Origin of the sequence: Ureibacillus suwonensis (assembly GCF_042655065.1) — a bacterium.
Classification (GTDB): Bacteria; Bacillota; Bacilli; order Bacillales_A; family Planococcaceae; genus Ureibacillus; species Ureibacillus suwonensis.
In genome coordinates, this window is the sequence record NZ_JBHSNQ010000040.1 from 1 (window position 1) to 50,936 (window position 50,936).

The window sequence follows — 50,936 nt, forward strand, 5'->3', positions numbered from 1 at the left end:
TTGCCTCCAGCTTCCTTCAGATTCCGCGTCACCACGGACACCCTTGCTCTTGGCTAACCTCTACTTCTGTCTTCGGGGTTCGGGACTTACACCCTATAGTTCATGTACATGCCGGGCGCACAAAAAACACCAGCCCATCTGTTGGAGCTGGTGTTTGGGTATTAAGATTTACATTTTTTCCGGTGCTGACACGCCGATTAATCTTAGAGCGTTGGCAAGGGTAACCCGAACGGCTTGAATTAATGCAAGGCGCGCTTCTGTCAATTCTTTGTTGTCCGGGTTGATGACTTTTTCCGCATTGTAGAAGCTGTGGAAGGATGCCGCCAGTTCTTGAATGTAGTTCGCGATCCGGTGAGGTGTGCGGTGTTTTGCCGCTTCCGCCACTACTTGCGGGAAAGTGCCCACGATTTTTAGCACTTCTTCTGATTTTGCATCCGTCAATAAATCGAGGTTTTCCAATGATGGTTGGAAGCCTTGTTCCTCTGCGGCACGCAAAATCGAACAAATGCGTGCATGGGCATATTGGGCATAATACACCGGATTTTCGTTGGACTCGGCAACGGCCAAATCCAAGTCAAAGTCCATATGGGAATCGCAGGCCGTTTTGACGAAGTAGTAGCGGACCGCATCCAAACCGACTTCTTCCACAAGTTCACGCATGGTTACGGCATTTCCTGTCCGTTTGCTCATTTTATATTTTTCGCCGTTTTTATAAAGCTGCACCATTTGGATAATTTCCACTTCCAACTTATCCCGGTCATAACCGAGGGCTTCGATGGCCGCTTTCATGCGCGGAATGTAACCATGGTGGTCTGCTCCCCAAATATTGATGAGTTTATCGAAGCCGCGCTGAATTTTATCTTCATGGTAAGCGATATCCGGTGTCAAGTAAGTGTAGGAACCGTCTGATTTAATCAACACGCGGTCTTTGTCATCGCCGAATGTTGTGGAACGGAACCAAGTTGCCCCATCCTTCTCATAGATGTGGCCGTTTGCTCTTAATTTATCCAATGCTTTGTCGATTTTTCCGCTTTTATATAATGAAGTTTCGGAATACCATACGTCAAAGCGCACGCGGAAGTTTTCCAAGTCTTTTTTCAATTTTTCCAGTTCAAGGGCGAGACCATTTTCACGGAAGAAGTTGAAGCGTTCTTCATCGGATTTTTCCAGGATGGAATCCCCATATTGTTCAGCGAGTTTTTTCGCAATTTCGATGATGTCCTGGCCGTAGTAGCCATCTTCAGGCATTTCCGCCTCAAGTCCAAGCGCTTGTTTGTAGCGGGCTTCCAAGGAATAAGCCAAGTTGTTGATCTGATTTCCGGCATCGTTGATGTAATATTCGCGAGTGACATCGTATCCTGCGAAATCCAGCACATTGCATAGGGAGTCGCCGAATGCAGCACCGCGGGCATGTCCTAAGTGAAGGTCGCCTGTAGGGTTCGCGGATACAAACTCCACTTGGATTTTTTCGCCGCCTCCAGCATTTGACCGGCCATAATTTTCACCTTGATCGAACACCGCTTTCACAATATCGGCAAGGAAATCTTTGCGTACAAAAATGTTGATGAAACCAGGTCCGGCAATTTCCACTTTTTCGATTTCTGTGCCTTCTGTTTCAAGATTGCCAACGATCGCTTCCGCAATTTGGCGGGGAGGTTTTTTCGCAAGTTTCGTCAGTTGCATGGCCAAGTTTGTGGCGAAGTCGCCTTTTGTTTGATCTTTTGGCACTTCGATCTGAACTTGAAAATCCGTCCCCTCTTCCAAAAGTTGCGCTTTTTCTACAGCCGCCTTTAACAAGTTTTTCAGTTTTTCCTGCAATTGTTCTACCGCATTCATGCTTGTCCCTCCGTATATTGAATTTCCAATGTATAATGACCGACTGATTGTCCACTAATTATTAAATCATACTGCACATTGAATCTGCCACTGATATTATTTTCTTCCGTATGTTCAAACCCCAGACGATGCGTTTTCGTTTGCAGCGGCAACGTTCCGAAGGCTGTGTCGTAATGACCGTTTTGTCTGCTTTCCAGGCTGAATGGCAGCCGCATATTGACAGCTCCACTGCGCAAAATGAGTGCATGGTCGTTGTTCATTTTCACCGTTGTGCGGATTGTTTGGTCTTCCATTATTTCTTCATATCGCAAATACATTTTATCGTTCTTTTTCAACCAAACTCCCTGAATCCACAGTTCGTAGGTTTCCTCGTCCCCTTCGATTGGGCGGATCGTTGAAATGACTTTGATTTTTACGTTTTTTTCAACACTCATTTCCTGTGGGCACTCCTTATGTAATACTATAACCTATTTATTATAGGATGATTTTCCATTCCTTATCAAGATGGAAGTGGAGTTTGTTCTATTCTATTTAACCGCCTTAAGGCACCCGTTTTCTTTGCAGATTTTAAGCCTATTTTGTCCATACCGCCTGATTTGTGAACAGTTTCCCCTCTCCCGCTCCAAAAAAAGAGGATTAAAGTTCATGAAAAACTTTAATCCCCTTTCTATCAATATCTTACTTGATCCATCCCAAAATCATTTCTCTTAATAATTTGGAAGCCGTATTCACGGTCATCTCGGAGTGGTCGTAAACAGGCGCAACCTCCACCAAGTCAAATCCAACGACATTCACTTCGCTTCTTGCAATTTCATGGATGGCCGCAAGCAGTTCTTTGGACGTAATGCCGCCGCAATCCACTGTCCCTGTGCCAGGAGCAAAGGCCGGATCCAGCACGTCAATATCCGTTGTGATATAAACATTGCGGCCTTTCAATGTTGGAAGCACTTCTTTCAACGGTTCGAGCACTTCAAACTTTGCGATATACATGCCGTTTTCTTTCGCCCATTCAAATTCTTCTTTCAGTCCTGAACGGATGCCGAAAGAATATACATTGCTTGGACCAATCATTTCCGCAATTTTCCGGATCGGCGTTGCGTGGCTCAATGGTTCCCCTTCATAATCCGTGCGCAAATCGGTATGGGCATCAAAATGAAGAATGGCTATATCCGGATATTTTTCATAAACGGCTTGCACCACACCCCATGTCACCAAATGCTCTCCACCCATTCCAACCGGGATTTTTCCATCTGCCAAAACTTTCTTTACAAACTTCTCAATTTCATCCAATGATTTTTGGGCATTTCCGAATGGAAGCGGAATGTCGCCCGCATCGAAAAATTTCACTTCATCCAATTCACGGTCAAGATATGGACTGTACTCTTCCAGGCCGACAGAAACTTCGCGGATTCTTGCCGGGCCGAACCGGGAGCCTGGTCGGAAGCTGACCGTCCAGTCCATCGGCATTCCATATAACACCGCTTTGGACTCTTCATAATTTGGATGGCTTTTTATAAACACATTTCCGGAATATGTTTCATCAAAACGCATATGAATCACCTACTCTATTGATCTTTTTCGGAAAAGCTGAAAATTTCGAATTCAAAGGAATTCGGAACTTTTTTCGACATTTTTCGTATTCACTTATAGATTCGGGAAATCAAAATGCATCCCAAGAAAATTGCCCTTTTCAAAAATTGCATTTCATACAGAAAAAGTATAGACGTTTTTAGACAAAAGGCAACAGTTTTTTTAAGCGCATTCTCGATTAAACTGCCATTTTCAAGTCCATACTATGGGTAATTGGAAGAAATGAGGTGAAATGGATGGATCGAAGACGGAGTTATCAGCGGAAAATGAGACGGCAAAAACGGAAAAAACGGATGGCTTTCTACACGATCGCTTTTGTATGCGCAATGGTTGTGGCCCTGGGCGGTTTGAGATTGTATGCGCAAATTGCCGGAGCTCCTCCACTCACGATACCGAAAGCATCCGTTTTCTTGGACCGGAATGGCCATCAAATCGGGGATCATTTCACGGATCAACGCCGCTATTGGAAAGAGCTTGATGAAATTTCACCTTATTTAATAGAAGCAACCATCGCTGTGGAAGACAAAGATTTTTATCAACATCACGGGTTTGACATTCCAAGAATCGCCAGCGCCATTTTGACGGATTTGAAAACCCGCAGCAAAGCGCAAGGGGCGAGCACAATCACCCAGCAATTGGCTAGAAATCTTTATTTGACATTGGATAAAACTTGGACAAGGAAGATAATGGAAGCCGTTTATGCTTACCGTCTGGAAATCTTTTATTCTAAAGATGAAATACTAGAAGCCTATTTGAATACGGTCAACTACGGCCACGGCATGTATGGGGTCGAAGCGGCGAGCAAATACTATTTCGGCAAATCCGCCAGCGACCTGACGTTGGCGGAATCCGCCATGCTCGCCGGCATTCCGAAAGGGCCAAGTATTTATTCCCCTCTCAATAATTATGACAAAGCCGTCCAACGGCAGCATTTAATACTCGCTTTGATGGAAGATCAAAATAAAATCTCGGCGGAAGAAAAGGAACGGGCATTGTCGGAAAAAATCGTGCTGAAAAACGATCAATGGACCGCTTCCAAAACAGTCGCGCCTTATTTCTTGGACGTCGCTTGGCAAGAAGCGGCGGACATTTTGGAAAAGAAAAACTTGAATATCCGTTCCGGCGGCTGGGTCATTAAAACGACGTTGAACCAGGCCCATCAAAAAGCGGCGGAAGAAGCCATCGAGAAAAACATGCCGGACAACGACCTGCAAGTGGGGCTTGTCAGCATGGATGTCAAAACCGGCCAAGTAACGGCCCTTGTCGGTGGACGCAACTATCAAGAAAGTTCCTATAACCGTGTAACACAGGCCCTTCGCCAACCGGGTTCCGCCATCAAGCCGTTCTTATATGCGGCGGCATTGGAAAACGGTTTTACACCGCTCACTTTCTTGGACGTGGGTGAAACGATCTTTACGTACGACAATGGACGGGCCACTTATAAACCCCAAAACGTCAACGGGAAATTCGCGGATGGCGACATGTCCATGGCTCAGGCAATTGCCATCTCAGACAACATTTATGCGGTAAAAACGCTGGAACAAATCGGGTATGATAAATTCCGTGAAATGTCGAAGAGGTTCAATTTGCGGTATTCCAACAAAGATAATCCATCCATGGCACTGGGCACGATTGAAAATTCGCTGTATGATTTGACGAACGCCTTCAACATCATTGCAGCCAAAGGGGAATACCGGAAACCGACGACGATTTTATCCATTCAGAACGAAGAAGGCGAAATTGTTTACGAGTATGAAGAGCCGCCGAAAGAACAAATCATTTCCGAACAGGATGCGTTCATCCTAACGCAAATGATGACAGGCATTTTCGATCCGGTGTTCAGCGATTACTCACCGGCAACAGGCGTTTCCCTCCGCTCCAGAATGACCCATACGTATGCGGCGAAATCGGGGACAACCGTTTCGGATCAATGGCTCATCGGCTACAGTCCAAGTTTGACAGCCGGCGTTTGGAACGGTTATGACCAAGGGAAAACGTTGTCGACCTCTTCGGAAATGTCGGCCCATAAGCAAGTGTGGATCGATTTCATGGAGGCCGTTCACCGGGAAAAACCGGATGAATCTTTCGAAGTGCCGGATGGCGTAAAAGGGGTCGTCATCGATATTGAAACGGGCAAACTGGCGACTGATGCATGTCCGAAACAACGGCTCATGTATTTAAAAGAAGAGGATGTTCCAACGAAAAAATGTACGGATCTTGATTTCTTTAATGAAGATACATGGAAAGGTTTGTTTGAACTGTTCCCGTTTGATTCCATCAAAGGGCTGTTTCATTGATCGGGTGCTGGTTTTAAACCAGCATCTTTTTTATTCAAAAGGTCAATAAAAAATAAAAAGCTTCCCCTATGAAAGAGAAAGCCTTTTGTAAATAGAGTTATTATGTGGCATTTGGCTTGGGATTTTCAAATACCGCATAGCACCTAACCCTATCTACTGAGTGTCCTAGTTATACTATTTATCATTATAACTTCAGTGTACTTATTTTTTAGAATGGTTTCAACAAAGGAACGAATATTACAACTTTTCGTCACATTTCCGCCATAAACTATTATTTTTTTTATCATAATTATTGACAACGCAAAAAATTTATTCCTGCACCGTCAAATCATCTTTCAATTGCTGGCTGCTGCGTTCCCACATGCCCTGATCATGATTTTGAAGAAATTCCGCCAGCACTTTCTTTGATTCATCATCCATATGATCTACGATAATTTTGCGCTTCAAGGATTTGTCCATTTTGTTCACATGGTCGGCCAAAATTTTAAACCCTCTCCGTTTTTCCCGGTTGACCACCATTTCGCAAGCGGCAACCCCTGCGTAATACGGTCCGTCTTCTTTCACGTCCACCGTCACCCATACAAGCCAGTAAGGTTTTCCGCCGGCGGAATCTTCCCGGTTTGTCGTGAATTTGATGCCCTTTTCCACCGCGCTTTTGGCGTGCATGGCTCCCATATCAATAAATGCCTGTTTTTCTTCTATATCAATGAATACCGGAGTGACATTTTCCAGCGAGATTGTGCCGATTCCAAACCCTTTGTGGCCATCCGTCGGGTCGTTTTTAATGATGGTGAAAGAAATCTTTTGTTTCGGTTTTTCTTGATTTGTCATATTGTCATCCCCTCCGTTTAAACCTATTATAATAACTATACTTACAATTTATCCACTAGGAGGTTGCGTCATGCCGGTAGTAACAATCAAAATGTTGGAAGGTCGCACAGATGAACAGAAAAAAGCGATGGTTGAAAAAGTGACGGAAGCGCTTGTTGAAACGATTCAAGCAAAACCTGAAGCCGTAACAATCATCATTGAAGAAATGCCCAAAAATCATTATGCAACAGGCGGCGTACGGGCTTCCGACAAGTAAATGGCAAAGCGGGCCACCCGATGTGAAATTGCGGGATGTTCCGTTTCAAATTATCAGATATTCACAAAAGCAAAGGGTGACCCTTTCGTCACCCTCTACTTGTAATTGCCTGCTTTTTTTGCAAATTCATCCATCGAAAGCCCCGGTTCGATGCCCAATCGTTCCAAAGTATATAAATCTTCTCCCAAATTCACTTTACCCTTTCTTGTCGTAACAGCCATCCGGTAACCCGCTTTTTTCACCGCATTCAAATAGTTTTGATTATATTGGCCAAATGGATAAGCAAAATAATAAGTGCCTAAAATATTTCTGCTCTTGGCCAAATCATTATATAAGTCCTTATATGAAATCGTGATTCCCTTTGCTTTATTCCCTACCAGACTATGTAAATCATGAGTGTGGCTTCCGTAGCGGAAGACATCGCTCAACTCATCCATATCCTGTTTGCTGAAGAATCGCAGGGTATCCCATTGGAAAGGCTGCTTTTCAGAAGGAATTCTGCTTGTTATGATAAATTGTTCTGCGGTAAAGCCGTATTCCTTCAAAATCGGGTAAGCATACTCCCTTGTGCTTGTTATGCCGTCGTCAAAAGTAAGAACCACCGCTTTTGCCGGAAGATTCACTTGCCGTCTCAAATATCTTTCCAAATCATAGAGTGAGATGGTTTGATAACCATTGTTTTTCAGCCATTGCATTTGGTTGTTGAATTCGATGGTGGTCACGGTTGTATTGGCATTGGCGAATTGGGAATTCGCTTTTTCTTCCGGAGTTAAAATGTGGTGATACATTAAAATCGGCACACCATAGTCCACGCTTGTCCGATATTTCGGCATATAACCGATTCTGCCACCTACATCCACTTTCCAATAATTCTTGCTGTAATCACTGATGATCGGATAACGGATACCAGCATGAATCGTGATCATCGGTTCCAATTTTCCCGAGGTGTTGTCAAACACTTCCACATCACTGTTGATCAACACCGTCGTATTCGAATTTTTGGCCTTCGTATTGACGTTGTTTGTTGTCCAAGTGACCGAACGATACACATCCCTTTTGGCGATGAAGCCGTAGCCATTTCCGAATTTGACTTGCCACCAGTTTTGGCCATAATCTTTGTCAATGACCAGCGGCTGATTTTTCTTCATCGTTGCGATCGGTACCAGTGCGCCGGTGCGGTTATCGTAAACCTTGACATTGTCATACAAAGGAACGGCATAACTCACCTTGCTTGCTGCTTCCCCCAAATTTGGGGCAATCCATAACAGGGGAAACATCAATAAAAAAATTCTAAGATATTTTTTCATGCTACATTCCTTTCTCTAAGGTAGTCAAACTCTATTATAATATAATTTCTTCTTTCTTCCAGAATATTTTAAGAATTTTTAATACGGAATGTTTCCCCATTATTATGGTTTTTTAACAAAAATCAATGCGAGCCACATCAATCATCCAATTATTTTGCATTATTCAATAGCTTTTCCATTTCGATTTTTAAACTTTGATCTAAGGTTGGATCCATCAGCGCTTCTTTCGGATAGTAAACTTTATGGTCCTTTTTCATGCGGCCGGCAATGGCATCCACAATGAAAGACTCCTGGGACAATTCCCTGATTTCGCCATTCGGCATTTCCAAAAAAATTGGGAATCGGTTCGTTTCTTTATCCGGCTCATAGTAATCGTAAGGCAAGTCCGATGTGCAGTCGTGATAAATATAGTAATCCGTATCCACACCCGCTTGACGGAAAAGCTCTTTTAATCGTTCGAAACGCTCCGGCTCTTCTTCCGGGTTGAGATTGATGTATTTGAACAATTTGCGGTTCACAAATCTCGTACTCAAATCTCTTAATATCGGATCCTTTTCCTTCATCCACATTTTGAAATATGTCACTAATAAATACTCATCCAGTTCAAGGTAATCTTCCACCGTAATCTTATTTTCAAAGAAAGATTGAAAATGAACCGGTTTAAAGGTGAATTGATATCCTTGTTCATACAAATGTTTTGTTCTTTTGAGGATGTTGTGCAACAACACTTCCGCACTGCGTGAAACGGGGTGGAAATACACTTGCAGGTACATTTGATAGCGGGACATGATATAATCTTCCACCGCATGCATGCCGCTGGATTTAATGACGACTTTCCCCTTTCTCGGACGCATGACGCGGAGAATTCGTTCCATATCGAAATGGCCGTAACTTACCCCGGTATAGTAAGCATCCCTTTGCAAATAATCCATCCGGTCGGCATCGATTTGACTCGATATGAGGCTGACCACAAGCTGGTTTTCATAAGTTTTTTCAATCACTTGGGCCACTTTTTCAGGAAAATCGTCCGATACCCGCTTCAAAACCGCATTTACTTCTGTTTCTCCCAGCAATATTTTTCTTGTGAAATATTCATGGTCCGTTTTAAACACATTTTCGAACGCATGGGAAAATGGACCGTGGCCCAAATCGTGGAGCAGCGCCGCGCATAGCACCAGAAGGCGTTCATCCTCATTCCAATCGGGTCTTCCGTGAAATACATCATCCACAATGCGGCGGACGACTTCATAAACCCCCAGCGAATGATTGAATCGGCTATGTTCCGCACCATGAAACACGAGATATGTCGTGCCCAGCTGGCGGATCCGGCGCAAACGCTGAAATTCTTTTGTTCCAATCAAATCCCAAATCACTTGGTCTCGAACATGAACATATCGGTGCACGGGATCTTTGAACACTTTTTCTTCCGGAAGTTTTTGTTTTGCATATTCCACCAAAATTACCGCACCTCGTTCCTTCCAATTCTTACTATCTATTATAAGAAATTTTCTAATTTTTTACACGCCATTGTTGTTGTGGAAGCCGGGAGAATTTCGGGTGCGGCTTTTGGCGGAGGCATGCATTTTCCCAAAACCGCAAGGAAATCCCGGAAAGCCGCAAAAATTTCCATGTATCCCCATCCACCACAGGTTTTATTGGATAAAAACGATTATATTTGAAACTCCGATGATTAAAACAACCTCTTATGGCCAAAGCTGATAAAAAATAAAACAAGCTACCTTCTACCACGATAGAAAGTAGCTTTTGTTTAATCCATCTTCAATTTGGCTTTCACTTTTTCCATTAATTCCTCTTCCGTTAATGCGTTTACCGGTCTGCCGTTGACGAAAGTGAAAGTTTTTTTGCGGCCGGGTCCGCAATAGGATTGGCAACCGATGACGATCGTTGCATCGGGATCCAACTTTTTCAATTTCGGAATGAGCGTTTTTAAATTGACGGCTTGACATTCATCGCAAACTCTAAATTCGTTTGCCGCCATATGATCAACAATCCTTTCTATCAATCAAATTCATTTTTTAGCCTAAAAGATATTTTAGACTATAGCCACACTTCCATTCAAGTAAAAAGGACAAATATCCAACAAAGGACTGAATTCCGCCTTTTTTTGCTAAATTCATATAAAAAATTCATCAGAAAAATGAATAAAATTGGAACTTGTTGGACACGATATGTTTTGACAATAAGAAACTACTACATTAACAGGAGGGTTAAACAATGGCAAAAGTCAGACAGGATGCATGGTTAAAAGAAAACGACGAACTGCTCGCCGAAGCGGTATTAAGACATGTAAAAGAAGGAAGTACGCAATTGAACGCTTTTGAAGAAGCCGGAGATAAATTGAATCGGACTCCTGCTGCATGCGGTTTCCGATGGAATGCCGTTGTTCGCAAACGTTATGAAAAAGAACTGGAAGAAGCAAAAAGAATCCGGAAAGAGCGGATGAAATTGTTGGGTGTGAACGGCAGAAGACGTTCGCCGGGTGTGTATTTGCTTCCGGGATCAAACGGGGAATCCAAGCCTATTTCCTTATCTGATATGAATTTAGATATTGTCATTGCATACTTGTTGCGCCTGCAATCCCAGGGAGGCAACGACAATGAAGCGACAAAATGGCGTCAAATTGCAAACTCCGCTACTGAAAAAATAAAAGAATTGGAAAAAGAAGTGGAAAAACTGCGCAAGGAAAACAAACAAATCCGCGAAGATTACGAGCAATTTGTTCAAATCATGAACCGCGCCCGCAGACTCGTTACATTGGAAGATGAAGAACCGCGCATTGCACCGGTATTTAAAATGGAGAAAAACGGGAATTTAGTTGCCGATTATTCCCATATGCAACAACAATCTAGCAAAGAAAACGTAGATGTGCCGAATTGATTCGCCATCTACGTATTTCCAAGCATTTTTGCATTCCGCTCCAAAACTCTCTTTAAATAAAAAGAATATAATTGCAATTCATCGCCTTCCAGAGGCTGGAACAATACATCCCCAGAAAGTGAAGCGAGCAGCTGTTGAACTTGGATGACGGTTTCCTGAACGGTGATGGGACGGTCCAACAATTCGCTTAAACTGGCCATCACATCAGGCTGTATTTTCGGATATTGAAATTTTGTCTCTGCATCTTTCAAACTGGTTTCATAAAAATGTTTAATCAGTTCCGCACGCTCGCTTCCACTGCCTTCAATACATAAATAAATCTGGACGGCCACCCCATTGCGCAAACGGCGTTGGGATATCCCCGCAAATTTCTTTCCCCCGATGCTCAAATCATAGGAGCCGGGACAATAAGAACCCACAATTTCATAGGCCTGAATTTTTTCTGCGGCTTCGGAAAACAACAGCTTTATAAATTGCAGCATGACTTCATAACCCGTGTTAATGCTGATGGAACCCGGGGCTTCCGAAAGGACGATGGAAATATTTAAAATCCCTTTATCCAGCACGACCGCAAGCCCGCCGGAATTTCGGACAATCGCTTCATAATGGGCTTTTTTCAACATCTCGATTCCCTCTTGGATATAAGGCATGCGGTGATCTTGAATGCCCAACACGACATATGGGTGGTGCACCCATGTGCGGACAACCGGAACCGACAACCCTTGTCCCACCAATTGGCAGAGCGTGTCATCCATCGCAAACGATTCAAGGGGGGTACGGTCCGTGGAAAGGGATTGATCGATAAAACGCCACGTTTTTTGCTGTAATAATGAATGCATTTTGTTTGCTCCTCACAATAGGTTCAGCACAATTTGCTTTCGGTTGCGCCTTCTACAGTTCAAGCATACACAAAAACAATTGTGAATAAAAGTGGGCGATTTCATGAAAGGTTCATTAAATTTAAAGCTTAATCGGGAGGAAAATTTCTTGATTTATGCTAAGATTATTTTGAACGATTATCAATCGAAGGAGTGTTAATGTAATGAGCGAAGCAGCATTTACTTTAGACGGCTGGTACTGCCTGCATGATTATCGTGCAATGGACTGGACTTCCTGGAAACTGCTTTCTGAAGAAGAAAGACAAGCCGCATTGGAAGAATTTTATCAATATCTTGATAAATTGGAACAAGTACACGAAGCAAAAACCGGTTCCCACGCCTTCTATTCCACAATTGGCCAAAAAGCGGATTTCATGTTCATGATTCTCCGCGAAACGCCAGATGAAATTCACGAATTGGAAACGGAATTCAACAAATTAAAAATTGCCGATTATACAATTCCGACATATACTTATTTCTCGGTTGTGGAACTTTCCAACTATTTAGGCGGTTCTGACGAAGATCCATATCAAAACCCATATGTTCGCTCCCGTTTATATCCAGAACTTCCGCGAACAAAATATATCTGCTTCTATCCAATGGACAAACGCCGCCTATTGGATGACAACTGGTATATGTTGCCGATGAGTCAGCGCCGCGAGTTGATGCGCTCCCATGGCGAAATCGGCCGCAAATATGCAGGTAAAGTAAAACAAATAATCACAGGCTCTACCGGTTTGGACGACCATGAATGGGGCGTAACACTCTTCTCTGACGATATGCTACAATTTAAGAAAATTGTGTATGAAATGCGCTTTGATGAAGCGTCCGCCCGCTACGGGGAATTTGGTGAATTCCTTGTAGGTACTTTATTGGATAAAGAAAAATTCGCTAAACTTGTGAAAGTTCAATAATAAAATTTAAGCGAGACGCTTTTGTGCGTCTCGCTTACTCATGTTCATCAGGCGTTTGCAAAATCAAAATCACCGTTTGCGTGAAGAAACCGATGAAAAGTATCAAAATGAAGAGATACCAATGGAGTGGTTGATTGAATAATCCCGCAATCACAAATGACAAAATCGCACTGACGACTATCCCAACCCAAATTCCAAGTTGCAATGTAACCAACCTCCAGATTAATCGTTTTGGCTCCCTTCTCCCCTTTTTTAATTAACTATTCCCTAAATTGTCACCAACTAACACCGTTACTCATATTCTATTCAATAGTGTTGCATGTCGAAACATGTCAATCGTTTCTATTCTATTTTATTGCGTTGGAGCGTACTTTATACAGGCTTCACCCCGTTTCATCTACTTTATTCAATCAATTTAAACATTTTTTTCAATTTTTATTCTGATTCTTGATTGAATGCATACATTATGTTGAGGAGGTATGAAAAATCGCTGTTATTGCCGCTAACGAAGCACATGTTGCCTTACTTGCCCGATTGATGCGGGCAGAAGCGGAAGGCGATGGAGACCTTGGCATGCTGTTGGTCGGAAATGTCGGCGTCAATCGCGTAAGAGCAGACTGTCTGGATTTCAAACAGATACGCAGCATCGAAGATATGGTGTATCAAAGTCCTGGTGGCTTTGAAGCCGTACAAAAAAGCTACTTTTATCAGCGGGCGCGTCCACAAGATATTGCGTTGGCGCGCAGAGTCATCAACGGTGAACGCTTTGTTCCTGCCGACAGAGCCCTTTGGTTTTTCAAGCCTGAAGGAAGCTGCCCTGCCCAGTGGTATGGACAATGGAATTCCGGCCGATTCAAATCCCATTGTTTCTTTGCACCTGCTGAAGGTGCTTGTCCAGGCATCTAAAAATTGATAAGAAAGGATGTTATGCTTGACTTATTATTATTGGGGTCCCGGTGCGTCGGGAAATCAATATTATCAACAACCGTTTTTCGGTCAAGGGCAAGTGCAACAAACGCCGCTTTCTGCCCAAAGCGGAAACGTCATGACACCTTCCGGAACTGTAGTACCTTCCACTGGACGACAAACGGAAGAATCGTATATCGAGAACATTTTACGCGAAAATATCGGCGTGCCCGGCACATTCTATTTCACATTTCCATCTTCGGAAACGTTACCGGGAGAAACCCGCGGAAATGTACTCCGGGTTCGCGGTACCGTATTGCAAGCGGGCCGAGATCATGCGGTAATTCGTGAAGAAAGTACAAATCACGTTTATTTATTACCGATGATTTATTTCGATTATGCCCGATTCGATGAAGGGTTCAGATATATTAATTCGGCCCGGCCAAGATCCCAGCGATAATGGAAAAAAACAATTGAAAAAGAGCGAATAGAAAAGTTTTTTCTAATTCGCTCTTTTTTTATTAACCTTGTATATATCTTTGCACATCCATCAATGAAGGTACAGGCCCATCGAGGCATTGTTCCTAATTTGCCATTTTGTTATGAACTTTATTTGAACAAGCCTTCCCCACCTGATTATAAGCGGAATTTCCGGATTTCCATCTGCAGATTTTGGGCATTTTCGCTCAATTCCGCAGCCACTTTATTCACTTGTTCGATTGTAGTCGTTTGTTCTTCAATATTGGCGGCAACCATTTGAATTTCGCTTGCGGATTCTGTAGAAGCGTTCGAAATTTCATTGACCGCCGCTGATACTTCCTCTGCACTTGCAGAAATTTGTTCACTTGTAGCAGAGATTTCTTCAATTTGCATTTTCATTTTTTCAATGGCCTTCACAATATCAGCAAAAGATTGTCCTGCTTCTGTAATGACTTTTACACCGTCTTCCACCGAATGCAAGGAATCGGATACCGCTTTTTCCACATTTTCTGTATCCCGCTTGATTTCTACCGTCAAATCGGTAATTTGGCTTGCAGATTCTTTTGATTCCTCCGCCAGTTTGCGGACTTCTTCAGCCACAACGGCAAATCCTTTCCCATGTTCACCGGCACGGGCCGCTTCAATGGCCGCATTCAATGCCAGCAAGTTCGTTTGATCGGTGATTTCTGCAATCACTCTTGAAATATTTTCGATTTCTTCCGTTTGTTTGCTCAATTTTTGAACCAATTCATTCACAAGATTTGTAGACTGGTTAATGGTGTCCATTTGTTTTTCCGCATGACGGATAATCTCTCCACCATGGGAAGCCATATCGCTTGTTTCCAATGAAGTGGAATGCAGCACTTGAGTGGATTCCGCGATTTTTTGCACGCCGATCGCCGTTTCATCCATCGCACGGGCCGAATCATTGGCCGCTTGGGAATTCGTTTGGGCCACTTCCGCTGTGGAATTTACCCGGCGAGTCATTTCTTCGGCAGAAGCGGAAATTTCCTCCGTGCTTGCGGAAAGCTGTTGAGCGGCTGAACTTAATTGTTCCGCATTTTGCTGCACATTCCGAATAAGCGATTTCAAGTTATTTTTCATTGCATTGAAAGCTTCCGAAAGCTGGCCGATTTCATCTTTGGAGATCACTTTCAAATTCTCTTCCGTCAAATCGCCGGAAGAAACCACCTTTACCGCATCCACCACTTTTCTCAAAGGCAATGTAATCGTTTTCCTAACGAAATAAACTAAAACAAAGCTGACCATTAAGCTGGCTATTAACACGATTACCGCCGTAATGTTGGATGAGGAAATCGCCCTATTTGCCCCTTTTTTGATATCTTCCAATTGGCCTGTTTGATATTCGATCATTTTGTCTGTTGTATCAATCAGATTTTGGCTGATGATTTGAATATTTTCATGTTCCGATAATGTTTCCCCATTTTTCACTCTTTCAGCCACTTTGGAGAATTCTTGTTCAAAATTGTTCTTGGATTGTTTCAATTCATTGATATAGCCCTTCATTGTATCGGTTACCGCCAATTTTTCAAGCGACTCGATTTGCTTATCGATCAGCTGCATATATGTATTGACCATTTCATAATCATCATTATCTTCTATTAGCATGTATTTTGTTACGGATTTATCCAGCTGGGCCACTTGGTAGCGCACGGATGATATTTCCTGGATTGCCGTCACCCGCTCATTCAGCGCCACATCCACTTGGCGATCGATTCTTTGAAAATTGATAAAACTGACAATCATCGATATACATAAAAGTCCCATCAATGAATAAAAAGCAACATTCATTTTTCCCCCGATGCTCATCCCGGTCACCTCTTCAAAAAAATCTATTTTAAGCCTATTATACTACTTCATTTCCCTTTTTTAACTAGAAATTGCACTAAATTTCGCATTTATTACAAAAAGTTTCTAAATATTTCAAAGTTGCCAGTCCCATCGTCTTTGCAGCAATCAACATCGCTCTTTCATCAAAATTAAACTTTGGATGGTGATGCGGATAGGCCGTTTCCCAATCCGGATGTTTGGCCCCGGTGATGAAGAAAGTGCCCGGCACCTTTTGCAGATAATAGGCAAAATCCTCTCCTACCATGAGCGGAACGCATTCTTTCACTTCTTTCACTTCAGGCACATCCATTGCAACATCCGCAAGCAATGCCGTTTCTTCCGGATGGTTGACCACCGGTGGATATCCTCTCGTATATGTAAATTCATAAGTCGCATTGGCGCCGTCACAAATGGACTTTACCAGGGATTCAAGTTCCTTTTCGATTTGGCTTCTTACATCTTCATCGAATGTCCGGACAGTTCCCTTCATTGTCGCTTTTTCCGCGATGATGTTGTAGGCTTTTCCCGCTTCAAATTGTCCCACAGTGACCACCGCATGTTTCAAAGGGCTGATTCTTCGCGAAACAATGGTTTGAACTTGGCTGACGTACTGCGCACCGAGGACAATCGCGTCAACGGCATTGTGGGGCTCTGCGCCATGCCCGCCTTTTCCTTGAATCGTCACTTCAAACATGTCAGGAGCCGCCATGATCGCACCATTCTTTACATGAATTTCCCCTAATGGCGTTGGAGCCCAAAGATGGGTTCCAAAAATCACATCCACCCCATCCAAACAGCCGTCTTCGATCATCGGTTTGGCACCGCCCGGCAACACTTCTTCCGCAAACTGGTGGATAAACACCACATTCCCGCAGATGGATTCCCTCATTTCATAAAGGGCTTTCGCCAAAATCAGTAAAGTGGCTGTATGTCCGTCATGGCCGCATGCATGCATAACGCCGTCCACTTTGGATTTATAAGGGATGTCGTTTTCCTCTTGGATCGGCAATGCGTCAAAGTCCGCACGCAACGCCACCGTTTTTCCCGGCTTTCCTCCGCGCAAAACGGCCACCACGCCTCTTCCGCCTACTCCTTCACGAACCTCAAGACCCAGTTCTCTATGAAAGTTCGCAATATATTTTGGCGTATTCACTTCTTCAAAAGATAGCTCCGGATTTGCATGCAAATATCTCCGAATGGAAACCATTTCCTCATAATACTTGTCCAATGCCAACAATAGACTGTCCAATGTATGTACCCCTTTCCGAGTTGCCAAAAATACTCCTTCCATGTTCTATGGTAACATGAAACATTTATTAAATGTGTCGAAATCTTATGAATTTATTCACCAAATTTCGTTACTTTTCTCATGGCCGCACCGGGTCGAACCGCCCCCTGGAACACAAAATAAAATGGCGGCTTAAAGTCATGTATGCGACTTTAAGCTGCCCTTCACAGATTAATAGATTCGGCTTTTTGCAACGCCGACGATCACCAATGTCCATCCGATCAAAAACAGCACTCCACCGATTGGCGTGATTGCGCCCAATACACTGATGCCGCTCACAGCCAAAACGTATAAGCTGCCTGAGAAGAATAGAATCCCAAAAGTCATTGCGAGAAATGACCATTTTAACGGAGATGTATCACCGATTAATCTTGGATGCATTAAAATGCCGACCAGAATGATTCCTGCCGCGTGAAACATTTGATATTGGACTGCCGTATCCCAAATTGACTCCCCATATGCATCCAAAACACCTTTTAATGCGTGGGCGCCAAATGCCCCCAATGCGACAGCCAGAAAACCGAAAACCGCACCTGTAATGATGGAACCTTTCATCTACATAACCTCTTTTTCTGAATTTTAAAAATCAAAAATCGAATCCCCATTCGCATCCTCGTCCTCTATTTTCCTTGAAGGGAGAAGACGATTTCCGCCTGTTGCATACAGTTGGGGTTGGCCCTGTTCTGTCACCGCCGGATGTTTCGGTTCATTCAACGCCACATCACATAATGCGCGAACGGCAATCAACAATTCCCGAAGTTCCTGTTCATTTTCCGTTTCTCTCGCTTTTAAAGCATACCGTTCAATTTCCCCGAACAATCTTTTATAGGAAATCATTTTCTCCCCCCTTTGAATTCTTTCGGTTCAAATTTTAAACAATCCGTTCCGGAAGATTGTTTAACGACAACGGATGGAAGCTGCCTCGTCTTAAATTGATACGCTGCGCAGCCACGGGGATGATTAGGATCCCACGTTACTTTGAAAAATTTGCATTTAAAACAGTCAACTTTCATGGGAATCCCACCTTTATTCCAATGTACCAAATTTCATAGACAGTGAAAAGTTGAATGAATTTTGTTCAAAAACTCGTTATAAACGAAGACATTACTCCAAACACCAGTCAATCGGTTCCTTGCCCCAGGCGATGAGTTGGGCATTGATTTTCGAGAAAGGTCTGCTCCCGAAAAACCCGCGATGGGCGCTTAACGGACTTGGATGGGGCGCTTGCAAAATGGTGTGGTGGGAACCGTTCTTTTCGATAATGGCCCTTTTCATTTGCGCAGGTCTTCCCCATAAAACAAAGACAATCGGATCTTCCCTTTGTGCCAATTTTTCAATGACCGCATCGGTGAATTGCTCCCAACCCATCCCTTGATGGGAATTGGCCTGCCCTTGTCTTACGGTAAGAACCGTGTTTAACAGGAACACCCCTTGCTTCGCCCATTTCATCAAATACCCATCTTTTGGAATGGGACATCCCAAATCATGTTGCAATTCGATGAAAATATTTCGAAGGCTCGGCGGATGCGGCACCCCCGGCTTTACGGAAAAGCACATGCCGTGCGCTTGTCCGGGGCCGTGGTAAGGATCCTGACCCAGAATCACCACTTTCACCTCTTTGTATGGAACGGTGTAAAAGGCGCTCATCACTTCATCAATGGGCGGGTACACGATGTTTGTACTGTATTCTTTGGCAATGAATTTCCGCAAATTTTGATAGTAGGGCTTTTCAAATTCCTCCTGCAATATCTCCTGCCAATCATTGTCGAAAACTTTCTTCATGTCGAAACACCTCATTTTCAACCTACTCTAATACGCGGAGAGAATCAATAGTTGATTTTTAAAAGAACCCGATACTTCACGCCGAGCCTCCTTTTCATCCCCCACATTCTGACATCATCATTTTTCTGTATTCTGACCATTTTTATAAAGTCAGGAGATGGATATAATAAAAATTGCAGAGAATGAAGCAGGAGATGAGGAAATTGTCATTGAAAAAAACGTTAACGATCGCCGGGTCTGACGCATCAGGCGGTGCAGGAACCCACGCCGATTTAAAAACTTTCCAGGAATACGGCACTTACGGTATGCAGGCTTTAACATGCATCGCCACAATGGATCCGGACCAAGGCTGGAAACATAGCGTTTATACCATACCGATAGACGTGTTAAAAGACCAATTAAAAACTGCGATTTCCACGGGCATTGATGCCTTGAAAACCGGAATGCTTCCAAATGAGGAAGTGATCCAGGTTGCCGCAGAAGGGATTCAGGCATCCGGAACAAACAATGTAGTCATCGATCCGGTCATGGTCTGCAAAGGCGAAGATGAAGTTTTGAATCCGGGCAATGTGGACGCAATGATTCGGTATCTTCTCCCCCTCGCTTTGGTAACCACGCCAAATCTTTTTGAGGCGGGACAATTGGCCGGTATGAAAACGCCAAAAACCATTGATGAAATGAAAACGGCCGCGGAAAAAATCCATGCATTGGGCGCAAAAAATGTGGTAATCAAAGGCGGCCGCTCCCTCGGTACAGAAAAAGCGCTCGATTTATTCTTTGATGGAAACAAGTTTTATGCATTGGAAACAGATCCGATAGCCACAAGTTATAATCATGGCGCAGGCTGCACCTTTGCGGCAAGCATTACTGCCAATTTGGCAAACGGTTTATCTGTAAAAGATGCGGTTGTCGCTTCCAAAGCGTTCGTTTCTGCAGCCATCCAACACGGCTGGAAATTGAATCAATACGTTGGACCGGTCATGCACGGGGCAAAAAACGTATACGGCGCTCCAACGGTGACCATCCAGGAAATCTGACCGCTCATATTGCTAAGCTCATCGCTCTCTTTCACTAGAGAATTTTCATGAAAAATAGCATGAGATGCAGGAATCACCCGTACAATGAAACTGTATGGGTGTTTCTTTTTATTCGCCCGATTCTAATTCATGTTGCTTTTTCTTTTCATAATGTGGAATTTTTTACTATACTATTGACATAGTCTTTCGGGAAAGGGGAATGTGAAGTGAAAGAAGTAGATGTGCAAGAGCTTCAAAAGATCATTGATTCTTTTGCAAACAAAGACGTCTATATACACCTGGAAACAACCAACGGCTCATATGCCACCCATTACAATGAACAATTTTTCAACGCGAGCGCATTCATCCGCAATGCGAAAATCCGATATGAGCATGGTAAAGTCATCGATGACAATCCCCACCGAATTGGATTGAAATTGGAAAATGGATGGGTTTATGCGCAAGGGATCACCCATTATGAATTAGATGAACAAGGACGGTTATTAATGGCCGGTTTAAATCAGGAAGGAAAATTGGCCATCGCACTGGAAATCAGTGAAACGCCATTTGCTTAAAGGAGGGATCAAACATGACTTTAAAACCTCAACGCCATATTTTAATGGTCTTTCCGCACCCGGATGATGAATCTTTCTCATCGGCCGGTCTTATCCGACTACACCGAAATATGGGAGTTCCGGTTACATATGCCTGCTTAACGTTGGGAGAAATGGGACGCAATCTGGGGAATCCTCCCTTCGCCACCCGTGAATCGTTGCCGGAAATTCGCCGCAAAGAGCTGAAAAAAGCCTGTGAAGCAATGGGCATTGAAGATTTACGGATGATGGGTTTCCGCGATAAAACTGTGGAATTTGAAGACGATGAAAAAATGGTGAAGCTCGTTCAAGAATTAATTGAGGAACTGAATCCTTCTCTCATCATCACATTCTTGCCGAATTACAGCGTTCATCCGGATCATGAAGCGACTGGCCGGGCCGTTGTCGAAGCGGTGCGCCGCATGCCGAAGAGTGAGCGTCCGGTTGTTTACGGCGTGGCCTTTGCAAACAACACCGTTGCCGAAATTGGAGAACCCGATGTCGTCATTGATGTTTCAAGCGTCAAAGAGGATAAATTGAAAGCGTTGCAAGCCCATGCTTCTCAAACGGCATGGATGATCGAAGAGAACCAAAAACGAGTGGATGAAGGCCAGCCGTTAAGTGATAGCTGGTTCCATTACGAAAAGTTTTATACGGTTACATTTGACGAAGAGTAAACGGAACTGTTTGGTAGTACAAACCGCTGACAAGGTTTGTGCTACTTTTTTTGTACAAAAATAATAAAAATCTCACTGTAAATTTCATTTTTTTCAGACACTTGATAGCTCGCAACAGTTAATAATTTCCTACAAAATCGAGGTTAAATTCTCTGTCAAGAGAAATTTTTTTAATTTTTCGAGTTATCAAATTTTTATCATACCGAAATTGTTGTATAACAGAAATTTGAATTATGTTATATTTTTCACAAATTATTATACCAACCTGCCCAAAATGTACATTTCTGCATATTGTTTATTTTTCTCTTTTTTATACAAATAAATCGTCGAATATTCTTTGAGTAAAACTTTCCCTCCCCCTCCTTGCCGAAAAATTTAAAGAAAAATTATTGATAACTCAAAGATAGTTAATTGATATGGAATATTTTGAGAGTTGAATGTCACAAAATTTTAATATTGAATTATAAGATTCTGTCTCCTAGAATAGTATCATGCGAAAGGGATGGAGCAGAAATATATCGTTTTAAACAGAATAATTTTTCGTAAGGGGGAATTTGTTATGGCAAATGTATCAACAGTAAAAAATACAAATTTATCAAAAGAAAAAAAGGAAGTATCCATAAAAAAAGAGAAAAGCGTTTCCATAAATTACGACAAAATCAATCATATGGATTCTTTCAACAAGTTTGTAAGAAAGAAAAAAGCCTTTTTATTCGGTACAACTGGGATATTTTTGTTCCTCTACATCTTATTGCCAATTTTAGCGTTCACACCTGTATTACAACAGAAGTGGATTGGCAACATTACTGGTGTTTGGGTTTATTCTGCCGGCCTTTTCGTCATGACAGTGGTGCTTTGCGCTTTATATACAAAAATGGCACCAAAATTCGATCAAATCGCTGCTGATGTTTTACGCGAATATGAACAAGGTGGTGCAGAGTAATGAATTTAGTGACAGTAATATTCTTCTTGGGAATTGTAGGTTTGACATTGGTCGTAACGTATGTTGCCGCCAAACGCACATCTTCGGCCAGTGATTTCTATACAGCCGGCGGCGGATTAAAAGGTTGGCAAAACGGGCTAGCCATTGCCGGTGACTATTTATCGGCAGCTGCGTTTTTAGGGGTATCCGGTGCGATTGCGCTAACCGGATTCGATGGATTCTTCTTCTCTGTCGGGTATGTTGTAGCAAACTTGGTGCTTCTTTACATTATTGCTGAACCAATGCGCAATCTGGGACGTTACACATTGGCGGACATGTTGACTGCCCGTTTCACGGAAAAGCGCATCCGCGGCATCGCAGCGACTTCCACGATTACAATCGTTATCCTTTATATGATTGCCCAACTTGTTGGTGCAGGGGCTCTCATTAAATTATTGTTCGGCATTGATTATTGGTTGGCCGTGATTATCGTCGGCGTCATGATGACAACATACGTATTGTTTGGCGGAATGACTGCCACTTCCTGGGTGCAAATTATCAAAGCCTGCCTGTTATTGTTCGGTACAACAATATTGGCATTCTTAGTATTCTGGAAATTTGATTTTAGTTTAATGAAAATGTTTGACACCATCTCCACTCAACACGGGGATCAATTCTTAGTTCCGGGAATCAAATATACTTCCATGATCGATTCTGTATCGATGATGATGGCGTTGGTATTGGGAACATCCGGCCTGCCGCATATTTTAATGAGATTCTTTACGGTAAAAGATGCGAAAACGGCCCGCACGTCCATTTCTTGGACAACTTGGATTACGGCCATTTTCTTCTCATTGACAATTTTCTTGGGATTCGGTGCAATGCACTTTGTCGGTATTGACGTGATCAAGGCGGAAAACGCCGCCGGAAATACGGCAGCTCCACTATTGGCGGAATATTTGGGCGGCAACATTCTATTATCATTCGTTGCAGCCGTTGCATTCGCCACAATTTTGGCGGTAGTGTCCGGGTTGGTATTGACTGGCGCTTCTGCAATTTCCCATGATATTTATGGAGAAATTATCAAAGACGGAAAATTGACTGAGAAACAACAAGTATTGGCAGCCCGTATCGGTTCCATTTCAATTGCCGTGATTTCAATCATTTTGGCGCTGTTTGCCCAAAGCTTAAACGTTTCATTCCTTGTGTCATTTGCTTTCTGCATTGGCGCATCAGCCAACTTGCCGGTGATTTTATATACAATCTACTGGAAAAGATTCAATTCAAACGGGGTTATTGCTGCAATGGCAACAGGTTTGATTTCCTGCTTGGTATTGGGGGCATTGGGACCAAACGTATGGAGCCCAGTGGAAGGCGCGGCAATTTTTGTCGGCGATCCATTAGTTCCTCTTTCAGTTCCAGCCATCATTACTATTCCTTTAGGCTTTATCGCTGGATATTTGGGTACTGTACTCACTTCAAATAAAGCGGAAGACGCCGAAAAAATCTACAATGAAATCCGCGTTAAAGCGAATACCGGCGTTGCAGTATCCGAAGTATCACATCATTAATATTAAATAGTAGATTTTCATACCAAACACACCATTTTTTCACAAGAAATGGTGTGTTTTTTTGCATTGATTCACATTTTTCAATCGTGTTGCAGAAAAACTGTGCAAAAAGTATAAAATTTCGGAATATAATTTCTTTTTCTCAATATATAGACAATCGTATAAATAGCATTTATAGTGTATAAATATGCAATCCAAATTAAATGAGGGGTACTTATGACAAAAAAATTCAATCCATATATATGGTTTCTTTTTATATGTCTTTCAATATTGGGAATCTGTTTATTTATTATTCCGGTGGGCACGCCGGATGGACTTAAAGTTCCTGTTGCAATTTTTGCCAATGGACTTTCGGCTAAAGTCGTTTCTTTTATCCACTGGTTTGCGTATGTAGTGTTTATTATTGCAGCCGTTGGATCGATTGTGATGCACTTTGTACCGCAATCAGGGAAAGTGACGATTTTTGATGCGTTATTCCGCACCCGTTTGTTTTGGACGATCATGCGGGTTTTGGCGGTGATTTTTGCGACATTGTATTTGTTCCAAACCGGGCCGGAAGCGTTCACAAGCGAAAATACAGCCGGTTTGTTATTGAATCCGGATGGCGGCTTGGTGACGATGATGTTTTCGTTATTCCTGTTTGCCGGGTTGTTGCTGCCCCTTTTAACGGATTTCGGATTATTGGAATTTTTCGGCTCCATGATGGTGAAAATCATGCGTCCGATTTTCAAAATACCTGGACGGGCAGCCATCGACTGTTTGGCATCATGGGTTGGCGACGGTACCATCGGGGTCCTTCTAACTAACAGACAATATGAGGAAGGAAACTATACAGCACGGGAAGCGGCGGCCATTGCGACAACGTTCTCGGTCGTTTCCATCACCTTCTGCTTTGTGATTGTCGAGACGGCTGGGCTCAGCCAATATTTCTTGCAGTTTTACGGGACAGTCATTTTGGTTGGGCTGATTTTGGCGGTGATTATGCCGAGAATTTATCCTTTGAGAAATAAACCGGATACGTATTTCGACGGTTCTTCCCCCGAAGCTCACCGTGAAGATATTCCAAAAGGCTTTAATGTGTTTTCTTTCGGTCTGCAAAATGCGTTGGAAAAAGCCGAAAGCAATAAAAATTTATTGAAGGTCATTGGCTCCGGCTTTAAAAATGTGCTGGAAATGTGGTTTGCGATTACGCCCGTCATCATGTCATTCGGTACGATCGCCTTGATTCTTGCGGAATATACAAGCTTCTTTAAAGTGTTGGGAATGCCGTTTGAACCGATTTTACAGTTGTTCCAAATTCCTTTTGCAGATGATGCGGCCCAAACGATGATCATCGGCTTTGCGGACATGCTGCTTCCATCAATCCTCGGAGCAGGAATCGAGTCGGAATTGACGCGCTTCTTCATTGCAACGGTCTCCGTCACTCAATTGATTTACATGTCTGAAGTCGGCGGTTTGATTTTAGGTACAAAACTTCCATTAAAATTATGGGATTTGTTCGTCATCTTTTTAATCCGCACAATCATTTCGATTCCGATTGTCGCCCTTATTGCCCACCTCATTTTTTGACACGGTTAACACCATTTTCCTTTGTGAAAATGGTGTTTTTTTATTGTTTATACCATGAAAACGCTTTAACGATTTAAACAAATAAATTTTTTTCTTTTTTTATTGAGATTTCCTTGATTTTTTTGAAAGCTGTCTTTAGACTATTCTGTATATTATTTATATCCAAAAAGTTTTTTCTGAAAATTCGCATACATAATCGGTAGTATTTTGTGACAGTGTTAATAAATTTCATAAAATATCGAATCTTATGTTAAAATATATTAATGCTGAATGCTCATGGAGGTTTAAAATAAAATGGAAGTTGCTGATAAAAGTTTTACAGTGGAGAACATTTTAAAAGCACAACATCAGTTGAAAGATGTCGTCACTCACACACCATTGCAAAAGAATGAATATTTGTCTGAAAAATATGGCGCCAATATTTATTTAAAACGCGAAGATTTGCAATCAGTGCGCTCCTTCAAACTGCGGGGTGCCTATTATAAAATAAAAAAAATCGAAAATGAAGCACGCGCACGGGGCGTCGTTTGCGCCAGTGCGGGCAATCATGCCCAAGGTGTCGCCTATTCCTGCTCCCATTTAAAAATTAAAGGGACTATTTTTATGCCGCTCACCACACCAAAGCAAAAAATCGATCAGGTGCGCATGTTCGGCCGCGATTATGTGGAAATTGTGCTTGCCGGCGATACATTTGACGATTCCGCCAATGCGGCAATGGATTACTGCTTGGAACATGAGATGATCTTCATCCATCCATTTGACGATTATGATATTATCGCAGGACAAGGGACGGTCGGCGTGGAAATTTTAAATGATATCGATGAGCCCCTTGATTTTGTGTTTGGCGGAATCGGCGGTGGCGGACTCATGAGCGGAGTGGCTGCCTATATTAAAAACATTTCGCCAAATACGAAAGTGATCGGCGTGGAACCGGAAGGCGCTCCAAGTATGAAAGCCGCCTTTGAAAACGGAGGCCCTACCACTTTGGAAAAAATCGATAAATTCTGCGACGGTACAGCTGTTCAATGTGTCGGGCAAAAAACCTATGAAATTTGCCGCAAATATTTGGACGATATTATTACAGTGCCAGAAGGAAAAGTAAGTACAACTATCCTGGATTTATATAATAAACACGCCATCATTGCAGAACCATCCGGTGCATTGCCGGTGGCCGCCCTTGATCTCTATGCGGATCATTTGAAAGGAAAAACGGCCGTCGCCATCATCACCGGCGGTAACAACGATATCAGCCGCATGCAGGAAATCAAAGAAAAGTCCTTATTATATGAAGGATTGTTGCATTACTTCATCGTCAACTTCCCTCAACGGGCGGGAGCGTTGCGTCAATTCTTGACTGTGGTTCTTGGTCCGAATGACGATATCACCCGTTTTGAATATACAAAGAAAAACAACAAAGAAGAGGGACCTGCATTAGTCGGAATCGAAATAAGCAAACCGGAAGATTATGAAGGCTTGATCGACCGCATGCGCGTCAATGGTTTTGAATTTAAAGAAGTGAATAAAGACAGCACACTATTTGGATTGTTGATTTGATCATGGCAAAACCCGGGCGAAAAAGAGCTCGGGTTTTTTTAGGAGAAGATATTTTTATCTTTAGATTTTGTGACAATATCACCTGATTTTGAGAACATATTCCCCATTTTTGTGACAATATCGACAGGAGATTTCTATCGGAATGATTGTTTCCACTCCTAAATGTTTTAGAGATGATATAAACTCCCCCTCTCTTTTCCCCTTGCTGCTGAAGAGGGAGTTTTCTTCATAAGCTGTTCTTGATGGAATGTTGAAAAAACGGCCAAATTCTGCATCCGTAATCCAAGGTTTAATTAATAATGCATCATCATGCAAAGACTCGATTATCACCTCTTTGTCCTTATAATTGCATTTCGGGGAAAATCTTCATAATCCCCCTCCCTTTCCCGCAACCGCAAAAAGTGCTCCAAAAATGATTTTTGGACTCCAAAAAACCTTGAAAATCAGCACTTCCTCAATCCTTTCAAAAATAAAAAACCAACCCTTGTTCCCAAGAGTTGGTTTCTAAACTGATCCAATCACCCCAACAATGTTCGGTCAGTGGTCATTTTTTCACCACGGATTCGTTCGAATTCCGCCATTAAGTCAGGGATTGTCAAGTTTGGTTTTTGCTCTTCATCCACTTCCAAGATAATTTGCCCTTTATCCATCATAATCAATCGGTTCCCCAAATCGATGGCCTGTTGCATGTTGTGGGTTACCATCAACGTTGTCAAATGATTTTCTTCCACCAATTGCTTTGTCAAATTTGTAATCAATTCCGCCCGGGAAGGGTCAAGGGCTGCCGTGTGTTCATCAAGCAATAAGATGGACGGTTTCGTAAAAGTTGCCATCAACAAGGACAAGGCTTGTCTTTCCCCGCCGGACAATAAACCGACCTTTGCATTTAACCGGTTTTCCAAATTCAAATGCAATTTTTCAAGAGCCGTGCGGAAGAAATCACGACGCTCCCGGTTCACCCCTAAACGCAACGTGCGTTTGGCATTTCGTGCATAAGCGATGGCAAGATTCTCTTCAATCGTCATCGTTGGCGCCGTCCCTGCCATCGGGTCTTGGAAGACGCGTCCAATAAAATGGGAACGCTTATATTCGGGCAAACCCGTTACATCTTTTCCATCAATCCATACTTTTCCGACGTCCGGTGTCAACACTCCGGAAATCATGTTCATCATCGTCGATTTTCCGGCACCGTTACTTCCGATGACCGTTACGAAATCTCCCGGTTTTAAATGGAGATTGATATTTTTCAATGCCACTTTTTCATCCGGAGTTCCTTCGTTAAAGATTTTTGTAATGCCTTCCAGTTTAAGCAAATTGTTCGCCCCCCTTTCTCCGTTGTTGATGTCATATTTTTGCCTGGAGCCGTTTCGCTTTCCGCTTCTTATCTTTTTGCTTTTCGATCATTTGCGGAACAATCAATGCCAAGATAACGATAATCGCCGTAATCAACTTCATATCACTTGCATCGAGGAATTGGATCCGCAACGCGAGCGCCAGCACAATACGATAAATAATAGCCCCGATCACGACGGCAAACGTTGTGCGCATGATGGATTTCGTTCCAAAAATCGCTTCCCCAATAATGACAGAGGCAAGACCCACTGTAATCATCCCAATACCCATTGTGGCATCGGAGTATTTGGAATATTGGGCAATTAGCGCACCGGCCAATGCGACAAGCGCGTTGGAAAGCCCAACCCCCAAAATGATCAAATGATCCGTATTTGCCGAAAAGCTGCGAATCATCCGTTTGTTATCCCCTGTCGCACGAATGGCAAGTCCCACTTCTGTTTTCAAGAACCAGTCGACTACCAACTTCAGTGCGGCTGTCAGGATGATCATGATAAATAGGATTCCCCAAGTTTTCGGAAGTGTGCTTACTCCTAAACCCGAAAGGAGATTATTTAATGCCGAATCAATCCCTAATGGTTCCCAGAATTTTAAAAACTGCGTGAAGATGGTTTCACTGTTCAGGAGGGGAACGTTCGGAAGGCTCGTTGCATTTTCATTTGAGAGACCCATGATTCGCAGGTTTACGGAATAGAGGCCAATCATCATAATGATACCGGCAAGGAGCGGATTAATGTTCCCTTTTGTATGTAATAAACCAGTGATGCATCCTGCTATAAATCCTACAACAATTGCAGCGAGCGTAGCCAAAATGGGATGATACCCCAGCACGATCATCGTCGCAGCCGTGGCCGCACCCGTTACAAAACTACCATCTACCGTTAAGTCCGGAAAATCTAACACTCGGAATGTTAGATACACTCCGAGTGCCATAATCGCGTAGATGATTCCTTGCTCAACTGAACCGAACATTGCTGCAAACATATTGAATCATCTCTCCTAACATGTCGAAATTCATTATTTTTCTGTTTCTACAAGCTCTGCTTTCCACTCTTCTTTCACTTCAAGGCCAAGTTTTTCAACAGCATCTTTATTCATTACCAATTTCAATGTCGCTGGATATTCTGCAGGAATATCTGCCGGTGTCGCTTCACCTTTCAAGATTTTCACAGCCATTTCGCCAGCTTGGTAACCGATATCGTAGTATTCAAAGCCAAATGCCAACAATCCGCCGCGTCTTACAGAGTCAAATTCTCCGACAACAAGCGGCAATTTGTTGCTGTCTGCTACTTGAATTACAGATTCAAGAGCGGATACCACTGTGTTGTCTGTGATGATATAGAAGGCATCCACTTTGCCGATCAAAGATTCCGCTGCCTGCTTGATTTCTGAACTTTGTGCCACTGTTGCGGATTCAACTTTCATTCCCAATGATTCCGCAATTTCTTTCACTTGGTTCACTTGTGCCACGGAGTTTTGTTCACCGGCGTTGTAAACCATACCCACTTTTTCAACGCCCAATTCATTTTTCATGAATTCCACCGTTGTTTTGATTGCATCTGGATGCAAGTCGATTGTACCAGTCACGTTAGCGCCAGGAGATTCGATGGAATCGATCAATTGAGCTGCAACCGGATCTGTTACGGACGTAAACACGATTGGAATATCGGATGTTACGTTTTTCGCAGCTTGTGCAGATGGAGTGGAGTTCGCAAAAATCAAATCTACTCCCGCATTTGCTAGATTTTGTGCAATTTGTGTATTCAAACTGTTATCGTTTTGCGCAATTTGATAATCATATTCAACTTTTAGTCCCGCATCTTTCAACGCATCCTGGAATCCTTGGTATGCCGCATTCAAAGATGGGTGTTCAACGATTTGTGTAACACCAATCTTGTAAGTTTTTGTTTCTTCCGTCGCTTCTTTATCTTTGCTGTCACCCGAGTCAGATGTATTGTCATTACCGCCGCCGCAAGCAGCTAGAAGCAATAATAAACCAAACAATAAAAATGATAGTTTTTTCATACTACTTTTCATCAAATTCCCCCCGATATTCTTTAAAATTTCTGACTATTTCTAACATAAATTTTCGCTTTATTCGAATAAAGCGAAGTTTAACGTTATATTACATTTTCATAAAAGAACAGTCAATAACATTAGGAATGTTCTGAATTCAAAAATATTCATTTTATTCTTTCAATAATAACAATTTAACGCTTTAAACCAGTAAATTACGTGGGTTTTCCAGAGAAAATGTTATATAAAAATAATGAATATTTTGTGAAATAACCGTAAAATTTTTTTATGATAAAAAGCACCTATATATAAGGTAAATTATTCCAACACTCAATTTGCTTCTTTCTCCCGAATGTAATATAATGTTTTTTTGTGTGTTCAACACACCGTGGTTCGCGAAATCCCACGATAAAAAACTAAGGAGTGAAAAATAATGAAACCAAAATTCATGGCAGTAACCGCGATTATTGCCGCACTTTATATTGCCGTAACCTATACGCTGTCTTTTTTGAGCTTCGGCGATATCCAATTTCGCATAGCCGAAATCTTCAACCATTTGATCGCTTTCAACCCCCGCTATATGTTAGGGGTTGTTTTGGGGGTGTTCATCTCAAATCTGTTTTCACCCCTTGGCTGGTTTGATTTGGTGTTCGGGGTGGCCCACTCCGTTATTTGTTTGACGATTTTGATCATCGTGGGCAAATTTGTGAAAAACGTCGTTGTCCGCATGTTGATCAACTCATTTGTCTTCACCTTCATGATGTGGATCATCGCCTTGGAATTGAAATTGGCGTTGGAGTTACCGTTCTGGCTTTCATGGCTGACTACAGCCGTCGGGGAGGCAGTTGTATTGTTAATTGGCATACCAATCATGAAATTGCTGGACAAACGATTGGATTTCAAACATCTGATCGATAAGTGATATCAACCCGGGGTGCAGGGATATGCCCCGGGTTTTGTGTTTCTTTTTCATGAAATTGCGTGAATATTATTGACATTCATACAATTTCTGAATAAAATAGTCATCAATTAAATTGTTCGTGGCGGAGAAAGGCTGTGGAAGCACAGCACCGCAACGAGTTGAGTTGAGCCTGAGTTTAGTAGAGAATAGCCGAGCCAAAATTGATGAGTAAGGAAAAGTAACGAACTGTGCATCGCTTAAGAGAGCCAGTGGACGGTGAAAACTGGCGCATGCCATTCGTGAATGGGCCTTACGAGAGCAACTGCGCAAGTGGTTGACGTCTTTCCCTCGTTATCGGGAAGTGCCCCACACAGCTGGGCACACTGAGGTGGAAGTAGTCGTTACTTCAACAGAGGTGGCAACGCGGCAGCACGGTCGTCCTCTGCAAATGGGATTTCACGCCCGTTTGCAGAGGTTTTTTTATTGCGGCTATTCTATCTAAACTTCAAATTTATCAAATTTGGAGGATGATAGAATGAACATTCAAGCTTTTACAAAACGAGTTCAGCAAAAGGAAAATTTGCCCTACGATGAAATGATTCAAGCGGTGGAAATCATCTTTGACGACGAAACGCCAAAAGAAGCCATTGCGGAATTTTTGCTGGCCCTCCGCGAAAAAGGAGAAACAGCCGAAGAAGTTGCCGCCCTTTCCATCGTGATGAGATCCAATGCAATCAAAATTCCTGTTCCGGAAGGGACTTATATAGACAATTGCGGTACCGGCGGCGATGGTCTGCAAACTTTCAACATCAGCACCACTTCCGCTTTTGTGTTGGCAAGCAGCGGCGTGAAAGTGGCAAAACACGGCAACCGTAAAATTTCCAGCTCTTCCGGCAGCGCCGATGTTCTTCAGGCATTGGGCATCCATACAGATTTTACAGTCGAAGAATCCGTCCAATTGTTGAAGCGGGAAGGCATCGTTTTTCTTTACGCCCCTGCCGTTCATCCGAAATTGAAACGCATCGGTGAAGTTCGGCGGGCCATCGGAAAACCGACAATTTTTAACCTGGTCGGTCCATTGACAAATCCCGTGGACTTGGACAGTCAGCTCGTCGGCATTAACCGGCCGGATTTTGTCGAACACTATGCGGAAGTGTTGCGCATTTTAGGACGGAAACGCGCAATTGTTGTATCGGGATCGGAAGGGATGGATGAAGCTTCCCTCGATCATCGGAACCGCTCCGTGCTGCTTCTGAATGGGGAAATTAAACCATTGGCGATCAACATTGAAGAATTGGGATTGCAACCCGCATCCATCACCCATCTCCGTGGCGGTACGCCGGAAGAAAATGCGGAAATTTTAAAAGATTTATTAAGAGGAAAACGCACGCCTTATTATGATGCAGTCGTTTTGAATGCGGCGCTCGGTTTCTTCGCTTATGGCGCCGTTGATTCTCTGAAAGATGGCGTCTGCATGGCCCGCGATGCCATCGAATCCGGACGCGCTTACGAGAAACTTGAAGCAGTCGTTGAATTCAGCCAAAACATCATAAAGGAGCAAACATTCTGATGACGATTTTAGATACGATTATTGAACATAAAAAATCCATCCTGCCTCAATTGAAAAGAACAACGCCCGACTTGAACGCGCCAATCAAAAAGCGGCCATCGTTGTACGAGACACTCAAAAAATCGGACACTTTGCAAATTATCGCTGAAATGAAGCGCGCCTCCCCTTCCAAAGGCATCATCAATGCGGATGTGGACCCGGTGGAACAGGCGAAGCGCTACGAAAAGGCAGGGGCCGCCTGCATTTCGGTATTGACGGAAGAAAAATATTTCAAAGGTTCTTTTGAGGATTTGGCGGACATTGCAAGAAACGTCCATCTCCCTATCTTAAATAAAGATTTCATCATCGATAAAGTTCAGATCGACTATGCCCTTCATGCCGGTGCATCCGTCATTCTTCTGATTGTAGCCGCTTTGGATGACGAAACGTTGGCCGGATTGCATGAGTACGCAACAAACCTGGGTCTTGAAGTTCTGGTGGAAGTGCACAACGAAGAAGAATTGGAGCGTGCCCTCCGCATTCAACCAAAACTTCTTGGCGTCAACAACAGGGATTTAAAAACATTCCATGTGGATTTGGCCCAAACGGAAAAGCTTGCAGAAACCATCAACCGTTATCCGGACATCGCCTTCATCAGTGAAAGCGGCATTTTTGAAACAGCGGATGCTGAGCGGGTGGCGAACGCCGGTGCGCGGGGAATCCTCGTCGGTGAATCATTGATGAGAAGCGGAAATCCGGAAGACACGTTAAGATCGTTTCAAATCCAACTTCCGGCGTTAGAGGATGTAGAGCGATGACGAAGGTGAAAATTTGCGGGTTGAAAGAAGCGGTGCATGTACTTTGTGCCGTCAATGCGGGAGCTGATTTTGTAGGCTTTGTGTTTGCGCCGAGCAAGCGGCAAATTTCCATTGAAAAAGCCCGGAAACTGGCGAAACTGGTGCCGAACCACGTGAAAAAAGTGGGCGTCTTCGTCAATCCCACTGAGAACGAAGTGAGAGAGGCTTTTGAAAACGTACCGCTCGATTATGTGCAATATCATGGCAATGAAGATCCGGCCTTTATTGAACAATTGGGCTACCCTTCCATCAAAGCCTTTTCCATTCGGGATGAGGAAGATGTGAAGAAAGCCGGCAAGTTTAACGTAGATTACTATTTGTTCGATGCACCCGGAACGGACTACGCAGGCGGAAGCGGAAAAGTATTTGACTGGTCGCTTTTGGATCAACTTTCCATCCCAAGGGAGAAAGTGATTTTGGCAGGTGGGCTTAATGCTTCAAACGTGCAAAAAGCCATCGCCACCGTCCGGCCTTCCGCTGTGGATGTATCGAGCGGTGTTGAGCAAAATGGCGAAAAAAACGGCGAACTGATCCAATCCTTCATCCAAGCCGTAAAAACTTCACAACAAACCGTAAAAGGAGCTAACTGATATGACGACTACAATCAAAGGCAAATTCGGCCGTTTCGGCGGACAATTTGTTCCGGAAACATTGATGACCGCTTTACAAGAACTGGAAGAAGCCTATGAACATTATAAACATGACGAGTCCTTCCAACAGGAACTCCGCTATTATTTAAAAGACTATGTCGGCCGGGAGACACCCCTCTACTTTGCGGAACGGCTGACGGAACATTGCGGCGGCGCCAAAATTTATTTAAAACGGGAAGATTTAAACCATACCGGCGCACATAAAATCAACAACGCCCTCGGCCAGGCATTGCTCGCCAAAAAAATGGGCAAGACGAAAATCGTGGCGGAAACAGGTGCCGGCCAACACGGTGTGGCAACGGCAACCGCCTGCGCCCTGCTTGGTATGGAATGCGTCGTCTTCATGGGGGCTGAAGATGTGAAACGCCAGGCGCTGAACGTATTCCGAATGGAACTGTTGGGCACAAAAGTGGTTGCGGTTGAAAAAGGATCCAGAACGCTGAAAGATGCGGTGAACGAAGCCTTGCGCTACTGGGTGACAAACGTGGAAACAACCCATTACATCTTAGGTTCCGCCATGGGGCCACATCCCTTCCCTACCATCGTTCGCGATTTTCAGAGAGTCATCGGGGATGAAACGAAAAAACAAATTTTAGAAAAGGAAAACCGCCTTCCGGATGCGGTTGTCGCCTGCATCGGCGGCGGCAGCAACTCCATCGGCATGTTCCATCCTTTTGTGGAAGATCAAGAAGTTGCCTTGTACGGTGTGGAAGCTGCAGGAAAAGGGTTTGAAACCGGCAAACACGCAGCCGCCATCAACGGCGGGAAAACGGGCGTACTGCACGGGGCTTATATGTACTTATTGCAGGATGACAACGGATTTGTGCAGGAAGCCTACTCCATCTCAGCGGGCCTTGACTATCCCGGGGTCGGCCCGGAACATTGCTATCTGCATGAAACCGGCCGCGCAAAATACGTGATGGCAACGGATGAAGAAGCCCTTGCGGCAGTGAAACTTCTATGCCGGACAGAAGGAATCCTCCCTGCCCTTGAGAGCGCCCATGCCGTTCACTATGCAACGGAACTGGCTAAAACGATGGATAAAGATCAAATCATCGTCGTTTGTTTATCCGGCCGCGGTGATAAAGATGTGCACACAATCTACGATGCCTTTGGAGGTGACTTGGCATGAGCCGAATTACAGAAGCGATTTTAGAAACAACCCGCCAAGGCCATAAAGCGTTTATTCCCTACATTATGGCCGGTGATGGTGGACTTGAAAAGTTGAAACCCACCATCTTGAAATTGCAGGAACTCGGCGTCACGGCCATTGAAGTGGGCATCCCTTTCACCGATCCGGTCGCGGATGGACCGACGATTGAAGAGGCTGGCATGCGGGCATTGGCGAAAGGCGTGACATTAAGAAAAGTGCTTGAAACCCTTGCCGCTTTTGCAGAGGAAATTACCGTTCCATTGGTGGCGATGACATATTTAAATCCGGTTTTGGCCTACGGAATTGGCGAGTTCGCAAAAGATGCTTATGATGCAGGGATTCGTGGCGTTATCATTCCGGATATGCCCCTGGAGGAAAGCGGCCTTGTCCATCCTTCCTTGAAGGCAGCCGGCATCGATTTAGTGCAGCTTGTTTCATTGACAAGTACGCCGGAGCGGATCGAAAAATTGACCAAAGCGAGCGAAGGATTCATTTATGCGGTGACGGTCAACGGAATCACCGGCGCCCGCTCCACTTTCGAAGGAGATTTGGAGAGCCATTTCAAAAAAATCCAGAGCTATACCGATACCCCGGTGTTGGCGGGTTTCGGCATCTCCACTCCTGAACACGTGAAGCAATTCGGCTCCTTTGCAAGTGGCGTCATCGTGGGAAGCAAGATTGTCGACTGTTTGACCAAAGATGATTGGGATACGATTGAACACTTGGTGAAAGCTTCGAAGACGGTTCCTCTGGCTTAATGATTGGCGGTTTTTATGGCAATATTGACACTTTTTGTGACGATATTGCCATGTTTTGTGGCATTATTGACAGGTTTTGTGGCATTATCGACAGCCTTCTTATATTTTCCCTATTGAATTTCATGACTTATCTGACAATAATATAAAAAAGGAGTTGGAAAACATGAATCAAACTTTAATTCAAAACGGTTACTACGGAAACTATGGCGGCAGCTTCGTTCCAGAAGAAGTGCAAAAAGTGCTGGAGAAAATTGCGGGAGAATTTGCAAAAGTCAAAGACGACCCGGCTTTCAATGAAGAACTCAATTATTACTTGAAAGAATATGCCGGCCGTGAAACCCCTCTTTATTTCGCCAAAAATTTAACAGAAAAATTGGGCGGAGCAAAAATTTACTTAAAACGGGAAGATTTGAACCATACAGGATCCCATAAATTGAACAACGTACTCGGCCAAATTCTGCTTGCCAAACGCATGGGGGCAAAAAGAATCATCGCTGAAACGGGAGCAGGTCAACACGGGGTTGCCACTGCGACGGCGGCTGCGATGTTCGGAATGGAATGCACAATCTACATGGGGGCAAAAGATACGAAACGCCAAGCGTTGAATGTGTTCCGCATGGAGCTTCTCGGCGCAAAAGTGGTTGCTGTCGATAAAGGAAACGGCTTATTGAAAGAAGCGGTGGATGAAGCATTCCTTGATTTAGTGAAAAACCATGATCATACTTTCTATTTGCTAGGTTCAGCAGTTGGCCCTACTCCATATCCTGAAATCGTTGAACATTTCCAATCCGTGATCAGCCGGGAAAGCCGCGCACAACACTTAGAAAAAGAAGGAAAACTTCCGACAGCGGTTGTGGCGGCAGTTGGTGGCGGCAGTAATGCGGCTGGTGCTTTCGCGCATTATATCAACGATGAAAGTGTGCGCTTAATCGGTGTGGAACCTGCAGGCGCCGCAACGCTTACCAAAGGGACTCCAGGCGTCCTTCACGGTTTCAAAAGCTACGTCCTTCAAGATGAAGAAGGCAACTTGCTCGAAACAGACTGCATCGCTGCCGGCTTGGACTACCCGGGTGTGGGACCGCTGCATGCTTACTTGCATGAAACAGGCCGCGGAGAATATGTCACTGTCACAAACGAAGAAGTGCTGGATGCATTCCAAGTGTTATCAAGAACAGAAGGCATTATTCCCGCCCTTGAAAGTTCCCACGCAGTCGCTCATGCATTGAAGCTTGCACCAACTTTATCACCTGAAGATACCATTATCGTCAATATCTCCGGCCGCGGCGACAAAGACGTGCAACAAGTATTTGAATTGCTCAAAAATAAATAAGATGAGAAAAGGGGACGTTCCTGCTGTGAACCTCCCCTTTTTTTATTGCGCTCTTTTTTATGATCATCGTCCTTTAAAGCGGTGTTTTGCTCGTAATGCCTCCGCCGATTTTATCGAGCATGTCAATCGTCATCGCTTCTAAATCATACCTCGCTTTGAATCCCCAATCCGCGATGGCCCGGGATGAATCGATGGAATTGGGCCAGCTTTCTGCAATGCTTTGCCGAACGGGATCGACATCCTATTTGATTTCAAAGTGCGGGATATGTTTTTTGATTTCCGCCGCAATTTCCGACGGGTCGAAACTCATGGCGGAAACATTGTAGGCATTGCGCACGGTCAATTTGGCGGGGTCGGCTTCCATTAAATCAACGATGGCGTTCAATGCATCCGGCATATACATCATATCCATATAAGTCCCTTCTGCAATATAAGAAGTGTAACTTCCTTCATTCACCGCTTTATGATAAATTTCCACCGCATAATCCGTCGTTCCCCCACCAGGCGGCGTCCCCGGTGAAATCAACCCTGGGAAACGAAGCCCCCTCACATCCACGCCATAGCGCAAATGGTAATAATCGCATAACAATTCTCCCGCCACTTTGTTCACGCCATACATCGTTGTAGGCCGTTGTAATGTTTCTTGCGGTGTATTGATTTTCGGCGTTGTGGGCCCGAAGACGGCAATGGAACTCGGATTAAAGAGCTGCATATTTAATTCTTTTGATACTTCCAATGCATTCAACAAACCGCCCATGTTCAATTCCCATGCAAGAATGGGTTTGATTTCAGCCGTTGCGGAAAGCAATGCGGCCAAATGAATCATCGTATCCGCATTAAATTTTTTCGCCACTTCGTACATTTTTAATGCATCGAGCACATCCAGCACTTCAAAGGGACCGTCATGGTTTTTGTCCTCCCGGATATCCGTCGCCAGCACATTATCTTTTCCGTATTCAAACCGGAGCTTTCTCACCAGTTCCGAACCAATCTGTCCAAGCGCGCCTGTGACAAGTATTCTCTTCATCTCGCCCCTCCTCTTGTGAATTCAAGACCACTGCGCGAACAATATAGATTATGTTGTAACCTATTTATATGCCAGTGCTTTCCGGCGGGCTATTCATTCGACCAGAGGGGGATTTTTATTTTTTATTCCATGATGGTAATGCCGTAGATGGATTCAAAGGAGAAGGAGCGGCCATCTTCCAATGTGCAGATGCGCCGTTTGTCATCAAGTTTGGCTATCTTCCCTGCCACTTTGGAGGTGCGATGGTTTTGCCAAATGTTCAATTCCACTTCATAGTGATTGGTGCAGGCAATGAGGAGCTGTTCATTCAAATCTTGCAATGCCCATTCATCAAGAACCGGCTTTTCTTCGCACCGGTCTTTTTCCCTCCATTCCCGGAGCATTTTCACATGTTCCGGAAGCATCATCGCATTCCATTTGATATTTCCGCGGTCTCGGATCATTTTCTTCACCTCTTTGATTTCGCAGAACTTTGGAGGTGGCTGGATGAAGTTTTCGTTTTCCGGCAAGGAGTTTCCCTCTCCCTTATTTCTTATGTCCACCCAAGAGTTGCGCCCGCTCAAGAGCCGTTCCCGCTTCCGTATAAGAAACTGCGCGAAGCACGGCGGTTGGCCCCCATTTGGAGCGCAAAGCATCCATCGCTGCACCGAGTTTTCTCCTTCTCCATTTTTGCTGATCGAAAAAACTCAATTGCATCGAGCGTTCCGTTTCCAGTTTGGAGAGGCTGATGGAAAGTTTCCGTACCGGCCGTTCCGCATAAAATTCATCAAGCAACCCTTTGCACACTTCATAAATTTTCATCGTATCATTCGTCGGTTCATCAATCGTCCGGGAGTGATGAAACCCTCCCCCAAAGGCATCTTTGCTGTAGCTTACACCGAGGGAAATCGTTCTTCCCGCCTGATAAGCTTCCCTTGCCCGGCGCGCCACATCTTCGCACATTTCCAAAATGACGGCAAGGATTTCGCTGCGGGTCCGATAATCCCGCATGAGCACCTGCCCTTTTCCGAAGCTGATTTGCCCTTCCGCAAGAGGGGCGCCAAGGGGAGATAAATCAATTCCCCACGCGTGGTAGTACAATTGATTTCCTAAAATGCCGAAGCGTTTTTCCAGCAGTTGCAAATCGGTTCGGGCCAAGTCCCCCACTTTGAAAATGCCCATATTGTTCAGCGTGCGTTCCATGCGTCGCCCAATCCCCCACATGTCGGAAAGGGGCGCAACAGGCCACAACTTTTTCGGAACATCTTCATAAGTCCAGTGGGCAAAGTCGGTTTTCTTCGCTTCCAAATCAAGAGCCAACTTTGCCATGAGCATATTCGGCCCCATCCCCACCGCGCTTGGAATTTGGAATTGGCTATAGATCCTTTCTTGAATATATTTCGCTGTTCTTTCAGGAGGACCCCAAAGTTTTTCGGTGCCCGTCAAGTCGACAAAGCTTTCATCAATGCTGTAGACGTGAATCGCTTCTTTCGGTACGAATTGATTGATTAAATTGGTAATCTCCATAGACATTTGCACGAAAAATTCCATTTTTGGTTCAAACAGCCGAATGTCCGGATGTTTTGGGATTTCATAAAGGCGGGAGCCCGTTTTGATGCCAAAGCGTTTCTTCATCGGCGGTGATGCAGCAAGCACGATGCTTCCCTTTTGCTCAAAGTTTCCTACAACCGCAATGGGCACTTCCATTGGATTCAGATTGTGAAGCATCGCCATGCAGCTGGCATAAAAGCAGCGCATATCAATGCAAATGATCGAGCGTTCCGGAAGAAGCCGATGCAATTCTTCGGGGCTGAAGTTCGTGTAGTTCAGTTCGCTTATGCGCATGCCAACCACCTCCGCACTTCTATTATATGAACAGAACAAATGTTCTATAACTTATTCTAGAATGAGACCATTGAGACGGCAAGTGGGATTATTTGGATAAATCGAGTAGGAGGGAGCGATTAACTCCCGTCCTCTCACACCACCGTACGTACGGTTCCGTATACGGCGGTTCAATTAAGATAATTGACGCAAGTTTTCATAACTTCCGTGAATAGCTTGTCTTCTTATGCCAGTGGTCACTCCACCCTCCAAGAGGTCTCCCACGGGATTCACCGTTTCCTTCCTCAAGTGAGGTACTACGTTTTCTGTGTTCATCATGACTCACTGAATGCCAAGGGCTATTCTCTCTTAATTGTTCGGTCCTTCTTAGTAGTTCTAAACCAACTAATACTATGACCTCTGCTGACTTCTGACGGTTCAGCTACTTATCACTAAGTAGGTTATGAAGCGTACTTCACCTATCCGCCAGACCTCCCCGGGTAAGTACATGCACTTTCACACCATCTATCCGCCTCATTTACTCGATATGACCTTCGACAGAAAGAGCTTTGTTTTGTTACGCAAACTCACTCAATCATACCTAGCCTTATATGAGGTTCGTGTTCCTCGGACCGGTGTTTTGCCTCCAGCTTCCTTCAGATTCCGCGTCACCACGGACACCCTTTCGTTGAGCTAACCTCTACTTCTGTCTTCGGGGTTCGGGACTTACACCCTATAGTTCATGTACATGCCGGGCGCACGTAAAGTAAAAAAAGAAGTACAAACTAAAAAGCATCATAATTGACAAAAAGATACTAAAGGGGTAATTAGAATGAATATAGAACCAGATCTTTGTCGTGTTGAAGATGCTTTAGGCATATTAGTCGGAAAATGGAAACCCATTATCTTATTGCATTTATTGAAGAATGGTACTCAAAGATTTAGTGATTTAAAACGAAGTATACCTGGAATTACACAAAAAATGCTGACCAATCAATTACGTGAGTTAGAAAACGAGGATATTATTCAGCGTGTTGTCTATCCACAGGTTCCTCCTAAAGTGGAATATTCGATTACCGAGTACGGCCGGAGCTTAGAACCAATCTTACACGCAATGCACGAATGGGGAACAAACCATATCCAGCATAAAAAACAAAAAATGAATGAATCGATGAGTAAATAAATACTGAAAACACCCAGTTTCTTTACTAGATAGCTGGGTGTTTTCAAAAAATAAAAGAAAGAATCATTCACATTCTGGTTCAATATCCAATTATTTTAACCTTCATTTCAACCTGCAATAAAATGACTTGCTTAAACGACGGTCTGCTTCTCACCACTATCTTGTGCTTTCCCCTTGAATGTGTAATGTGTTAACACTTCTTTTTGCGGTTGCTGCAAATTGAAAAATCATCATTATTAGAACAATCACTATCATTCCAACTACTGCAGAAGTAAAGCTGTTCGTTGCGTCATAAATCCAACCGAGAATAATAGGACCTAATGCACCAATTACATAACCAGCAGATTGTATCATGGCCGACCAAGAGGCTGCTTCATGAGCGTTATCTGTAGCATCAATTGGCAAAAGAAGATTTAAAGGAAACAATCCGCCTGCTCCAATACCTATCAATGCAGAAGCTAGCAACGGTTCAATATTTAGCACGAGTAAAATAAATCCAACAAGTTCTATAATGGATTCTACAATCAACCAGAAACGACGGGAGTGAAACCTTCTTAACAAAATTGGAAGCACTAGGCTAACTGGTATTTGCACGACTACGAAAATTGTTAATGCGATTGCGGCGTAATCTTTCGTGTACCCCATTCCTTGGATGATTTGAGGTAGCCATGCCGTAATTGAGTAAAATAGCATACCCATCAGACCAAAGGACAATGTAAGAATCCATGCTTTACCGTTCCCCCACGGCAATTGAACTTTTGTTCCAGAAGTAGCAGTGTGAGCTGATTTTTTGACTTGTTGATTTACAAATAACCACCAGATAACTGCAGCTACGAATGCTATAATTGCCCAAAATGCAAGGGAAGTTTGCCAGGAGTTAAAGCTATTCTCTAGCGATGTAGAGAGTGCAGAACTAATTGCTGCCCCCAAAGTCAGAGCTACGGTATATACTGAAACCATAAAAGGTACTTGATTAGGAAAATGCTCTTTAATGAAACCAGACAACAGTGGACCTATCAAAGCGATACCGATACCTGCAATTATAGCTGTTGTTACTAGAAATGATACAGAATCTGTGAACAAACGAATAACAGTACCAACTCCAATAATTAAAAGCGATAAGCCGATTACCCGTTCAATTCCCCATTTTCCCCCAGCTTTCACGGCGATTGGAGAAAAAAGACCCATACAAAGCACTGGAATGGCAGTCAACAAACTTGCGACAGCTGCACTCATTCCAAGATCTGTTCTAATGCTCTCTAGTAAAGGGGCGATTGAGTTAATAGCTGGACGTAGATTTAGCGAAGCCATAAATAAAGCGATAATTAATAAGACACTTTTTTTCATCTAATATCCCAACTTTCTTTATGCTTTAATTAGATTCATTCAAAAAAGTACCGTTTCTATAATCTTCACATACTTGTTGAATATCTTCTTATTCATAACGAATGGGCTCCTGCCAAAAACAAGTTCACCATGTCGTTCCCAAGGACCCGATTCGATAATCTTTTGTTGCAAGTTTTGTTTTAAATCCCTCCATTAAATTGTTTTGTTCAACGAAATCCATTATGCCAATGAAGTATGAAAGTGATAAGTAGGCACTTTAATGTGGTTTAGTTTCTTTGAAGATACTATTGGAGATGTAGCAAGGTTAAGACTATAAAATTTAATATTTACTTCCCTCTTTTCTCCGTTCTGGCTTGTATCAAATATTCTGTTAATGTTATTAAATTCTTCCATTTAATTAATAGAAAAGAAGTTGATACTTAACTGGCTTAAATATAATAAAAAAGGAGAATCCTTCTTTTACTTTTGTACATGATGAATGTAATGGATATCCTGAAAGTTTTTTAAAACCTAAAAAAATATAAACCCATGAAATTTTGCAATGTGCAAAACTTCATGGGCTATTTTTCTATTTAGGAGGATTTTATCCTAGCATCTGCTTCAATTTCCATTCTAAATACATCTTGTTATTCAGATTTTATTGTTTAGTATGAGGTAAAGTAATTAGATTACCTTCAATTATAATGTTTATATTCCTTCATTTATCGTTTAGAATTTTTCCATTTGATTAATTTCCGCTTGTCTAATTTAGGCCATCTGTGTTTTGGAACATATTTTACCATCGTTTCAAACAACATACCCCATTGCTCTATTGATAGGATGCCAACTGGCGTTTCACTTTTTATGCCCAAACTTCTTTTAACCCTTTTGATTTGCTGTGCTGTAAAAATGCCCCTTAATGCAAAGTCAATTGGCATCTGCGGGTTTTGCAATACATAGTCTGCGAATCCCCAAAAAATGAAATAATCTTTATAAGGAACTTTTGGATTTACTTTTCTTTTTATCGTAATCAGTGCCGAATCTACTTTTGGTTGGGGAGAAAAGTTTTTCTTAGAAATTTCTTTTACGTATCGAATATCAAACCACATTCTCCAAGCAATGATATATGGGTCCTTCACAAATTGAGAGGTGAATCTTTTTGCCGCTCCCTTTTCCATTACTATTGCTCCTCTCTGAAATCCACTTATCGGATGATTCAATAACATCTTCATAATGGGCGTCGTAATCGAATAGGGAATATTCGAAACAACGATAAAAGGTTCTTTCGGCAATTGAATTTGTAATATATCGTGATGAATGATTTTAACATTACCGGTTTCAGCAAATTTCTCTTTTAATAAACTTACAAATTTTCCTTCATATTCTATAGCCAGTATCCCCCTTGCTTTTTTACTTAACACCGACGTCAATGCACCTTTTCCAGCACCAAACTCTAAAACTAAATCATGTCGAGTTACATTTGCAATTTCTACTATTTCATTTATTAATTTCTTATTATGCATTAAATGTTGTCCTAAAAAATTGGGTGGTTCACTTCTTCGATGTTTACGATTTTTAGTCATTAATTCTTCTTCCTTTCTAAAAAAATCACAAGCATCTGCTTGCGATTTAGAGCAAATGGAAGAAGATCCGCCCTCATTCGTTTGGAATAACATATTGACAAGATAGGCATCAAAAAAGGACTTGTACTTAGGTGTAGTACAAATCTATCGAAAGAAAGTGAAATTCCTTAATAATAGAAAAAAGGCAGAAATAATCTGCCTTCGGAAATGACGTTATTAACCCATTAATTAATATCAACCATAAATAGTGATATTACAAAAATGTGGTTCAAAAATGAAAAATGAAGATTATTAAAAAAGGACAGACTACTCCCATTTACTCTGCCGTTCACAAGCAGAGCCTTTGAACATATTCAATTCATTAGTTCAAAGTTGGGAAACGTAGTCTCATTGAGTGTGTCACTTTTTTAATAATCCTCCTTTAATGATGAATACAAAAACAGTATATTGGTCCTGAATCAAATTGTCAAATGGAACTATTGGGGACAGTCTATGTGTTCGAACCTAATGATAAATATGATTTGTTTGACGAATGCGAAAGTTTATTAACTGAATCATGAAATATAGAATCATAAGAAATGAAATTTATATGCCAATATTTCAGTATATACATGCTAATCAATCTTCCAATGTTTTAATAATGATCAAGTCCGTTTGTTCTTCATCCCCCATATAAAAGGAGTGAAATCCTTTTTGAACAAATCCCATTTTCTTATAAAAGCCAATTGCATTTTCGTTCTTTTCCCAAACCCCAAGCCAAATTTTCTTTTTATTCCATTCCTTTGCAACTTCAATCGCTTTATTTAGCAAGGCTTTTCCAAGTCCATGCTTCTGAAATTTCTCTCGAATATAAATTCTTTCAATTTCAAGGAATTCATCGCCCATTTTTTCCGTCTGAGCATCATCACTATTGACTTTTAAGTAACCCGCCAATTCATTTTGGTAATAGACAAAGAAAAATTGTGAATGAATATTGGATAGCTCTTTCTCTAATTGTTTTATATTAAATGCCTTTTCTAAATATACTTTCATATTTTCAGGTGAATTTTGATCTTTAAATGTGTAATAAAACGTTTCAATGCCCACTTCTTGTAATGTGTGCAAATCTTCAAGGGTACATGTTTTTATTTTGATTGTCATAGTGAACATCTCTCCTCATATCAATAATTTCGTTTGTTTCCCTTCTTAACGTATTCCCAATCTTTTTCAACATTTTTTCTTACCCGCTGCAAAAGATTGAATAATGTTTCCACTTCTACTTCAGATAATCCTTGTAAAGCTACAGCGTTAGAATGATCATGTTCTCTTATTAAAAACGGATAAACATTATTGCCTTTCTCGGTCGCATAGAGTTTCTTAATTTTTTTTATTTTGTGGATCCTCTCGCTTTTCAACAAATCCGTTCATTTCTAGTTTTTTTATTGCGCGTGATGCAGTTGTCCGATCCACTTTGATCATTTCAGCCAACTTTTCTTGAATAATTCCTGGGTTCTCACATATTCGTACAAGGTACAAATACTGACCTTTTGTTAAGTCATATTCTTTAAACTCGATATTACTGATTGAATCTAGTGCTCGTGCTATCATCCCAATTTCACGAAGAACTTCTTTCATAATGAACTCCTTCATTTTTATTGCAAATGCAATATTTTTAATTCATTTTAATCAAACTTTGTTGCATTTGCAACAAAAAAATAATTGAATATCTACATAATTTTAGGGTGATAATTCAAAAGAATTTGCAATCTTTCATAAGAATAAGTAGACTTTATATTGAAATTGAATATATTAACCGGGGGCTTGCGGAAGCAGGCTGAGAGTACGACTAATCCGTCGTTGACCGTTTGAACCTGATTTGGGTAATGCCAGCGCAGGGAGTGTAGTAAGTCGAATTATGCACTTTGCTTAGGCAGAGTGCATTTTATTTTGCGGAAAGGGTGAAAACCGATGACTCAGCAACGAGAAATCATAGAGGAACTTTCTCAATTTATCAAAAAGAATCAAGCTTCAGAAGAAGAGTTTAATAGCTTGGCTTTACATATTTTTAATTATCAATACAAACATAATCTCCCCTATCAAACATTTTGCCGCCAAAAAGGAAAGACACCGCGGCTTGTGAAAAATTGGCGAGACATTCCTTATGTGCCGATGAGTGCCTTTAAAGAGGTTCCATTGACATGTTCAGATCCAGAGGCAGCGGTTAGAGTCTTTATGACAAGCGGAACAACCCAAGGAAAACAAGGCAAACACTTTCATTCCACTCTCGAAATCAGAGAACTTTCCATGATTATCAACTTTAAAGAACGGTTTATGAAAGAAACAAATCGCATCCGCATGGGAATTTTGTTTCCAACTGAAGAGAAAATGCCGCACTCATCCTTAGCCCATTATTTAGCTCTTGTCATGAAAGAGTTTGGCACAGAGGACAGCTGCTATTTATTAAAAGAGAACGGCGTACATATTCAAAAAATCATCAGTGAGTTGGAACATGCCGAAAAAACAGGAGAACCATTTGCTTTGCTCGGAGCAAGTTTCAGTTTTGTTCATTTGTTTGAGGAATTGGAGCGTTTAGGAAAAACGTTTAATCTGCCGAAGGGAAGCAAAATTCTTGATACTGGTGGTTATAAAAATAAATCAAAGGAATTAGATTTAAATGAATTTTATCAGTTGCTTGAAAGATATTTCGGTGTAGATAGAAGCAATTGTATTAATATGTACGGCATAACAGAGCTAAGCACGCAATTTTATGATGATGGCAATGAGGTCGTTCCATCTATAAAAACTGGACCTAGTTGGATTCGTACGAGAGTCATCAATCCGTTAACAGGTGAAGAGGTTCCAGAAGGAGAACGTGGTGTTTTAGTTCATTATGATTTAGCGAACTTTAATTCCGTAATGGCGGTTGCTACTGAGGATGTAGGAATGGCGGTTGATGAAGGATTTTATCTGTTCGGTAGAGTTCAAGGTGCCGAGGTAAGGGGATGCTCGCTAGCGGTAGAAGAGTTTATTCAATTGGCGAAAGGAACAGCAAAATGAGAATAACAGCTGGATATATTCCAAATATCGGAGAAACGAAATTTGATAAGAAAATCCTGAAGTTTCAGGATTTAGAAGTGGAACTGCCTCTCCTTACATTAGAGCAAATGCAGAGGGTCATTGACACGGTGAAAAGAGAAAGTGCGGAAATCTTAAAATCACTGTCGGTATCAACAGTAGTGGACATCATCGGTTATGTAACGGAACAATTTTTGGAACGCAGTTCATCTTATCGACAGCAGGCGGAAAAGTTGCTTCCGATTGTCACCGGCTATGATGAGGAGGTAATTCGCCTTGGTCTTACATCTTTTTTAAAAACATTTCGCAAGCACGAACTCCAGCGTTTCCTAGTAGAAGATTTAGGAAATCCATTATTATTAGATCATTTTCAGCCGCGCGCAAAAGGTGGTTTTTCAAAAGCAATTGGACCCGAACTCATTACCCATGTATGGGCAGGGAATGTTCCAGCACTGCCTATTTGGAGTTTCGTATCTGGTCTGCTAGTAAAAGCAGGAAATATCGGAAAAGTTTCAAGTTCTGAACCTCTTTTTGCCGGCTGGTTTGCAAAAGCCTTAGCAGAGGCCGAGCCGAGTCTTGCCAATTGCTTTGCAGTTGTGTGGTGGAAAGGCGGCGATGAAAAGCGAGAGAAGATGATATTTGAAAAGTCGAATCTCGTTATCGGATACGGTAACAACGAAACGCTGCAAGCTTTAAAAAAACAAGTTCCCATTACTACTCGCTTTTTACCTTTTGGTCATAAAGTAAGCTTTGGCATCATTTCAAAATCTGCCTTAGATGCGCACAAAGCATGGCGAATTGCTCATCAAGCCGCACTTGATGTCATTCGTTACGATCAGCAAGGTTGTTACTCACCGCACTTATTTTATGTGCAAAAAGGCGGAAAAGTATCGCCAGTGGAATTTGCCCGCTTGATTGCGGGGGAGCTAGAAAACTTCGAAAAGCGTTATCCAAGGCGTAAGCTTTCCATGGAAGAATCAGTTGCCCTTGCTTCATGGCGGCAAAAGGAAGAAATGAGCACTTTTACAGCAACAGGAAAAGAAGTGCTTGGAACTTCCACACATCAATGGACGGTTGTTTATGAAGAAGAGGAAAAAGTTTTTACGGCAAGTCCGTTGAATCGAGTAATTCGGGTTATTTCTTTTGAAAAATTAGAAGACATTCTGCCATACATCAAGCCATACCGCTCATTTCTTCAAACGATTGGAATGGCCGCAACCCCTAAAGAACTTTTCCACTGGGCAGAGTTGTTGGCTAACGTTGGCGTAACACGAATCACAGCACTAGGAAAAATGACTTCCCCTGAAGCAGGTTGGCATCATGATGGACGGTTCAATCTACTGGATTTAATTCAAATGGTAGACATCGAATCATCGGCAATAGTGGATAGTGAACAATTTGCTCCTTATGTTGATTAGGAGGTTTTTAATATGAGTTTTTTGGTAATGGAGGATGTAACATACAGTTACGAACAAGGAAAAAATCAAATTTTACGTGGGATTAGCTGGGAAATCAATAAAGGAGAGTTTCATTGTCTGCTTGGAAAAAGCGGCTGCGGAAAAACGACCTTATTAAAGCTTGCTGCTGGCCTGCTTTCATCTGAGAATGGAAGCATTCGCCTGCAAGGAAAGGAAGTAATCAAACCTTTACCTAATTGTAGTTTTTTTTTCAAACTCCAACTCTATTGGAATGGAAAACAGTTATTGAAAATGTGCTTCTCCCTATTAAATTGAAACGGAAAATCAGAAGTGAGGATATGGAGCAGGCAATGGAATACTTAGAGCTTGTTGGCTTAGCCTCTTATCGAGATTGTTACCCTTTACAGCTTTCCGGTGGACAACAAAGCCGGGTCGCTCTTGCACGAGCCTTAATGCAAAAGCCTTCTTTATTATTTTTGGACGAGCCTTTTGCAGCATTAGATGCCATTACAAGAGAAGAACTGCAAGATGATCTTTTAAGAATGTGCAATATGCATAATATTACTGTGCTCTTTATTACCCATGATATTGCGGAAGCAGTATATTTATCCGATAAAATTGCTGTCATGGCACATGGAGAAATTGTCTATCAAACCCCAATCATGCTTGAACGCCCACGTAGAATGGAAATGAGATACGAGACTTATTTTAACGAACTATGTTTCACGTTACGTCAAGTAATGAATGGTGAACGCTTATGAAAAAAACATCCGTTTATTCATTTTTATTATTCATTTTTTTACTAGTTATTTGGGAAATATCATCCAAGTCCTATTCCGAACTTGTATTACCAGCTCCTTCTGTAATAGTACTCACCCTTGTTGATGGACTTTTAAACGGCTATTTTACACAGCATATTCAACGGACTGCCGCTGAAGTAATTCTTGGTCTCTTTTTTGGTGGTGCAGCTGGATTTACAGTGGGAGTTCTAATGGGAGAAGTGGCCTTTTTACGTAAGCTTCTCTTTCCTTATATTATAGCGAGTCAAGCAGTTCCCAAGCTGGCATTGGCTCCGTTATTTATTCTTTGGTTTGGCTTCGGCATGACGTCCAAAGTTGTTATTACTGCGCTTGTATGCTTTTTCCCATTGCTTGAAAATACAGTAACAGCGATTCAGTTAAGCGATATACAAAAGCAGGAACTATTTAAAATGCTTGGTGCAACACGGCTACAAACATTAATTCACTTAAAAATTCCTTCTGGTATGCTGGGCATTTTAGCTGGACTTCGTGTTTCGGTTGTCCTTGCAATTGTGGGGGCGGTTGTCGGAGAATTTATCGGCGGCAGTGAAGGACTAGGGGCGCTTATTATCGCAACCCAAGCAATGATGGATACCGCCCTTATGTTTGCCACATTAATTTTATTAACAATTTTCGGTATGATTCTTTACTTAACTGTATCTTGGCTTGAAAAAATGTGGATGAAAAGATTGAAGAAGGAGATATGAAAGATATGAAGTTGAAACATATAATCATCGCATTTCTTTTATTACTTCTAACAGCATGCGGTTCAAAAGAGGAAGGCTCGAATGAAAAAGAATCATTTGCACAGCTGACAGTTGCACTCTGGAGCCAGCCTATTACAGAATCCGTCAACCTATTAGTCGATGATGAAAAAGGATTTTTCAAAGAAAAAGGCATTGATTTAAAGGTGATTCCCGGTGCTGGTGGTGGAGATGCTATTAAAAATATTCTTTCCGGTCAAGCAGATATTGCCTTTACTGACCCTGGATCTCTTTACTTTGCTTTAGACAAAGGAGAAAAATTAAAAGTTATTTACTCAACTTTCGCAGTCCAAAATCTTGTTTAAATGCTTGATGTAAATGGGTTTTGGAAGTACAAAATTATCATTTGACATTTTTTAAAACATAAAGAAAGACACCTATTCTTTTGGTAAAATATT

50 protein-coding genes, 2 pseudogenes, 2 riboswitches and 1 other annotated feature are annotated in these 50,936 nt (G+C 42.5%); of the genes and pseudogenes, 27 read left to right on the forward strand and 25 right to left on the reverse strand.

Annotated features, from left to right (window positions below; all coding sequences use genetic code 11):
• Positions 1-168: 168 nt before the first annotated feature.
• The 3 genes from argS to speB form a co-directional block, all read right to left on the reverse strand.
• On the reverse strand, positions 169-1,836 hold the full coding sequence (argS, locus tag ACFPOH_RS03835) for an arginine--tRNA ligase (protein WP_342580889.1): 1,668 nt from the start codon (positions 1,834-1,836) through the stop codon (positions 169-171).
• Positions 1,833-2,270 carry a YwiB family protein gene (locus ACFPOH_RS03840; RefSeq protein WP_342470361.1) on the reverse strand — a complete coding sequence of 146 codons (438 nt, stop codon included), beginning with the start codon at positions 2,268-2,270 and terminating at the stop codon, positions 1,833-1,835. The genes argS and ACFPOH_RS03840 overlap by 4 nt, the downstream gene beginning before the upstream one ends.
• 244 nt (positions 2,271-2,514) lie before the next feature.
• Complete coding sequence (speB, locus tag ACFPOH_RS03845; RefSeq protein WP_342470362.1) at positions 2,515-3,387, reverse strand: agmatinase; 873 nt, start codon at positions 3,385-3,387, stop codon at positions 2,515-2,517.
• Between the two features lie 275 nt (positions 3,388-3,662).
• Between speB and ACFPOH_RS03850 the strand changes: the two genes are divergently transcribed.
• The gene (locus tag ACFPOH_RS03850) at positions 3,663-5,723 is read left to right on the forward strand and encodes a transglycosylase domain-containing protein (RefSeq protein ID WP_342580888.1); all 2,061 of its coding nucleotides are present in this window, start codon (positions 3,663-3,665) and stop codon (positions 5,721-5,723) included.
• A gap of 309 nt (positions 5,724-6,032) precedes the next feature.
• Here ACFPOH_RS03850 and ACFPOH_RS03855 read toward each other — a convergent pair whose 3' ends face one another.
• Positions 6,033-6,554: a YwhD family protein gene (locus tag ACFPOH_RS03855; RefSeq protein ID WP_342580887.1), complete on the reverse strand. Its 522-nt coding sequence runs from the start codon at positions 6,552-6,554 to the stop codon at positions 6,033-6,035.
• Between the two features lie 70 nt (positions 6,555-6,624).
• Between ACFPOH_RS03855 and ACFPOH_RS03860 the strand changes: the two genes are divergently transcribed.
• Positions 6,625-6,810, forward strand: coding sequence for a 2-hydroxymuconate tautomerase (locus ACFPOH_RS03860; protein WP_208651597.1), 186 nt, complete (start codon positions 6,625-6,627; stop codon positions 6,808-6,810).
• Positions 6,811-6,905: 95 nt separating this feature from the next.
• On the opposite strand, the gene ACFPOH_RS03865 is transcribed toward ACFPOH_RS03860, so the two are convergent.
• The 3 genes from ACFPOH_RS03865 to ACFPOH_RS03875 form a co-directional block, all read right to left on the reverse strand.
• Complete coding sequence (locus ACFPOH_RS03865) at positions 6,906-8,117, reverse strand: polysaccharide deacetylase family protein (protein ID WP_342580886.1); 1,212 nt, start codon at positions 8,115-8,117, stop codon at positions 6,906-6,908.
• A 149-nt stretch (positions 8,118-8,266) separates the two neighbouring features.
• Positions 8,267-9,571, reverse strand: coding sequence for an HD domain-containing protein (locus ACFPOH_RS03870; RefSeq protein WP_390308887.1), 1,305 nt, complete (start codon positions 9,569-9,571; stop codon positions 8,267-8,269).
• A 314-nt stretch (positions 9,572-9,885) separates the two neighbouring features.
• Positions 9,886-10,116: a YuzB family protein gene (locus ACFPOH_RS03875; protein WP_342470367.1), complete on the reverse strand. Its 231-nt coding sequence runs from the start codon at positions 10,114-10,116 to the stop codon at positions 9,886-9,888.
• A 236-nt stretch (positions 10,117-10,352) separates the two neighbouring features.
• On the opposite strand from ACFPOH_RS03875, the gene ACFPOH_RS03880 reads away from it, so the two are divergent.
• Positions 10,353-11,015, forward strand: a complete 663-nt coding sequence (locus tag ACFPOH_RS03880) for an RsfA family transcriptional regulator (RefSeq protein WP_342470368.1) — start codon at positions 10,353-10,355, stop codon at positions 11,013-11,015.
• Between the two features lie 8 nt (positions 11,016-11,023).
• On the opposite strand, the gene lipL is transcribed toward ACFPOH_RS03880, so the two are convergent.
• Entirely contained in the window at positions 11,024-11,854 is an 831-nt protein-coding gene (gene lipL, locus ACFPOH_RS03885) for an octanoyl-[GcvH]:protein N-octanoyltransferase (RefSeq protein ID WP_390308876.1), read from the reverse strand.
• Between the two features lie 203 nt (positions 11,855-12,057).
• Here lipL and hemQ point away from each other — a divergent pair, with 203 nt between their 5' ends.
• Positions 12,058-12,807, forward strand: coding sequence for a hydrogen peroxide-dependent heme synthase (gene hemQ / locus ACFPOH_RS03890; protein WP_342470370.1), 750 nt, complete (start codon positions 12,058-12,060; stop codon positions 12,805-12,807).
• Positions 12,808-12,841: 34 nt separating this feature from the next.
• Here the strand turns inward: hemQ and ACFPOH_RS03895 are convergent, their stop codons facing one another.
• A complete protein-coding gene (locus tag ACFPOH_RS03895) occupies positions 12,842-13,012 on the reverse strand; it encodes a hypothetical protein (RefSeq protein WP_342470371.1) in 171 nt (56 codons plus the stop codon).
• A gap of 281 nt (positions 13,013-13,293) precedes the next feature.
• On the opposite strand from ACFPOH_RS03895, the gene ACFPOH_RS03900 reads away from it, so the two are divergent.
• Positions 13,294-13,713: a cell wall hydrolase gene (locus ACFPOH_RS03900; RefSeq protein ID WP_342471181.1), complete on the forward strand. Its 420-nt coding sequence runs from the start codon at positions 13,294-13,296 to the stop codon at positions 13,711-13,713.
• 25 nt (positions 13,714-13,738) lie between these two features.
• Positions 13,739-14,173 carry a spore coat protein GerQ gene (locus tag ACFPOH_RS03905; RefSeq protein WP_342470372.1) on the forward strand — a complete coding sequence of 145 codons (435 nt, stop codon included), beginning with the start codon at positions 13,739-13,741 and terminating at the stop codon, positions 14,171-14,173.
• 176 nt (positions 14,174-14,349) lie between these two features.
• Here ACFPOH_RS03905 and ACFPOH_RS03910 read toward each other — a convergent pair whose 3' ends face one another.
• The 6 genes from ACFPOH_RS03910 to ACFPOH_RS03935 form a co-directional block, all read right to left on the reverse strand.
• A complete protein-coding gene (locus tag ACFPOH_RS03910; protein WP_390308877.1) occupies positions 14,350-16,023 on the reverse strand; it encodes a methyl-accepting chemotaxis protein in 1,674 nt (557 codons plus the stop codon).
• 76 nt (positions 16,024-16,099) lie between these two features.
• On the reverse strand, positions 16,100-17,293 hold the full coding sequence (locus ACFPOH_RS03915; protein WP_390308888.1) for a M20 family metallopeptidase: 1,194 nt from the start codon (positions 17,291-17,293) through the stop codon (positions 16,100-16,102).
• A 210-nt stretch (positions 17,294-17,503) separates the two neighbouring features.
• The gene (locus ACFPOH_RS03920; protein WP_342470375.1) at positions 17,504-17,887 is read right to left on the reverse strand and encodes a DUF423 domain-containing protein; all 384 of its coding nucleotides are present in this window, start codon (positions 17,885-17,887) and stop codon (positions 17,504-17,506) included.
• A 24-nt stretch (positions 17,888-17,911) separates the two neighbouring features.
• Positions 17,912-18,169 carry a YwdI family protein gene (locus tag ACFPOH_RS03925; protein ID WP_342470376.1) on the reverse strand — a complete coding sequence of 86 codons (258 nt, stop codon included), beginning with the start codon at positions 18,167-18,169 and terminating at the stop codon, positions 17,912-17,914.
• The gene (locus tag ACFPOH_RS03930; RefSeq protein ID WP_342470377.1) at positions 18,166-18,345 is read right to left on the reverse strand and encodes a uracil-DNA glycosylase; all 180 of its coding nucleotides are present in this window, start codon (positions 18,343-18,345) and stop codon (positions 18,166-18,168) included. The genes ACFPOH_RS03925 and ACFPOH_RS03930 overlap by 4 nt, the downstream gene beginning before the upstream one ends.
• A gap of 91 nt (positions 18,346-18,436) precedes the next feature.
• On the reverse strand, positions 18,437-19,114 hold the full coding sequence (locus ACFPOH_RS03935) for a uracil-DNA glycosylase (RefSeq protein ID WP_342470378.1): 678 nt from the start codon (positions 19,112-19,114) through the stop codon (positions 18,437-18,439).
• 203 nt (positions 19,115-19,317) lie between these two features.
• Here ACFPOH_RS03935 and thiD point away from each other — a divergent pair, with 203 nt between their 5' ends.
• The 7 genes from thiD to ilvA all read left to right on the forward strand — a co-directional run bounded on the left by thiD (position 19,318) and on the right by ilvA (position 27,016).
• Positions 19,318-20,151, forward strand: a complete 834-nt coding sequence (gene thiD / locus ACFPOH_RS03940) for a bifunctional hydroxymethylpyrimidine kinase/phosphomethylpyrimidine kinase (RefSeq protein WP_342470379.1) — start codon at positions 19,318-19,320, stop codon at positions 20,149-20,151.
• Positions 20,152-20,357: 206 nt separating this feature from the next.
• The gene (locus ACFPOH_RS03945; RefSeq protein ID WP_342470380.1) at positions 20,358-20,705 is read left to right on the forward strand and encodes a YojF family protein; all 348 of its coding nucleotides are present in this window, start codon (positions 20,358-20,360) and stop codon (positions 20,703-20,705) included.
• 14 nt (positions 20,706-20,719) lie between these two features.
• Positions 20,720-21,400 carry a bacillithiol biosynthesis deacetylase BshB2 gene (gene bshB2, locus ACFPOH_RS03950; RefSeq protein WP_342470381.1) on the forward strand — a complete coding sequence of 227 codons (681 nt, stop codon included), beginning with the start codon at positions 20,720-20,722 and terminating at the stop codon, positions 21,398-21,400.
• A gap of 559 nt (positions 21,401-21,959) precedes the next feature.
• Positions 21,960-22,343 carry a DUF485 domain-containing protein gene (locus ACFPOH_RS03955; protein WP_390308878.1) on the forward strand — a complete coding sequence of 128 codons (384 nt, stop codon included), beginning with the start codon at positions 21,960-21,962 and terminating at the stop codon, positions 22,341-22,343.
• Entirely contained in the window at positions 22,343-23,893 is a 1,551-nt protein-coding gene (locus tag ACFPOH_RS03960) for a solute symporter family protein (protein WP_342580882.1), read from the forward strand. The genes ACFPOH_RS03955 and ACFPOH_RS03960 overlap by 1 nt, the downstream gene beginning before the upstream one ends.
• Before the next feature lie 216 nt (positions 23,894-24,109).
• Complete coding sequence (locus ACFPOH_RS03965; RefSeq protein WP_342580881.1) at positions 24,110-25,462, forward strand: YjiH family protein; 1,353 nt, start codon at positions 24,110-24,112, stop codon at positions 25,460-25,462.
• 294 nt (positions 25,463-25,756) lie between these two features.
• Positions 25,757-27,016 carry a threonine ammonia-lyase IlvA gene (gene ilvA, locus ACFPOH_RS03970; protein ID WP_342470384.1) on the forward strand — a complete coding sequence of 420 codons (1,260 nt, stop codon included), beginning with the start codon at positions 25,757-25,759 and terminating at the stop codon, positions 27,014-27,016.
• A 518-nt stretch (positions 27,017-27,534) separates the two neighbouring features.
• Here the strand turns inward: ilvA and ACFPOH_RS03975 are convergent.
• From ACFPOH_RS03975 to ACFPOH_RS03985, 3 genes are read right to left on the reverse strand one after another with little or no spacing between them, the layout of a single operon-like run.
• Positions 27,535-28,329: an ABC transporter ATP-binding protein gene (locus ACFPOH_RS03975; protein WP_342470385.1), complete on the reverse strand. Its 795-nt coding sequence runs from the start codon at positions 28,327-28,329 to the stop codon at positions 27,535-27,537.
• A 31-nt stretch (positions 28,330-28,360) separates the two neighbouring features.
• Positions 28,361-29,350, reverse strand: coding sequence for an ABC transporter permease (locus ACFPOH_RS03980; RefSeq protein WP_342580880.1), 990 nt, complete (start codon positions 29,348-29,350; stop codon positions 28,361-28,363).
• A gap of 33 nt (positions 29,351-29,383) precedes the next feature.
• Positions 29,384-30,403: an ABC transporter substrate-binding protein gene (locus ACFPOH_RS03985; RefSeq protein WP_342470387.1), complete on the reverse strand. Its 1,020-nt coding sequence runs from the start codon at positions 30,401-30,403 to the stop codon at positions 29,384-29,386.
• Positions 30,404-30,764: 361 nt separating this feature from the next.
• Positions 30,765-30,808: riboswitch (PreQ1 riboswitch) on the forward strand.
• A 7-nt stretch (positions 30,809-30,815) separates the two neighbouring features.
• On the opposite strand from ACFPOH_RS03985, the gene ACFPOH_RS03990 reads away from it, so the two are divergent.
• From ACFPOH_RS03990 to trpB (ACFPOH_RS04020), 7 genes are all read left to right on the forward strand, one after another.
• Positions 30,816-31,304 (forward strand): QueT transporter family protein, encoded by a 489-nt coding sequence (locus ACFPOH_RS03990; RefSeq protein WP_342470388.1) that lies wholly within the window; start codon positions 30,816-30,818, stop codon positions 31,302-31,304.
• A 194-nt stretch (positions 31,305-31,498) separates the two neighbouring features.
• Positions 31,499-31,729 (forward strand) — a binding site (T-box leader).
• Positions 31,730-31,818: 89 nt separating this feature from the next.
• Complete coding sequence (trpD, locus tag ACFPOH_RS03995; RefSeq protein ID WP_342580879.1) at positions 31,819-32,853, forward strand: anthranilate phosphoribosyltransferase; 1,035 nt, start codon at positions 31,819-31,821, stop codon at positions 32,851-32,853.
• Entirely contained in the window at positions 32,853-33,650 is a 798-nt protein-coding gene (gene trpC / locus ACFPOH_RS04000; protein WP_390308879.1) for an indole-3-glycerol phosphate synthase TrpC, read from the forward strand. Before trpD ends, trpC begins: the two co-directional genes overlap by 1 nt.
• A complete protein-coding gene (locus tag ACFPOH_RS04005; protein ID WP_390308880.1) occupies positions 33,647-34,279 on the forward strand; it encodes a phosphoribosylanthranilate isomerase in 633 nt (210 codons plus the stop codon). Before trpC ends, ACFPOH_RS04005 begins: the two co-directional genes overlap by 4 nt.
• A gap of 1 nt (position 34,280) precedes the next feature.
• A complete protein-coding gene (gene trpB, locus ACFPOH_RS04010) occupies positions 34,281-35,471 on the forward strand; it encodes a tryptophan synthase subunit beta (RefSeq protein ID WP_342470392.1) in 1,191 nt (396 codons plus the stop codon).
• Entirely contained in the window at positions 35,468-36,250 is a 783-nt protein-coding gene (trpA, locus tag ACFPOH_RS04015) for a tryptophan synthase subunit alpha (protein WP_342470393.1), read from the forward strand. Before trpB (ACFPOH_RS04010) ends, trpA begins: the two co-directional genes overlap by 4 nt.
• 163 nt (positions 36,251-36,413) lie before the next feature.
• Complete coding sequence (gene trpB / locus ACFPOH_RS04020) at positions 36,414-37,580, forward strand: tryptophan synthase subunit beta (RefSeq protein WP_390308881.1); 1,167 nt, start codon at positions 36,414-36,416, stop codon at positions 37,578-37,580.
• 73 nt (positions 37,581-37,653) lie between these two features.
• Here the strand turns inward: trpB (ACFPOH_RS04020) and ACFPOH_RS04025 are convergent.
• The 3 genes and pseudogenes from ACFPOH_RS04025 to ACFPOH_RS04035 all read right to left on the reverse strand — a co-directional run bounded on the left by ACFPOH_RS04025 (position 37,654) and on the right by ACFPOH_RS04035 (position 40,431).
• Positions 37,654-38,607: pseudogene (locus ACFPOH_RS04025) on the reverse strand (NAD-dependent epimerase/dehydratase family protein).
• Positions 38,608-38,729: 122 nt separating this feature from the next.
• Positions 38,730-39,116: a YolD-like family protein gene (locus ACFPOH_RS04030; RefSeq protein ID WP_342470396.1), complete on the reverse strand. Its 387-nt coding sequence runs from the start codon at positions 39,114-39,116 to the stop codon at positions 38,730-38,732.
• A gap of 16 nt (positions 39,117-39,132) precedes the next feature.
• Complete coding sequence (locus ACFPOH_RS04035) at positions 39,133-40,431, reverse strand: Y-family DNA polymerase (protein ID WP_342470397.1); 1,299 nt, start codon at positions 40,429-40,431, stop codon at positions 39,133-39,135.
• Between the two features lie 811 nt (positions 40,432-41,242).
• Between ACFPOH_RS04035 and ACFPOH_RS04040 the strand changes: the two genes are divergently transcribed.
• Positions 41,243-41,593 carry a winged helix-turn-helix transcriptional regulator gene (locus ACFPOH_RS04040; RefSeq protein WP_168412086.1) on the forward strand — a complete coding sequence of 117 codons (351 nt, stop codon included), beginning with the start codon at positions 41,243-41,245 and terminating at the stop codon, positions 41,591-41,593.
• A 156-nt stretch (positions 41,594-41,749) separates the two neighbouring features.
• Here ACFPOH_RS04040 and ACFPOH_RS04045 read toward each other — a convergent pair whose 3' ends face one another.
• From ACFPOH_RS04045 to ACFPOH_RS04060, 4 genes and pseudogenes are all read right to left on the reverse strand, one after another.
• Positions 41,750-42,940: an MFS transporter gene (locus tag ACFPOH_RS04045; RefSeq protein ID WP_016839020.1), complete on the reverse strand. Its 1,191-nt coding sequence runs from the start codon at positions 42,938-42,940 to the stop codon at positions 41,750-41,752.
• A gap of 701 nt (positions 42,941-43,641) precedes the next feature.
• Positions 43,642-44,502 carry a 23S ribosomal RNA methyltransferase Erm gene (gene erm / locus ACFPOH_RS04050; protein ID WP_096550139.1) on the reverse strand — a complete coding sequence of 287 codons (861 nt, stop codon included), beginning with the start codon at positions 44,500-44,502 and terminating at the stop codon, positions 43,642-43,644.
• A gap of 618 nt (positions 44,503-45,120) precedes the next feature.
• Positions 45,121-45,642: a spermidine/spermine N(1)-acetyltransferase gene (gene paiA / locus ACFPOH_RS04055; protein ID WP_390308882.1), complete on the reverse strand. Its 522-nt coding sequence runs from the start codon at positions 45,640-45,642 to the stop codon at positions 45,121-45,123.
• A 20-nt stretch (positions 45,643-45,662) separates the two neighbouring features.
• Positions 45,663-46,116: pseudogene (locus ACFPOH_RS04060) on the reverse strand (MarR family winged helix-turn-helix transcriptional regulator).
• 168 nt (positions 46,117-46,284) lie between these two features.
• A riboswitch (TPP riboswitch) is annotated at positions 46,285-46,396 on the forward strand.
• Between the two features lie 53 nt (positions 46,397-46,449).
• Between ACFPOH_RS04060 and ACFPOH_RS04065 the strand changes: the two are divergent.
• From ACFPOH_RS04065 to ACFPOH_RS04090, 6 genes are read left to right on the forward strand one after another with little or no spacing between them, the layout of a single operon-like run.
• Complete coding sequence (locus tag ACFPOH_RS04065) at positions 46,450-47,538, forward strand: LuxE/PaaK family acyltransferase (protein ID WP_016839015.1); 1,089 nt, start codon at positions 46,450-46,452, stop codon at positions 47,536-47,538.
• Positions 47,535-48,974: an acyl-CoA reductase gene (locus ACFPOH_RS04070; RefSeq protein WP_390308883.1), complete on the forward strand. Its 1,440-nt coding sequence runs from the start codon at positions 47,535-47,537 to the stop codon at positions 48,972-48,974. Before ACFPOH_RS04065 ends, ACFPOH_RS04070 begins: the two co-directional genes overlap by 4 nt.
• 27 nt (positions 48,975-49,001) lie before the next feature.
• The gene (locus ACFPOH_RS04075; RefSeq protein ID WP_390308884.1) at positions 49,002-49,289 is read left to right on the forward strand and encodes an ATP-binding cassette domain-containing protein; all 288 of its coding nucleotides are present in this window, start codon (positions 49,002-49,004) and stop codon (positions 49,287-49,289) included.
• Complete coding sequence (locus ACFPOH_RS04080) at positions 49,268-49,735, forward strand: ABC transporter ATP-binding protein (RefSeq protein ID WP_390308889.1); 468 nt, start codon at positions 49,268-49,270, stop codon at positions 49,733-49,735. The genes ACFPOH_RS04075 and ACFPOH_RS04080 overlap by 22 nt, the downstream gene beginning before the upstream one ends.
• Positions 49,732-50,481: an ABC transporter permease gene (locus ACFPOH_RS04085; protein WP_390308885.1), complete on the forward strand. Its 750-nt coding sequence runs from the start codon at positions 49,732-49,734 to the stop codon at positions 50,479-50,481. Before ACFPOH_RS04080 ends, ACFPOH_RS04085 begins: the two co-directional genes overlap by 4 nt.
• A 5-nt stretch (positions 50,482-50,486) precedes the next feature.
• Entirely contained in the window at positions 50,487-50,843 is a 357-nt protein-coding gene (locus ACFPOH_RS04090; RefSeq protein ID WP_390308886.1) for an ABC transporter substrate-binding protein, read from the forward strand.
• Positions 50,844-50,936: the final 93 nt, after the last annotated feature.

Excerpts from the sequence above, each read along its gene's own strand:
- argS (WP_342580889.1), bottom strand. The coding sequence starts at position 1,836 with ATGAATGCGGTAGAACAATTGCAGGAAAAACTGAAAAACTTGTTAAAG.
- ACFPOH_RS03840 (WP_342470361.1), bottom strand. The coding sequence starts at position 2,270 with ATGAGTGTTGAAAAAAACGTAAAAATCAAAGTCATTTCAACGATCCGC.
- speB (WP_342470362.1), bottom strand. The coding sequence starts at position 3,387 with ATGCGTTTTGATGAAACATATTCCGGAAATGTGTTTATAAAAAGCCAT.
- ACFPOH_RS03850 (WP_342580888.1), top strand. The coding sequence starts at position 3,663 with ATGGATCGAAGACGGAGTTATCAGCGGAAAATGAGACGGCAAAAACGG.
- ACFPOH_RS03855 (WP_342580887.1), bottom strand. The coding sequence starts at position 6,554 with ATGACAAATCAAGAAAAACCGAAACAAAAGATTTCTTTCACCATCATT.
- ACFPOH_RS03860 (WP_208651597.1), top strand. The coding sequence starts at position 6,625 with ATGCCGGTAGTAACAATCAAAATGTTGGAAGGTCGCACAGATGAACAG.
- ACFPOH_RS03865 (WP_342580886.1), bottom strand. The coding sequence starts at position 8,117 with ATGAAAAAATATCTTAGAATTTTTTTATTGATGTTTCCCCTGTTATGG.
- ACFPOH_RS03875 (WP_342470367.1), bottom strand. The coding sequence starts at position 10,116 with ATGGCGGCAAACGAATTTAGAGTTTGCGATGAATGTCAAGCCGTCAAT.
- ACFPOH_RS03880 (WP_342470368.1), top strand. The coding sequence starts at position 10,353 with ATGGCAAAAGTCAGACAGGATGCATGGTTAAAAGAAAACGACGAACTG.
- lipL (WP_390308876.1), bottom strand. The coding sequence starts at position 11,854 with ATGCATTCATTATTACAGCAAAAAACGTGGCGTTTTATCGATCAATCC.
- hemQ (WP_342470370.1), top strand. The coding sequence starts at position 12,058 with ATGAGCGAAGCAGCATTTACTTTAGACGGCTGGTACTGCCTGCATGAT.
- ACFPOH_RS03910 (WP_390308877.1), bottom strand. The coding sequence starts at position 16,023 with ATGAGCATCGGGGGAAAAATGAATGTTGCTTTTTATTCATTGATGGGA.
- ACFPOH_RS03920 (WP_342470375.1), bottom strand. The coding sequence starts at position 17,887 with ATGAAAGGTTCCATCATTACAGGTGCGGTTTTCGGTTTTCTGGCTGTC.
- ACFPOH_RS03925 (WP_342470376.1), bottom strand. The coding sequence starts at position 18,169 with ATGATTTCCTATAAAAGATTGTTCGGGGAAATTGAACGGTATGCTTTA.
- ACFPOH_RS03930 (WP_342470377.1), bottom strand. The coding sequence starts at position 18,345 with ATGAAAGTTGACTGTTTTAAATGCAAATTTTTCAAAGTAACGTGGGAT.
- ACFPOH_RS03935 (WP_342470378.1), bottom strand. The coding sequence starts at position 19,114 with ATGAAGAAAGTTTTCGACAATGATTGGCAGGAGATATTGCAGGAGGAA.
- bshB2 (WP_342470381.1), top strand. The coding sequence starts at position 20,720 with ATGACTTTAAAACCTCAACGCCATATTTTAATGGTCTTTCCGCACCCG.
- ACFPOH_RS03955 (WP_390308878.1), top strand. The coding sequence starts at position 21,960 with ATGGCAAATGTATCAACAGTAAAAAATACAAATTTATCAAAAGAAAAA.
- ACFPOH_RS03960 (WP_342580882.1), top strand. The coding sequence starts at position 22,343 with ATGAATTTAGTGACAGTAATATTCTTCTTGGGAATTGTAGGTTTGACA.
- ACFPOH_RS03965 (WP_342580881.1), top strand. The coding sequence starts at position 24,110 with ATGACAAAAAAATTCAATCCATATATATGGTTTCTTTTTATATGTCTT.
- ilvA (WP_342470384.1), top strand. The coding sequence starts at position 25,757 with ATGGAAGTTGCTGATAAAAGTTTTACAGTGGAGAACATTTTAAAAGCA.
- ACFPOH_RS03980 (WP_342580880.1), bottom strand. The coding sequence starts at position 29,350 with ATGTTTGCAGCAATGTTCGGTTCAGTTGAGCAAGGAATCATCTACGCG.
- ACFPOH_RS03985 (WP_342470387.1), bottom strand. The coding sequence starts at position 30,403 with ATGAAAAGTAGTATGAAAAAACTATCATTTTTATTGTTTGGTTTATTA.
- ACFPOH_RS03990 (WP_342470388.1), top strand. The coding sequence starts at position 30,816 with ATGAAACCAAAATTCATGGCAGTAACCGCGATTATTGCCGCACTTTAT.
- trpD (WP_342580879.1), top strand. The coding sequence starts at position 31,819 with ATGAACATTCAAGCTTTTACAAAACGAGTTCAGCAAAAGGAAAATTTG.
- trpC (WP_390308879.1), top strand. The coding sequence starts at position 32,853 with ATGACGATTTTAGATACGATTATTGAACATAAAAAATCCATCCTGCCT.
- ACFPOH_RS04005 (WP_390308880.1), top strand. The coding sequence starts at position 33,647 with ATGACGAAGGTGAAAATTTGCGGGTTGAAAGAAGCGGTGCATGTACTT.
- trpB (WP_342470392.1), top strand. The coding sequence starts at position 34,281 with ATGACGACTACAATCAAAGGCAAATTCGGCCGTTTCGGCGGACAATTT.
- trpA (WP_342470393.1), top strand. The coding sequence starts at position 35,468 with ATGAGCCGAATTACAGAAGCGATTTTAGAAACAACCCGCCAAGGCCAT.
- trpB (WP_390308881.1), top strand. The coding sequence starts at position 36,414 with ATGAATCAAACTTTAATTCAAAACGGTTACTACGGAAACTATGGCGGC.
- ACFPOH_RS04035 (WP_342470397.1), bottom strand. The coding sequence starts at position 40,431 with ATGCGCATAAGCGAACTGAACTACACGAACTTCAGCCCCGAAGAATTG.
- ACFPOH_RS04040 (WP_168412086.1), top strand. The coding sequence starts at position 41,243 with ATGAATATAGAACCAGATCTTTGTCGTGTTGAAGATGCTTTAGGCATA.
- ACFPOH_RS04045 (WP_016839020.1), bottom strand. The coding sequence starts at position 42,940 with ATGAAAAAAAGTGTCTTATTAATTATCGCTTTATTTATGGCTTCGCTA.
- erm (WP_096550139.1), bottom strand. The coding sequence starts at position 44,502 with ATGACTAAAAATCGTAAACATCGAAGAAGTGAACCACCCAATTTTTTA.
- paiA (WP_390308882.1), bottom strand. The coding sequence starts at position 45,642 with ATGACAATCAAAATAAAAACATGTACCCTTGAAGATTTGCACACATTA.
- ACFPOH_RS04065 (WP_016839015.1), top strand. The coding sequence starts at position 46,450 with ATGACTCAGCAACGAGAAATCATAGAGGAACTTTCTCAATTTATCAAA.
- ACFPOH_RS04070 (WP_390308883.1), top strand. The coding sequence starts at position 47,535 with ATGAGAATAACAGCTGGATATATTCCAAATATCGGAGAAACGAAATTT.
- ACFPOH_RS04075 (WP_390308884.1), top strand. The coding sequence starts at position 49,002 with ATGGAGGATGTAACATACAGTTACGAACAAGGAAAAAATCAAATTTTA.
- ACFPOH_RS04085 (WP_390308885.1), top strand. The coding sequence starts at position 49,732 with ATGAAAAAAACATCCGTTTATTCATTTTTATTATTCATTTTTTTACTA.
- ACFPOH_RS04090 (WP_390308886.1), top strand. The coding sequence starts at position 50,487 with ATGAAGTTGAAACATATAATCATCGCATTTCTTTTATTACTTCTAACA.